The organism is Rhodococcus sp. OK302 (assembly GCF_002245895.1).
GTDB lineage: Bacteria > Actinomycetota > Actinomycetes > Mycobacteriales > Mycobacteriaceae > Rhodococcus_F.
This window is the reverse complement of the sequence record NZ_NPJZ01000001.1, coordinates 1577843-1635513: the sequence shown is the minus strand read 5'-3', so window position 1 is coordinate 1635513 and position 57671 is coordinate 1577843. Positions and strand designations below refer to the sequence as shown.

Sequence of the window (57671 nt, the reverse complement as noted above, 5' to 3'; positions counted from 1 at the left end):
CCGCTCACGCAGTGCCGGCAGCAGTGCGTCGAGCCTCTGCATCACCTCGTGGCTGTCATGGTTACCCACTTCGACGCTCCTGTCTTTCCCGATCGGATGGTTCACTTACACTTGAGACTAGAACACGTTCTCTTTTCTGTCGAGACGCCGACTGAGGTCTCGTTTGTAGCCGCAATGCTGTAACAAGTACCTCCGATATCTAGCGAAACTGAAGTTCGTTCTATAACGTGTTCTATTAACAGCATGAAGGGATGTGACGTCACAATGGCGCAAATTCGCGAGATCGACGTGGGAACGGTACAGACCCGTTTCGCCCGCGGGTGGCATTGCCTGGGTCTTCTGAAGACCTTCAAAGACGGCAAACCGCACGCGATCGAGGCTTTCGGTACCAAGCTCGTAGTGTTCGCAGACACCAAGGGCGACATCAAGGTCCTTGACGGTTACTGCCGCCACATGGGCGGTGACCTCACACAAGGCGAGGTCAAGGGCGATTCCATCGCTTGCCCGTTCCACGACTGGCGCTGGGGCGGCAACGGAAAGTGCACCGCGATTCCCTACGCACGTCGTGTCCCCCCGCTCGCTCGCACGCGCGCTTGGCACACCCTCGAGCAGAACGCTCAGCTCTTCGTCTGGAATGACCCCGAGGGCAATCCCCCGCCCGAGGACATCGTCATCCCGCGTATCGAAGGCGCCTACAGCGACGAGTGGACCGACTGGACCTGGAACTCCATGGTCATCGAAGGCTCCAACTGCCGCGAGATCATCGACAACGTCGTGGACATGGCGCATTTCTACTACATCCACTACGCCTTCCCGACCTACTTCAAGAACGTTTTCGAAGGTGAAGTCGCAACCCAGTACCTCAACACCACGGGACGCCCCGACATCGGAATGGCGTCGCAGTACGGCGGAGACTCCCTGCTTCGGTCCGAGGCCGCGTATTACGGACCGTCGTACATGGTCAACCCCCTGTGGAACAGCTACAGCGGGTTCGAGGTCGAGAGCGTTCTCATCAATTGCCACTACCCGATCAGCCCGGACTCCTTCGTGCTGCAGTGGGGTGTGACAGTCAAGAAGCCCACGGGCCTCACAGACGAGGTCTCCGACAGGCTGGCTGCCAAGTTCACCGAGGGCATCAGTGAAGGTTTCCTCCAGGACGTCGTGATCTGGAAGAACAAGACCAAGATCGAAAACCCGTTGCTCTGTGAGGAAGACGGCCCGGTCTACCAGCTTCGACGCTGGTACGAGCAGTTCTACGTCGATAAGGCTGACGTCACCGAGAAGATGACGCAGCGCTTCGAGTTCGAGGTCGACACCACCAAGGCCAACGAAGCCTGGCAGCTCGAGGTCGAAGAAAACCTCGCACGCCAGAAGGCCGAGAAGGAAGCCGCCGAAGCCGCGGCAAAGAACGAAGCAGAGGTTTAATCGTGAGCGCCTCGATTCGTGACCACCGCTGGGCCAAGGCTCCGGACTTTGCCGGGCAGCCGGCACGGCTCGAGGCAATCGCCGCTCAGACCGTCGAAGACAAACACGAATACCTGGATTCGGGCTTGCAGGAAGTCGACTGCAAAGCTTGTGGCGCTTGTGTACTGGTTCGAAAGAACACGTACAAGCACACCAGCATTCAGTGGACCTCCGATCCGGCGCTTCGGTGCCACACCTTCAAGGACGCCATCGCGTCGGGGCAGACTTCCGCTCTGAAAGATGGTTGCCCGCAGCTCCACGACAGCATCGCCGATGCCGTTGTGGACGGCACAATTTCGGTGCGTGATCCGGAAACCAGCTGACCACAATTACGCAGAGTGAGGGCCGACCCGATCGGGTCGGCCCTCACTCGTTGCCAGTCGTCGGAGTTAGAATTTTTGTGGCAGTTACCTTCGATTGAAGGAGACAGTCATGACTGACCCGATCATGAATGACGCAGTCTCAGCTAACACCTCAAAAATCACAGTCACAACAGATCTCGGCCCCCGGCGCTGGTGGGCCCTCGGTGCCGTGAGCCTCGCAGTGCTTGCCGTCGGCCTCGACGGAACGATCCTGAGCGTCGCCCTCCCGACACTCGCCGACACCCTCCACGCCTCCGAGTCCGACCTGCAGTGGTTCTCGTCGGCCTACTTTCTCGTACTCGCAGCGGCCATGCTCCCCGCTGGACTTCTCGGCGACCGCTACGGTCGCAAGAAGCTCATGCTCATCGCTTTGTCACTCTTTGCAGTCGGTTCGATCGCTTCCGCGTACTCGACGTCACCAACCGGTTTCCTCGCCGCGCGAGTAATTCTGGGACTGGCCGGAGCCGGGGTAATCGTGATGGCGATTTCCGCGCTCACCGTTCTCTTCAGCAAAGAGGAACGCCCGAAAGCCGTCGGGGTCTGGGCCGCCGCCAACTTCGTCGCACTCCCACTCGGGCCCATTCTGGGAGGTTGGCTTCTTTCCCATTACTGGTGGGGCTGGGTCTTCCTACTCAATGTGCCGGTAGTACTGATCGGGATAGTTGCCGTCACGGCTTTGGTGCCGGAATCCCGTGCAGCGCAACGACCGGGCCTCGATCCGATCGGCATGGCCTCGTCGTCGACAGGGCTGGTGGCGGTGACCTACGGCCTGATCAAAGCCGGACAGGACGGCTGGACCGACATCGCCGCATTGCTCTCCATGGCCGCCGGAATCCTGGTGCTGGTGGGATTCTTCCAGTGGGAACGACGGCTGAGTCGTCGCCCCGACGGACAACCGCTACTGGACCTGACGTTGTTCCAGTCGGCATCATTCATGTGGGGCGTGATCCTGGCTGCCGTTGCAGTGCTTGCGATGATCGGCGGACTGTTCACCATGCCGCAGTACTTCCAGGGCGTACTCGGGACCGACGCGATGGGATCCGGGATCCGGCTACTACCGTTGATCGCCGGTCTCGTGGTGGGCGCCGTTCCTGCAGATCGCCTCGCCTCCAGACTCGGCGCCAAAGTTACCGTCGCACTCGGGTTTGCCTTTCTTGCAGTAGGTTTCGCTTTCGGTTCCTTTACAAGCGCCGACTCGAGTGGCGCGTTTGTTGCCGGATGGATGGCGCTCGTCGGACTCGGAATGGGACTGGCCATGTCGACCTCGGCATCTGCCGCCCTCACTGAACTCTCCGAGGAACGCAGCGGCGTCGGTTCCGCAGTCCTGCAAGCCGTCAACAAAGTGGGAGGCCCCTTCGGCACCGCAATCCTGGGTGCAGTTCTCACGTCCGGCTACTTGTCTCGCATCGATGTCAGCGCGCTACCACCCGACGCGGCGACGATGGTGCGCGAGAGCGTCTTCGGCGGTGTATCCGTTGCGGAACGAAGCGGTTCGGCGTCACTGCTCGAGTCCGTGCGGACCGCGTTTGTCCACGGTATGGATACCTCGCTCCTCGCGGCTACCGGTATCGCGGTGGTCGGGTTCGGTCTGGCTCTACTTTTCCTGCCGCAGGGCAACTCTCATGCCGAATCACGATGAACTGCGGCCCGTCGGTCTCCGCGAGCGCAAGAAGGCCCACACCCGAGCCTCCATCCAGGAGCATGCACTTCGGTTGTTCCAAGAGCGCGGCTACGACGCGACAACCGTGCAACAGATCATCGACGCCTGCGAAATCTCGGAGAGCACCTTCTTCCGCTACTTCCCTGCCAAAGCCGACGTGGTGCTCGCCGACGACTTCGATCCCCTGATCGTTGAGGCGTTGTCGGAATTGGAGTCGGGCTTCGGGCTGTGAAAGTACAACCTTTAAAACCGGAAATTCACTCCGTTGGTCGCGCATACTGAGATTCAGTGAAAGTCCCCTACCTCAGTAGGTCCTTATGGATATCGATGTACTCATCGCGGGCGCCGGCCCCATCGGATTGACCACCGCCATCGAATTGCGCCGGCGCGGAGTCAACATTCGGATCGTCGATCCCCTCGAGAAACCACTCCCGTATGCCAAAGCTGTTGGCATTCAACCCCGGACTCTCGAAGTCTTCGAGAATATGGGCGTCCTCGGGCAGATCCTCGACGCGTCGGCCATCCTTCGCGGACAGATCATGTACACCAACGGCACGGAGGTGGGACGGATAGATCTCATGCTGCCCGAGGATGTTCCGTACACCTTCATGGGCCTGCCTCAATACGAGACCGAAAAGATCCTGACCGCCAGACTGAGTGAACTCGGCACGGCAATCGAGCGCAGTCTGGCCCTTACCGGTTTCGAGCAGACCGATGCCGGCGTCACGTGCGTCCTCAGCGACGGAACCGAGGTGCAGGCTCGCTATCTGGTGGGTTGCGACGGCGCGCACAGCGTTGTCCGCAAAGGTTTGGGGTTGACTTTCGAGGGCGCTGCATTTGCCGAAAGTTACATGCTCGGTGACGTCGAAGTGGATTGGTCGGTCCCCCGTGGATATGCGATCCGGGCGAGCCATGTCGACAATGCGGGAGCGGTCGACGATCTGTTGGTCTGTATACCGTTGCCCGGCCACAAGAGATATCGGATGTCGATGCTCGTCCCCGATGAACTGATGCCAGATCCAGCGAGCGCTGACGCTGTTGCCCACGGATTTTCGTCGGGCAAGGCTCCGCAGCTTCATCACATTCAGGCAGTTCTGGACCGACTGTCTCCCGAACCCACAACGGCGTCGTCCTTGCGCTGGTCATCTGTCTTCCGTATCAGCCACCGCATCGTCGACGCCTACAACCGTGGAAGGGTTTTCATTGCCGGCGATGCCGCCCATATTCATCCACCGACCGGCGCACAGGGCATGAACACCGGAATTCAGGATGCCCACAATCTTGCCTGGAAACTTGCGCTGGCCGTCGAGGGTATCGCCGCACCGGAGCTTCTCGACACCTACGACGCCGAAAGGCGTCCCGTCGGTGAGGAAGTCGTCGGAATGACGGTACGCAATGCGAGTGAAGGTATCGGTGCCGGCGAGCCCTCCCTCGATACCGCGATGCGTCGTCAGGCGCAATTACTGATCGACTATCCAGCCAGCCCGCTGAACACCGGACGGGTGGCTACAAGCCAGGATGTTCAGCCTGGCGAGCGCGCCCCCGATGCGCGGGGCCTCCAGCGCGACGGCGTTCAATTCTCGTTCAGGTTGTTCGAGTTATTCGCCGGTGCGAACCACACGCTACTTCTGTGTACCGACGGATCATCAACGAGCATAGACCAATTGGAGGAATGCGCTGCCGCAGCACGTCGAAGCACTCACGGCCGTGTGGATGTGTACGTGATTGCATCGGCGGTCGTCGACTCCACCCTCCCGGTCATTCGTGACGACAACTCCGAGTTCTGCGCCGCCTACGGAGTAGAACATCACTCCGCCTTCATCATTCGCCCCGACGGGTATCTGGGTTTTCGCGGAACTCCCGCCGAGACGAATGCTTACTGGCCGAAGATTTTCAATCGTCGATGAGGGAGTCGAACATCAGGCGAATCTCCGGAGTGAGTTTCATCAGTTCCACGTATCCACCCAAGGCGCCGCCATCCAGGTACGCAAATTCCATACCGGCGCACCCCTGTTGCACGATCGGCATCCCACGACGGCCGGCTTCCGCGAGAGTTTCCTCGTAATCGTCTGGTACCCACGCCACATGGTGGACACCCACTCCACATTTCTCGAGGAACTCGGTATAGAGATTTTGTCCCGAAACCGGCTGGATCAGCTCGATCTGCTGAGTTCCGACATAGCCCAGTGACACATGGATGGTGTACTCCGCCGGCTTGCCGCGGTACGTGGTGGTCTCGGGGCCGAATGCGATGTCGGGCAAGCGTAGCCAGCGCCGAACTCCCCATTTCTCGGTGAACTCCCGCTCGGCAGCGGCGATATCCTCCACCACCCAGCAGATCTGGAAGATCGGTCCCGAGACCAGCGGTGTCATGCCATTTTTCCGTTGTCTACCGAGTACACGGCACCATGGATCGCGGACGCGTCGTCGGAGGCGATGAACGCCACCATCTTCGCGACGTCTTCTGCTTCCATGAGACCGCGAGGCGAGGCAACCTTCATCACGAGGTCGAAGTCGACGCCGTCCGGAAAGGTGAAGCCAGTGACCTGCGGAGTCATCATGCCGCCGGGGCAGATGGCGTTGACGCGCAAGGCCTTTCCGGTGAACTCCATCGCCATGGCCCGGGTGAGCCCGATCAGTCCATGCTTGGCGGAGCAGTATCCGGCCGAGTAGGCCTGCCCTTCGAGCCCGGCAATCGAGGACACGTTGACAATGTTGCCACCGCGCTCGAGCAGATGCGGAAGTGCTGCGCGAGAGAGGAAGAACGGTCCGTTGAGGTTCACGGCGAGATCATGTGCCCACTCGTCATCGGCAATCTCGGCCGTGTGGCGGAGCGTGTGCGAACCGGCAACGTTGACCAGAATGTCGATACCACCGAGAGTGTCGACGCACTTCTGAACCGCCGCAGCACATTGCGCGGAATCAGAAACATCGGAAGCCGAATACCTCTGCTCGCCAACAGCACCCGCCACATCGATCATCGATTGCCGAAGCTGCTCTTCGCCGCGGGCAACACCGAAAACCTGCGCGCCCCTTCGGGTCAGAATTTCGGATACGGCGCGCCCCAAACCTGAGGACGCGCCGGTCACCACTGCAATTTTTCCGTCCAATACGTCAGTCACACACCGAGCTTACGACGCAGTCGCAACTTCGCGTGGCTTTCAGACTTTCCGAGCGTCGGAAAAAGTAGACGCGTGCAGTCCGGCGCGGCGGCCCGAGAACACACAGTCAGCGAGCGACAGCCCGCTCACGTACGAGTTGGAACAAATTCCGACAGCACTACGGCCGGCGGCATAAAGGCCGGGGATGCCTTGCCCGTCTCCATTTTTCACAGCACCGGTGCTCTCGTCGACAACCAAACCACCAAGCGTCAACATCGGGCACGGATTCATCATGCTGGGCTTGACCGAGACGTCGTACATCGTGAACGGCGCCGTCAGTACCGGCCGCACGAAGTCGGCTGGTTTGCCCATCGGATCGGGCTGCCCGCTTGCAGCCGCAGCATTGTGGGCGTCAACGGTGGCCTGAAGTCCGGCCGCATCGATACCGGCCTTCTTCGCCACCTCGGCAATGGTGTTGCCGTGTACTGCGGTTCGCATCATTCCCGTGGTCTGGATCCGCTGAAACCACATCGATTGATCGGGGATTTGAGCTTTCGCTTCACGAACCAGACTGGAATCGGCAAGCAACCAGCCGATTCCACTGCTCTTCTCGACCATCGCATGACCGAGGGCCGCGCCGTAACGAGACTCGTCGACCATCCGTTCGCCCGTCGGGTTCACCAGAAGGGAACCGAGGAAAGCGCTGGGCGGCACGATGAATCGCCAGGCGGAGACGTTACCGAGCTTGTCAGTGGCCCCGCCGGCGTCAATACCGAGTTGAATTCCCTTGCCGTCGTCACCGGAAGTGCCGAGCGGGATTCCGCCCTTGTAGGCGGGGGCGTGGGTACGCATCATGTCGCGGTTGGAGACGAATCCACCCGCCGTGAGGATTACGCCGCCACGAGCTTGGATGCGAATCTTCTTGGCGTACTTCTTCTCGATCTTGCGGATACGGGCGTCGAGAATCGTGCGCAACTGTGGAGCGTAGACACCAGGCTTGGATGAAATCGAGCCGAGCATGGCGTGACGACGCCGAACACTTGCCGGTGCGTCACGGAGCGTGAATGCCTCGACGCCGATGACTCGTCCGTCCTCGATGATCAACTGGTCTGCACGGGTTTGGCCGAGCAACTGCACGCCCTTTGCCGCAGCTGATTTCGCCAGGGGTCCGTAGAGCATCTTCCCGGACGTACCGGGGCCTTTGGCGCGATGTCCGCGAGGTGCGGGTTTGGCCGCGTCGCGGAATCCGCCGGCAGACTCACTGCCCGAGTAGTACAGGTAGTACTTGTTGCTCGGGTAGGAGGTCTTGTACGGGCAGAGTGACGCTTCGAACGGCACGCCGTGACTAGCCAGCCAGTCGATCATCGCGGGGCTTTCGTCGACAAAACGCCGCAAGGTCTCGGGAGCTACTGCGTCGCCGACCTCGCGTTCGAGATACGCGAGCATGGCCTCCGGACTGTCGTCGATTCCGGCTTCCTGCTGAACCGACGTTCCGCCGCCCGCGTAGACGACGCCGCCCGAAATGGTGCTGGCGCCGCCGCCCAATGCCCGGTCGATCGCCATCACCGACGAACCTGCCGCTACGGCTTCGAGAGCCGCGCTGGCGCCCGCCACCCCGAACCCGACCACGAGGACATCAACCGAAGTATCCCAGGTCACACCGCACCATCCTCAATTTCACTGCAACGTGTTTCGTTATCACTGACAGTGGTCGGAAATACTTCCTGGCAGAAAGCATGGACTGACACCCCCATCATTCTATAACGTGTTCTACATGAGCAAGCAGGAATACGACATTGTCGTCGTCGGTAGTGGTGCAGCAGGTATGACAGCGGCCTTGACCGCGGCCCATCAGGGTTTGAGTGTGGTCATCGTGGAGAAGGCCGCCCATTACGGCGGATCCACCGCCCGATCAGGCGGTGGCGTCTGGATCCCCAACAACGAAGCACTTCAGGCTGCCGGGGTGAGCGATACACCCGAGGCTGCGCGTTCGTACCTGCACAGCATCATCGGCGACGTCGTCGCCCCCGAGCGGATCGACACCTATCTCGACCGCGGACCGGAAATGCTGTCCTTCGTCCTGAAGAACAGCCCCCTCGAACTGCAGTGGGTTCCCGGATACTCCGACTACTACCCCGAAGCCCCCGGCGGACGCGTCGGCGGACGCAGCGTCGAGCCCACCCCGTTCGACGGCAACAAGTTGGGCGCCGACCGCAAGAACCTCGAACCCGACTACGTCAAGGCACCCAAGAACTTCGTCATCACCCAGGCCGACTACAAGTGGCTCAACCTGCTGATGCGCAACCCGCGCGGACCGCTGCGCGCAATGAAGGTCGGCATGCGATTCCTCGCAGCCAAGGCAACCCGCAAAGACCTCCTCGTTCGCGGCCAGGCGCTTGTTGCCGGCATGCGACTCGGCCTCCAGTCGGCCGGTGTCCCCATCCTGCTGAACACACCGCTTACCTCGCTGTACACCGAAGACGGCGCAGTTCGCGGCGTCAACGTCCTGATCGACGGCGAAGAGCAGGTCATCCATGCTCGCCACGGCGTCGTCCTCGGCTCGGGCGGGTTCGAGCACAACAAGGAAATGCGCGAGAAGTACCAGCGCGGCCCCATCGGCACCGAATGGACCGTCGGCGCAAAAGCAAATACCGGCGACGGCATCGTGGCGGGCCAGAAGCTTGGCGCTGCAGTCGATTTCATGGACGACGCTTGGTGGGGTCCGTCAATCCCGCTGACGGGTGGACCGTGGTTCGCTTTGTCGGAGCGCACGCTCCCCGGTTCGATGATGGTCAACACGTCCGGCAAGCGTTTCGGCAACGAAGCGGCACCGTATGTGGAAGCAACGCATGCGATGTACGGCGGAGAATTCGGCCAGGGTGAAGGCCCGGGCGAGAACATCCCGACGTGGATGATCCTCGATCAGCGTTACCGCAACCGCTACACGTTCGCCGGCATCACGCCGCGCTCGCCCTTCCCCGGCCGCTGGCTCAAGGCCGGCGTCGTCGTGAAGGCGGGAACAATCGCCGAATTGGCCGAGAAGACAGGGCTTCCCGTCTCCGCTTTGACCGAGACGGTGGAGCGGTTCAACGGCTTCGCACGCAGCGGCAAGGATGAAGATTTCGGTCGCGGCGACAGCGGTTACGACGCGTACTACGGCGACCCGCGACTGAAGAACCCTAGCCTCGGCGAGATCAGCAAGGCACCGTTCTACGCCATCAAGATGGTTCCGGGAGACCTCGGAACCAAGGGCGGAATCTGCACCGACGTCAACGGCCGCGCACTTCGTGAAGACGGCAGTGTCATCGACGGCCTCTATGCCGCGGGTAATGCCAGCGCCCCCGTCATGGGCCATACGTACGCCGGTCCCGGCGCAACCATCGGTCCCGCAATGACTTTCGGCTATCTTGCCGTTCTCGACATTGCCGATCGTGTGAAGAAGGCCAAGGCCAGCACCGCAGACGCCGGAGTCGACAATGCCAATTGATCCCAGCATCGCTCTGGGCGCAGAGCTTGCGCCACAAGAATTTTCGTGGACCCCGTCGGACGTGCAGCACTACCATCTGGCGCTCGGCGCCGGAGCACGCCCGCTCGACACGAACGAATTGCGCTACCTCGACGACACCAAGCCGCAGGTGCTGCCGACCTTCGCGACAGTCGCAGCCAATTTCCACGCAACCGAAGCTCCCAAGGTTTCGTTCCCCGGCATCGAGATAGATCTGGCCAAGGTTGTTCACGGAAGCCAGGAAGTTACCGTCCACCAACCGATCCCGGCTAGTGGGAATGGACGCACCACAACTCGAATCTCCGAGATATGGGACAAGGGCAAGGCTGCGGTCATCGTCCAGGAGTCGGTGACCGTCGACGCCGAAGGCAATCCACTGTGGACTGCGCGCTCCTCTATCTTCGCGCGCGGAGAAGGCGGATTCGGCGGTGAACGTGGCCCCTCGGAGTCGGTTTCGTTGCCTGATCGCGAGCCGGACGCCGAGATTCTGCTGCCGGTTCTCCCCCAGCAGGCTCTGCTGTACCGGATGTGCGGTGATCGCAATCCGCTGCACTCGGATCCTCAATTCGCTTCCGCAGCAGGATTTCCGGCACCCATCTTGCACGGATTGTGCACGTACGGAATGGTCTGCAAGGCCGCAGTAGATACCATGCTTGACGGCGATAGTTCGCAGGTAGCCGGGTTTCGCGCCCGGTTTGCCGGTGTAGTATTTCCGGGCGAGAACTTGAGTATCCGGATCTGGAAAGACCAAGGGCAACTCTTGATCTCTGCATTGGTGCAGGAGCGTGAAACTCCCGCCCTGGCCGATGTAGTTCTCACCCTTGCTTGATATCCACCTGTCGAATTCATTGCAGTTCTCAACCCCCGATGGAGTAGCTCGAACATGACGGCCCACAACGAAACAACCCGACTGACCCGCCGCGGATTCATCGCCGCAGCCGCCGGAGCCAGCGCAGTCGCCGCCACCACCCTCACCGGCACCTGGACCCCCGCCTACGCCATCCCCGCCGGAAGCAGCAGCCTCGGATCCGCCGGCCCCGTCCCCACACTCCCCACACCCCCCGCATTCCCCGAAGGCATCGCCCTCTACCAACAGGCCTACCAAAACTGGTCCAAAGAAATCATGCTCGACACCATCTGGACCTGCGCCCCCAAAACCCCCGAAGACGCAGTCCGATTGGCTAACTGGGGCCACGCCAACGGCTACACCATCCGCCCCCGCGGAGCCATGCACGGCTGGACCCCCCTGACCATCGTCAACGGCGCCCCCCGCGACAAAGTCATTTTGGCTGACACCATGGTGCATTTGAACTGGGTCAACATCGACGCCGCCGGACCCGTCCCCACCGTCACCGCCGGACCCGGCGCCACCCTCGACGCCATCACCACCGCCCTCCAAGCCGAAAACCTCGGCTTCGCGAACCTCCCCGCCCCCGGCGTCCTCTCCATCGCCGGCTGCCTCGCCGTCGACGCCCACGGCGCAGCCCTGCCCGCCGAAGGCGAAACACCCGTCCCCGGACAAACCTTCGGTTCCCTCTCCAACCTCGTCACCTCCCTGACCGCAGTGATCTGGAACGGCACCGAATACGCCCTCAAAACCTACGACCGCGCCGACACCGCCATCCGCCCGCTGCTGACCAACCTCGGCCGCACCTTCATCACCGCCGTCACCCTGCAGGCCTCCCCGAACTACCGCCAACGCTGCGTCAGCTACACCGACATCGGCTGGCAGGAACTCTTCGCCGCCAAGGGCACCCCCGGACGCACCTTCGAAAACTTCGTCCGCGACAACGGCCGCGCCGAAGCCATCTGGTACCCCTTCACCGACAAGCCGTGGATGAAGGTGTGGTCCCTCGAACCCACCAAACCCGCCACCTCCCGTGAAGTCACCGGACCCTACAACTACATCTTCTCCGACAACCTCCCCGAACCGCTCACGGACATGATCGCCGCGATCAACGCCGGAAACCCCTCCATCGCACCCGCATTCGGGCAGATGATGTACACCACCACCGTCGCCGGCCTCGCCGTCACCAACGCCAGCGACATCTGGGGCTGGTCCAAAGACGTCCAGTTCTACATCAAAGCCACCACCCTCCGCCTGACCGAAGGCGGCGGCGCCGTCATCACCTCCCGCGCCAACATCGGCCAGGTCATCCACGACTTCACCCAGTGGTACAACAGCCGCATCGAGCACTACCGCTCCCTCGGCCAGTTCCCCCTCAACGGCCCCGTCGAAATCCGCTGCTGCGGCCTCGACCAAGACGCCGACGTCCAGGTCCCCTCCGCCGGCGCCCCCACCATCTCCGCGATGCGCCCCCGCCCCGACCACCCCGAGTGGGACACCGCGATCTGGCTCAACGTCCTCGGCGTCCCCGGCACGCCCGGCATGTTCGCGTTCTACCGCGAAATGGAACAGTGGATGCGCAGCCACTTCAACGACGACAACGCGACCTTCCGCCCCGAATGGTCCAAGGGCTGGGCGTTCAGCAGCGAACTACCGTACAAGGACGCCCAGATCATCGAACACGACCTCCCCCAGACCTACCGTGACGGTGTCCCCGTCAACAACAACTGGGACACCGCCAACGCGGCGTTCAACCAGCTCGACCCGCACAAGGTATTCAGCAACACCTTCCTGAACCAGCTTCTGCCGTAAGTCCATACGTGTGAAATGCCCGCCACCTCCATCATGGAGATGGCGGGCATTTTGTGTGGAGGGGCAGTTCTGGTCGAAGCCCATCCGCCGAAATACTGTCGAATGTGATCCGATCGCGGTAAATTCAGACGATTGCGACAGGCGCTCGAGTCGCACTGCTCGACTCCCGCTATGAAGGGAACGTCACGCATGAGTTTCTCGAATCGCCGTGTGCTCGTCACAGCAGCATCGATGCTGGTCGTCGTCGCCATCGCCTCCACCACTGCCGCCTGCGGATCCGACGAAGGCACCACAACCAGTACGGGCAGTGCCACTCACGGCGCTGCCCCGAACGCTCACAACAGCCCGGAGTCCCAACGGATATCCGACATCGTCCGTCAGCAAGTCACCGATCTCGGTCTCAGCGCGGCAGTGTTCGGGGTGTGGCGCGATGACGTCGAGATTGCCACTGGCGCTGTCGGCGATTCTCCACTCGGAGTTCCCGCAACAGCCGATATGCAACTACGCGTCGGACAACCCATGGAGCCGATGCTGTCGACGGTTCTGCTCCAACTCGACGAGGCCGGTACCCTCCCCCTCGACGAGCCGATTGCCAAGTGGGAGCCGGACTTTCCTCGTTCCGACCAGATCACTCCACGAATGCTTGCCAACAGCACCACCGGCATTTCCGACTACGTGACCGACCCCGACTTCGAGAAACGCCTCTACGCCAACCCGATTCAAGGATGGACCGCGTCGGAAATCCTCGACTTGGCCAACTCCCGACCACCCTTGTTTCCGCCCGGCACAAGTTTCGCCTACTCACACAGTGACCTGACATTGCTCGGCGAAGTCGTGCAGAAGGCAACCGGCCAATCGCTGACCGACCTACTGCAGCAACGCATTTTCGATCCACTGGACATGACTGCCAGCCGCGTGGCACTGACTCCTCAGATGCCTGACCCTGTCCTACACGGCTACACGACCGAACGCGGTGTATTCGAAGATTCCACTTTCTGGAATCCCACAGCCTTTCTGCACAGTGGCAACATGAACTCGACGGTCGCAGACATGGGAAAGTGGGTTCGCGCACTCGGGACCGGTGAGCTGCTCTCCGACAAAGCCTTCCAAGAACAGATGGCACCCACAACAGCCGGCCTGTCGAACATGACCACCGACAAGTTCTTCACGTTCGGAACCCTGCACATGGACGGGTGGCTCGCCATGAACCCGGCCTACGGTGGATACAACGGTGTTGCACTGTACGAACCGCAGACCAAGACGACCATCGTCATTTACGCAACACTCGGCCTCACCGCTAACCCCACCCCCAACAATGCGGTTCCCATCGCCAAGGCAATCGCCGCCGTGGTTGTGCCGGACAATCCGCCGCAGGTACCCGGCGGGTGAGTTAAGCCACTCCCACGCGGTGTAAACACCACGTGCAACGTCGTGTTTACCTGCGCAACACCAGCAGGACTCATCACACCGTCACCATTCTCCTCAAGTACCGAACGAATCGCGTCGGACCACGGGTAGATGGAGACGGGCCGATGAGGAAGCACTCCCTGTCAATTGTGTGCGCGACGGTCTTGGGGATCGCAGGCGTGTCCGCTACCTCGGCCACAGCCACCGCGTCGACAAACTCCTGCCCTGTGGGTGCAGTGTTCTCGGTGGGCGGGACCTGGGATCCGACGGGCCAGACCACACAACCTGTCACCGACCGCTACACATCCCGTGGTTACGCAGCCAAACCGGTGACATATCCCGCTAGCTTCTGGCCGCTCGGCGACCAGACGTACGACGAAAGTGTGGCCGTCGGAGTTCGATCACTTCGAGCTGACGTCAACAGCTTTCACGCTCAGTGCCCGGACAGCAACGTAGTCATCACCGGCTACTCCCAAGGTGCACGGATTGCCGGCGACGTTCTCGGCGACATCGCTCGCGACGGGTCCATCCCCCAGTCTCGAGTGGAAGGCGTCCTGTATGCAGACCCGCGAAACTCCCAGGGCGGCATAGAAACTGTGATCCCGAATGTTGTTCCCGGAGCCACGATGGCCGGTACCCGGGATGGATTCGGCGACATACCGGTGCAAGAAATCTGCATCGAAGGCGATGGCATCTGCAATATGCCCGAACCGAGCGAAGCACCTGAACAGTTTGTAGACTCCGTCTTCGGATACTTCACGAAACACGGTACGTATCAACCGATGATGGAAAAAAGTGCACCTTCCCCGGCCCCGGCACTCCCTCTGGCCCCGAGTGCGCCGTTGCGACCCCTCGATGTAGCTACCGCGATAGTCTCACGCGTCGTCGAGAATCTCACCCCGTATGTGACGGCAGCATTGACGGCCACACTGACGACGGCATCTGGATAAGCGACAACCTACTGAAAAGCCGGGCGAGACCCGGAACATCTCGCAGGGTGCCCGCCACTTTTTCGAGATCTGCATCGGCGTAAATCGTCAGTCGCACATCCGCGTCGTAGAGAACATCGACGACGTTTCCGAATCGCCGAACCGAGAACTCCGACGCAGTGGCCAGGACCGGCACTCCGCAGACAACCCATTCATCGAAACGATCGACAAGGTGGAGATAGTCTGCTGCAGAAGTTGATCCGTTGCAGAGCACTTCGAAATCAAACCAGACGACCCCACCCCGAATCGCCTCACACACGAGTGTCCTCGACCCGATTCTCAACTGAACTGGCTCGCGCGGGCGCGGAGTGAAACCTGCATCGACAATGAACTCTCCCGACGCAAACCGCCCGTCCCCGTCGCCCCCGCTTCCGCCGATTCGGTAGTCGAGCGCACCACTCAACTCGATGATGTCCAAAGTCTTCTCGATCAACTCGATCGACGGCACGAACTGCTCGTGAAACAGCGGATTGGGAAGGAGTTCCGTCGGCGGAACATTGGACGTGACAACAACAGTCACGCCCTTCGCAACGATCGTGTCGAGAACCCTCGCCATGAACATGGCGTCGGCGACGTCGTCGATGTGGAATTCGTCGAAACACAGCACTCGAATTCCGTCGACCACGCGCTCCAATGCCGAGCCCATCGATCCGAGACTATGCGCTCGCGCATGCAGATCCGCAAAGAACTGATGAAAGTGAATGCGCCGCTTGTCCACTGAAAGACTGTTGTAGAACTCGTCCATCAGCATGGTTTTTCCGCGCCCGACGCCTCCCCACAGGTAGATCCCACCGCCAACCCTGCCGGCAGTGATTTTCGCCCGCAAAGCGTCGAGGGATTCACGTGCCGACAACTGCGCTTCGTCCAGTACCATGAGACTCCTCTACATCTGTAGAGTCGAGGCTAGAGGCCTCGGACCGACCGAGTCAATGTGACCCCGGCGACGCAACAGGAGCGAATATGAAGGTTGACCGCCGGACCCTCATCGCGGAATGCGCTGTCGTGATCATCGCCGACCAAGGACCGCGCGCACTCACCCATCGTGCTGTCGATCATTCATTGAAACTGCCTGCCGGCTCGACCTCGTACTATTTCCGAACACGCGAAGCGCTCCTCGAGGCGATCGCACTGCACATCGTGGAACGATCACGATCGACCTTCATCGAACTCGTCGGCAAGCACATCGACCCCACTCGATTGACCGCCGAATATCTCGACGATCTACTCACACACCGACGAAACGAACTGATCACACGACACGCACTGCTCCTGGAGATGCGCGGAAACCCGGAGTTATGCAAACTTCTTGCGGGAAGCTTGTTTTCACAGCAGAAGGCGCAAGAAATCTTCTCAGCCGGGATTGCTGATCCCGACACCGCGGCGGCAGATTTCCTGAGCCTCCTGGAAGGGTTGATCTTCGATCACTGCTTGGGGTCGCGAAGCCGTGACACTGCCGAACCCGGAAAGACCGAACGTATTCGACGACTTCAGATTCCGATCGACGCATACCTTCGCGGAGTGAATGCGAGATAGATCGTGCGAGTCAGCAAAAGCTACCCGTGCACGGATGCCGGCCCGAAAACAGTGCCGCCACAAAAGGAGTACTGTCCGGCATCGATGCCGGAACGGTCCCCAAGTGATCCGTCGGGTAGGTGTGGAACGCAAAATCCACCCCGTTCAAGGCCAGATCTGCCGCGAACTTCAGCGTCAGCGGTGCCGGGACATCCCTGTCCTCAAGTCCCTGACCGAGGAAGAACGGGCGGTCGTAACCGGATGTCGGAACGGTAAGCAACTCGCGCGCCGCATTCATGAACGTCGGATTGTTCAGCGACTTCGACAGAACCTGCCCGAGTGGAACAGTTCCGTACTTGGCACTCGCTTCGGAGTAGCACATGTTGTTCTCGACGTCGTCGAGAATGGTCTTCCCCAGTGGCGTCAGATACGAGTCGACGTCGATATCCGGACGCGAAGCACGCAGTCCGTCAAGAACATTCGCAATGTACACCGTCGTGCCCTTCAGTGGGAGCGCCGGGAAGGCGGGCCCACCGAGCGGGACAAGGTTTTCGATATTGGAGGGAACACCGGTGGCGACGGCGCCGCGGTAGTCCAGTTCCGGAGCATATTCGGTGGCAAGTGAAGCGGTGAACATTGTCGCCTGACCGCCTTGCGACTGACCCATCGCGACCCACTTGCTCGACAGGTCACCATCTACGCTGCGACCGGCGCGCACCATGTCGACAACGCTGTGTGCGGCGGACCGTCCGTCGAGGTACGGGTGGACGCCCGGCGTTCCGAGTCCCACGTAGTCCGTTGCCACCACTGCGTAACCCTGTTCCAGCCAATAACCCAGGTAGATCGACGTGCGCCCACTGTTACTCGGCGCGCACTGATCTGCGACCCCGACTGTTCCGTGCGCATACGAGATGACCGGCCAACCACCTTCGGGAGGGGTGCCCACCGGGCGATAAACCACGCCGGTACTCATCATCGGCGCGTCCTTCGGACCTTGCGACCAGTACGTCACCTTGGTCGCGGTCACGGCGCCGGGCAACACTCGATCGGGCCCGAGCAGCTCCTGGCTCACCACCTCGCCAGGGCTGCCTGTAGGTACTGCCGTCGCGGGCGCCGCGAGCGCCAGCGCCACCAACGCGCTTGCCCCCAACCCGATGAGCGTCCTGCGTAGTCGCTTGCTCAAGTGCTTCTCCTACCGATTGCGCCGACTGTGTTGCCCTGATTGTGTCCACCAAGATCGTCCCACTCGTCCCTCTTGGTCCGATCAAACTCAGACGATAAAGCAGACCTACCATTTGGTCAATCTAAATTTTCACTGAGCGTCTCTCCCGACGCCGAGCGATCACTTCCATCCTTCGATAGAGTGCCCATGTTCGATACATGCAGGTCGGCCAACGAACACGCAGGAGGTGAGTCCCATTACCGCTCAGCCAGTAGTGGCGCAGTCTCCTACGGTCCGTTTTCGGTAGCGGCCGAGAGAGCGCTCAGACGGCATACCCCGGAAGGCTCTCTATGTCAGTACCGAATCCCCCGCCGCCGAACCGCACCCTGTTCATCTCCCAACAAGAATCCATCGCCGCCACCCTCCGCGCAGCGGGATGCGTCTTCGCCGAGGAAGAAGCAGCCGTCCTGATGGAGGCGACAATCTCTCCGTCAGAACTCGCGCGGATGATCGAGCGTCGGATCACCGGAGAACCACTTGAATCGATCGTCGGATGGGCTGAATTCTGCGGGCTACGCATCCGCATCGACCCGGGAGTATTCGTTCCACGTCGACGCACCGAATTTCTGGCCACACAAGCCTGCTCATTGCTCGAACCCGGATACCGCGTCGTCGACTTATGTTGCGGCTCAGGCGCAGTGGGCGCAGTTTTGCAATCGAAGGTTTCTCCCATCGACTTGTACGCCATCGACGTCGAACCTGCAGCCGTGCGCTGCGCCCTGCGCAACATCAGCGCCCCCGGACACGTCCTGGAAGGCGATCTCTACGATTGCCTTCCCCACGAACTACACGGACAAATCAACGTCATAGTCGCCAATGCGCCTTACGTACCAACCGATTCCATTCGCCTCATGCCTCCCGAAGCGCGCCTTCACGAGCCCTTGATCTCTCTTGACGGCGGAATCGACGGACTCGACGTTCAACGTCGGGTCGCCGCAGACGCAGCCACCTGGCTCGAACCCGGCGGACACCTACTCATAGAAACCAGTGCCGAACAGGTGGAACGAACCTTCGAATCAGTCACACAAGGAGGGTTGCGCGCCCGTACCGCCTCGCTCGACGCGACTTCGGCGACGGTAGTGATCGGAACCAAACCCGCGCACTGAGTCACGACAAAATCGGCGGCACCCACGACTGAGCCCGCGCCGCAAAACCTTCGACAAACATCTCGAATGCTCGGTCCACGCGATCACGATCACCAGTAGCCAAGAGGTCCACCGACAGTCCGCGAATCTGCGACAGTAGCAACGTCGCAACGGAAGACACGTCCGACTCGGGGCAGCCGACACCGCGCAAACCGATTTCAAGTGCTTCGATCCAATCACCGACAAATCGTTCGAAGAATCGTCCGTACCGATCACGGTCGTGAAGCGCCAACGCGTAGATCTCGATCATCACGCCGAAGCGAGGCAACAACTCCGGCGTTGTCCGCTCGGCCCACCACGTTGTCAGCACTCCAGCAGGATCAACGCCGACCTGTATCGGGACGGCCATCGGAATGGACTCGCCACGCATGTTCTCGATGACTTCGGCGAGAAGGTTCTCTTTGGTCTCGAAGTGACCGAGCAGAGAAGCATGCGAGACGCCCACTGCCTTCGCGAGCTGTCGAACAGTCAATTCACCGACGCCATTTTCTATGACGTGGCGTGTCAAAGCGTCGAGCAACTCCTGACGTCGGCCCGCGTATCGCAGGGATCTTCCGTCGACGCGTTCAGACTCCGGCACACCGTCACTCTACCGATGCGCTTATCTGCCGACCGCCTTCTGGTATCGACGAATAGCAAACGGCACAAAGACGATCAGCAAGCCGCCCGTCCACAGCAGCGAAGCGACAATAGGATTCTGCAGCGGCCAGGCGTCAGGGACCGTCATCGCAGGATTGGTGTTCCCGAACAACTCACGCACCGCTTGCGTCAACGCGGACACCGGATTCCATTCGGCGATCACCTTCAACGGTCCTGGAAGGTTAGTGGTTTCGACAAACGTATTCGCAATGAACGAGAGCGGGAAGATGACGATGAAACTCGCATTGTTGAACACCTCGGGAGTGCGGATCCACAGGCCGACAACCGCCATGACCCAGGACAGTGCATAGGCGAAGAGCAGTAGAAGCGCATAGCCGGCCAGCGCCTCGAGGACACTCGAGTGAATACGCCAACCTACGAGGAGTCCGGTGAGCGACATGACCACCAGGCTGATCACGTTGATGAGGACGTCGCTGGATGTACGGCCGATCAAAACTGCCGACGGCGCCATGGGTAGAGAACGAAACCTGTCGATGATCCCTTTCTGGAGATCTTCGACCATACCCAGTCCCGTCCAGGTAGCGCCGAATATCACTGTCTGCGTAAAGATTCCGGCGATCAAGAACTCACGGTACGACGTCCCCGGAACGGAGATCGCACTGCCGAATACGTACGCGAACAGCAACACGAACATGATCGGCGAGAGGGTCGTGAACACCAGTAGATCTGGAACGCGCTTGATCTTGATCAAGTTTCGCTTGGCAATGGTCAGACCGTCTTCGAGCGCCATTTGCATGGTCATTTCTGGTCCTCCAATTCAGCCTGATGCCCGGTCAGGGTAAGGAAAACGTCGTCCAATGTGGGTCTGCGCAATCCGACATCGAACACTTTGATGCCGCGCGCAGACAAGAGGTTGAGAGCGGTGACCAAAGCGTCGGTGCCGTCGGCAACAGGAATCGTGATCCGTCGAACGTTCTCCTGAACTCGAATTTCGCCCACTGACAACGAATTCAGTTCCTGCCGGACGATGTCGAGGTGTTCACTCTCATGCACGCTCAATTCAATACGTTCACCACCGATCTGCGCCTTGAGTTGATCGGCAGTACCGCGCGCGATGACCGAACCCCGATCGATGACGGCGATCTGATCAGCCAACCGCTCAGCTTCCTCCATGTACTGCGTGGTGAGCAGCAAGGTTGTCCCCTGCGCTACCAGTTCTTCGATGACGTCCCACAAGCCGAGCCTGGCCCGAGGATCGAGACCGGTAGTCGGTTCGTCGAGAAACAAGACTTGCGGCCGTGCAACCAACGCGCCGGCCAGGTCAAGGCGTCGACGCATACCTCCGGAATAGCCTTTGACCGGGCGGTCTCCGGCTTCGACGAGGTCGAACTGTTCGAGCAACTCTCGTGCTCGCGCCTTACTGTTCTTTGCACCCAAGTGATACAGGCGTCCAACCATATCGAGGTTCTCGTAACCGGTCAGATACTCGTCCACCGCGGCATACTGCCCCGAAGCACCGATCTTGGATCGAAGCGCCCGCGCATCCTTGACGACGTCCAAGCCTGCTACCTGAGCACGACCTCCGTCCGGAATGAGCAGCGTAGTGAAAATGCGTACCGCTGTGGTCTTTCCAGCACCGTTGGGCCCCAGTAGCGCCATCACCGAACCTTCGGCCACCTCGAGGTCTATGCCGTCCAAGGCTGTCAGAGTGCCGTAAGTCTTGACCAACCCCTCGGCAACTATCGCTCCGGTCATGAGCCCTCCCGTGTCCGCACGTTGCAACCCGAGAACCCAGTGTGACGCAGAGCACCGACAGATGCCACGGATTTTCGTCAGATCGCCGACCACAAGACTGCTCAATACATGAAAATAAGCGCAATTGAACTTTATTTCACAATGTCCGATTTCAATTACGCAATTCACACATTTCGGCGTTACACTCATATCGAAATTGACACCTTCTTCAGGCAGCACCTGAATCGAACACGTCCATTTCAATCGGCACATTCGGGGATCAATCATGCTTTCGGGGGTCCAGAGAAAGGTTACCTGCGAGATGAATCTTCACGTGCAATGGATCCGAAATACCGTGTTTCACTTAACCGGATTACTCTGCCTTTTAGTTGCTATGGTCACCTTGACCTCGCCAGTGCAGGCGTACCCATCAGGATCGTTTGGCGGAAATAACGGGAATCCACATACCACGGTTCCTGCACCAACCAGCACTGCGTCGCCCACTACTGCACCGACAACTACAACGTCGAGCACAGCGCCGCCGAATTCAAATTCCGCATCACTGCCGTTCAACATTCCGCCCAAGTCTACTTTGAACGGAAAGCTCGTCTTCGCTCATTATTTCCCCCCTTATCCGATCTCCATCGACAACGCGAACCCCTCCAGCGATTACTACACAACGCAATATCTTGCGGCAAACGGCGAGAACAACAATCACGTCGGATACGGCGGTTTCCTCAGGGATCGTCCGACTCCACGGCCATCGCTCCTCGACGCTCAGTGGCGGCAACGCGATCTCGAGAACGAAGTCCGCCAGGCCATTTCCGCTGGCATCGATGGCTTTTCCGTGGATATCATGTCTTCTGTCTCGGATACGAGTTGGTGGGGTTCAGCTGTTCCCACCGCGTTGATCAATGCTGCAGCGACTGTGGACCCGAATTTCAAGATCATGCTCATGCCCGATATGAACGGCATATTCAAGACCATGACACCAGCTCAACTTGCGGCAGAAATGAAGGTGTACGCATCGATGCCATCAACGTTCAAATTGGGCGACGGACGCCTGGTCGTCTCACCATTTCTTGCCGAGAATAAAACTGCAAGTTGGTGGTCGCAGTTTATTTCGGAGATGAAGACCTCGTATCGAATCAACGTAGCATTTGTCCCCGTTTTTCTAGATGCCGCCGCCAACAGGAATGCTTTTGCATCTATCAGCTACGGGATGTCGAACTGGGGAAACCGAAATCCAGCAGGAAACCCAGTATCTGCATCCAATCCAGACTCTCCGATGGCATTAGCTGACGCGGCGCACGCTTTGGGGAAGATATGGATGCAACCGGTCTCTTTCCAAGATTCACGGCCCATCCAGTCCATTTACGATGAATCGCAAAACTCCCAAAATCTTCAAAATACCTGGCAGATTGCGATTGCTTCGAACAGTGAATGGGTTCAACTCACCACCTGGAATGACTACAGCGAAGGAACTTCGTTTGCACCCAGCGCCGGGCACGGACTCGCACTACTCGATATGAGTGCTTACGGTCTGTACTCGTTTCGCACCGGCGCTGCACCGGAAATCGTGCGTGACACTGCATATCTCAGCTATCGAAATCAGTTGATCTCCGCGGTCCCGATCAATGTCTCGAGTGCCCCGATGACACTGCGGCAGTGGTCGTCTCCCGCTCGTGACACGGTGGAAGTCCTGACCTACCTCACTGCTCCGGCAGTAGTAAATGTCAAGGTCGGATCAACGACAACTACATGCAACGCACCGGCAGGAATGAGCAGCTGCCTCGCCCCATTGAAGGTCGGATCGATCACCGCGACCGTCGTACGCGGAGCTGCGGAAGTTTCCCGCGTCGCCTCCCACACAGCAGTAACGGCCAGTCCGTACAACCAGAATCTCGAGTATCTGGTCGATTCCAGCAGAAGGTAATCCGCTGCGGACCGGGTGAGTCTCTTTGCATCGGAGACTCACCCGAGTTCGGTGACCTCTGCCGGCTTTGCCGATTCGGAAGGCGTCGCGATCCTGTGAGCCGGCGCCGGGCTGTCAACTCGAACCGACAATGTCACGATGGCTGCAGCCACGGAAACACCCATACCGATCGAATACAAAACTTCGAACGAATGCAATGCGGGCACCGCGGCGGCCCCGATCATGACCGTCGAACTAGCCAATATGGCAGCGGCGACAGCACTTCCGGTCGATGTTCCCACCGAACGGAGAAGACTGTTCACACTGTTCGCAGATGCTGTCTGATCCAGCGGCGCCGATTCGGTGATCAACGTCGGCATCGCTGCGAGAGCAAATGAAACGCCTGCAGACACCACGGCCGCTCCGAGAGAGATGCTCAGCAGTGTCGGGGTGAGAACTACGCGCAACAGATAACCGAACGCGATGACGATGGCACCGGCAGCCAACGTTGTCTTGGCACCCCACCGACGAGTGATCTTGGGCGAAACGGCAGCCAACCCGATCATCAAAAGTCCGCCCGGCGTCATCGCCAGACCTGCGGCCGAGGCGGAAAGCCCGAGCCCATATCCGGATTCCACCGGCAACTGCAGTTCCTGAGTGGCCGCCAATGCGCTGATGAACATCGCAAAACCGAGGAGAACGGCACAGATATTCGACACCAGAATCGGGGCGCGCACCGACGTTCGTAAGTCAACGAGAGGTGCCGGCGTGCGCAACTCCCACGGAATCCACGAACCCAGCAATCCCACACCGACAACAATCAGGCCCAAAGTTACGGGGCTTCCCCAACCCCATTCCGTGCCCTTCGAGATGGCGAGGAGCAATGCCGTCATCGCCACCGTGAGAATTATTGCCCCGAGGAAATCGAACCTACCTCGGGTTTTCACCGCAGATTCCGGCAAGACAAACGGCAAGGCAATCAGCACCACCAGACCCACAGCGCCTGTCACCCAAAAGAGCGAGGACAGACCCCAGTGCGCAGAGAGCACACCGGCCAGAGGCATGCCTACCATTCCTCCGATACCCAAGGTTGCGCTCATGAGAGCGACTGCACCACTGAGCTTTTCGGGCGGAAGAACGTCCCGCATGATGCTGATTCCCACCGGCAACAATGCGGTGGCAAATCCCTGCATCGATCTGCCGAGCACAAGAAGAAGAAAACTCTGACTGGTCGCCGCAATCAGGCAACCGACGATCATCACAGCCAGACAAGCCAGCATCATCGCCCGCTTGCCGTACATGTCGGCAAGCCGGCCGATGAGCGGAGTTGCGACAGCACCGGTGAGCAGTGTCGATGTCACCAACCACGAAGCGGTCGTGTTCGACACACCCGATGCCGTCGCGAACTCAGGGAGAAGCGGAACAACCAAGGTCTGTTGCAGCGCGACCACCACGCCGCTCAGACTCAGTACCCCGACAACCAACCCTGCCCGCGTTTGACGGCGGGACGAATCCTTGGTCAAGCGTGACTCAGGCGTTCGAACGAGCAGCAACTCCAGCATCAACCGGGACCACGATGCCACTCATATGCGCGCTGGCGTCCGCAGCCAGGAACAATACGACGCGGGTGATCTCGAACGGATCGAGCCAGCCGACGGGCTGTGCATGTAGCGTCGCGAAGACTGGTTCGACATCGTCCATGGTCGGCGTTTCGAGATCCGGCCGCATCATCGAGTACATCATGTCGTTGTGGATCATCGGCGTCGAAATGTTGCCCGGTGCAATTGCATTGACCGTGACACCCGAACCGGCAAGTTCGAGCGAAACGCTCTTCGTCAGCCCGATGACGCCCCACTTGGAAGCACCGTATGCGGCCATCTGCGTACCACCGGATCGACCCATCATCGAGGAGATGGTGATGATGCGACCGAAACCGCGCTTCGCCATTCCACCCGAAACTGCGGCGACCGTGTTGAACACACCGGTCAGGTTGGAAGAGATGACCTCGTTCCACTGCGCCGACGTCATGGACGTAATCGGCGCGGGTACGGAAACACCGGCATTGGCGACGGCGATGTCGACGCTGCCGAACTCTGCCTCGGCGCGAGCCACGAGTGCATCCATCGCCTCACGGTCGGCGGTGTCCGCCTTGACCGCGATGCAACGACGCCCGGTTGCCTCGACCAGACGAACAGTTTCGGCGAGATCCTCTTCGGTTGCGAGCGGGTAGGAGACGGCGTCGCTGTTCTCACAGCGATCGCAGATCACGATATCGGCGCCGCGCTCGGCGAATGCGATTGCGTGTGCACGGCCCTGACCGCGGGCTGCACCGGTGATCAGTGCAACCTTTCCTTCGAAACTGCCTTCGAGGCTGTTCATGCCGTCTCCTAGTTCGTCATACGTTTTTGCTTGCTACATGCGTACTCCGAACTCACACCGACAAAGCCTTCGATCCCGGACAGCGGGAATTTTCGAAAGTGTCAGCGATGGACCCTCAGCGATGTCCAGCAGTAGAGGTGGCAAGGCCAGCCAAGGCGGGCGATCCCGCAGGACGCCCTTGCCAGCCTTCCGAACCGTCTCACACCGCTCGGGCGACGGTACCTTCTGGCATCACTCGGCCGTGCACACCGTCACCCTCGCCCTTAGGTCGAACCTCAGCTCTGCGGTGCGCCGATGTTGACCATCCACGAGATCCCGAACTTGTCGGTGCAAGCTCCGAATTCATCGCCCCACATCTGCTTTTCAAGCGGAACCGAAACACTTCCGCTGCCGGACAACTTTTCCCAGTACCGGCGTAGGACATCCGCGTCATCACCGCTGAGGCTGACTGTGATGTTGTCGCCCGGGGTGTAGGGCATGCCCGGCGGAGTATCAGCACCCATCAACGTGTAGCCGTCATCGGTTTCCAGCATTCCGTGCATGATCTTGTCTGCGCCGTCGCCGTCGTTGCCGAACTCACCGAACGTGCTCAGCGCCAGCGTGCCGCCGAAAATGCTCTTGTAGAACTCCATCGCTTCACGGGCGTCGCCGTTGAAGCTGATGTACGGGTTGAGTCGAGATGCCATGACGTGCTCCTAGTCCAAAGGTTGTTTGATCAGGGTCTGCTGTCACTCTCGGAATCAATCCTTGCAGAAGGCTCCGACAGGAAACAGTGGATCGAGGAGATCGAGGAGATCCTGCCGTGACACCGGGGAGATCATTCCTACGGTAAAGGGCCTGTCATGTTTGCCCCAAGAGCAATCTTCACGCTCGCAAGCGGGCTTCGACACACTTCGGAGCTTTTCCAGTAGCGCGCCGCCAACATCCCGAAATTGACAGATCCCCACAAATTCGCGGTCCTACGGAATCGATATCGGCCGCGAGTTGCACGCTCGCCGGGTCAGCCAGCGAGGCCTTCTCGAATTCGACCCGAGAATTTCAGCAGGATAGCGTCACGTCACCGCTACCTGTCCCGTTTGTCGCTCTACCGGTGTTCATCGAGCCTCCCGAAAGGTTGAATCATGCTTACGCAGTTCACATTACCCTTGACTCGAACGCGCATTCGAGTATAATTCAGGGCGAGGATCGGGGGATCCGATGGGGGTGTTCAATGAGTGTCGACAGCATCAACGGCAGGACCGACGACGCAGCCGCAGGCATGCTCGCCGGATCCGCAGCCGACCTACGCAGCCGGACCTGGCAACTACGCCCCGCAGACCTACGCGAAATCGCCATCACCGCCTCCGCGGAAATCCTTCGCCTCGAAGCCATTCGAGTGGTTGCCGTCGACGCCCTAGCACTCAATCCCGACGAGCAAGTGCTGTGCTACCGCGGCGCCGGACGCTGGCTCGCAGCCAACACCATGCTGCAAATCCCCACCGGCAACAGAATCGCCGCCCTCGGACTCGCACTACGCACCTTCCCGACCATCTCCGCCCAATTCGACGCCGGCAACCTCACCTTCGACCACACCGCCCTCATCGTCACCTTCTGCGAAACACCACCGAAAGGCATGCCGGAGAAAGCATTACCACACTGCATCAACACTCTCCTCGCCGCAGCCTCCGGCATCGAAGCCACCACCGCCAAACTCCGCTACGCCATCGCAGTGTTGGAGCGGATCTTCGAATCCGACGACACCCCACCCGGCGAAGACGACGACCGCAACCAACTACGCATCTCCCCGACACTGAACGGGAGAGTCGCAATCAAAGGCGATTTCGACTCCCTGACCGGCGAAATGTTGTTGTCGGCCCTTTCGGGATTGTCGATGCCCACACCAGCCGCAGACGGCACCCCAGATGCGCGGTCCGCCGCCAAACGCACCGCCGACGCCTTCACCGAACTCATCCGCCGCTACCTCGACAACGCTGCCACCGGCGTCGACGGAGGCCAGCGCCCACACGTGAACGTGCACGTCAACGCGAAAGACCTTGCCGAGCACCGCACATGCGCCAGCACGCGCAAAAATACGTCCAACAACACCGACGATGATCCGGCTCTCGATTTCGACGACCTCGACAACCTCGACAGTCTCGACAGTCTCGACGGTCTCGATGTCGGGCACATGCCCTGGATGGGACCACTGAGCATCACCCGCACCCGCATGCTGGCATGTGACTGCTTGCTCTCCACCATCCTGCTCGACGAAAACGGTGCACCCCTCGACGTCAGCCCACTGAAAAGGCTCGTCTCAGCCGCGCAACGGACCGCACTGATCGCCCGAGACAAAGGCTGCGCCTTCCCCGGCTGCGACTGCGTCCCCGCCTGGACGGACGCACACCACATCACACCGTGGTCCCAGAACGGCCCGACAGTGATGGACAACCTTGTCCTGCTTTGCCGTTCACACCACACCTTGATGCACCGCAAAGCCGGATTCACCGGAAAGTGGGAAATCAAGATGGGCAGAGACCACAAACCGTGGTTCATACCACCGCCGGCAATCGACCCCGAGCAGAAACCGCGTCGCTCGACCCAGCGGTGCTAGACCCAGCGGGGCTAAACCCAGCGGTATCTAACCAGCTGCAGCACAACAACATACGCGTCAGGCTCTGTACCGGAAATACCTCCGGCACAGAGCCTGCACGTCGTCATTCGCGCTCCGCAAAACTATCGAGTGAGAACCAGCCCTGAGGTCGGAACACCCGTGCCCGCTGTGACCAATACGTTTTCGACAGCGTCAACTTGATTGACGGAAGTTCCACGGATCTGACGGACACCCTCGGCGATACCGTTCATGCCGTGAATGTAAGCCTCACCAAGTTGCCCACCGTGAGTATTGATCGGGAGTTTTCCGCCGAGTTCGATTGCGCCACCGGCAATGAAGTCCTTGGCTTCACCCCGGCCACAGAAGCCGAGTTCTTCGAGCTGCATCAGCACAAAGGGTGTGAAGTGATCGTAGAGAACAGCCGTCTGCATGTCCGAGGGTCGGAGGCCACTCTGCGACCAGAGCTGATCTCCGACCAGGCCCATTTCCGGGAGTCCGGTCAGTCCGTCGCGGTAGTAACTGGTCATGATGTATTGATCTGCCCCACTGCCTTGGGCTGCGGCGGCGATGATGGCAGGGGTGTTCTTCAGATCCTTGGCTCGCTCGGCCGAGGTGACAACAATTGCGATTCCGCCGTCGGATTCCTGGCAGCAATCCAATAGATGCAGTGGCTCGGCGATAAAGCGTGAATTCTGGTGATCTTCCAGAGTGATCGGCTTACCGTAGAAGAATGCCTTGGGGTTTGTGGCCGCATGCTTACGGTCGGCAACGGCAACCCTGCCGAAGTCCTCGCTGGATGCGCCGTAGACGTGCATGTAGCGCTGCGCGACCATCGCGACAAATGACGCGGGGGTGCCCAGGCCGTGCGGATAGGAGAATGCGTTGTCCGTTCCCGATGAATTGACCTGTGCCACAAGACCTGAATTCACCTGACCGAACCGTGCGCCGGATCGTTCGTTGAACGCACGGTAGGCCACTACGACGTCCGCGACACCGGTCGCCACTGCCATGGCTGCCTGCTGGATGGTGGCCGCGGCTGCTCCACCGCCGTAGTGGATTCGGCTGAAGAACTTGAGATTCGGGATACCCACCGAACGCGCAACTGCCACTTCGGTGTTGGTATCCATGGTGAAGGAGGTGAGTCCGTCGACGTCGGAGGGCTTCAACCCGGCGTCGTCCAGTGCCGCCTGGACAGCCTCGGCAGCCAACCGAAGTTCACTGCGCCCCGACTCTTTCGAGAAATCCGTTGCCCCGATACCGACGATTGCAGCTTTCCCGGACAGTGCGCTCATTCGACATCTCCTGAAGTGGTGAAAGTCAGAGTGACCTGTGCGGTGACGTGATCACCCAAACTGTTCTTACCGACCACAGCAACTGCGACGAGTCCATCTTCGTAGGAGGTAACCGTGCCGCGCAGGGTCAGTGTGTCGTACGCGTACCAGGGCGCCCCGAGTCGCAGTTTGATCGAGGTGATCACGGCTCGCGGGCCCGCCCAGTCGGTGACAAAACGCTGGACCAATCCCGTGTCGGTCAGGATGTTAACGAAGATGTCCTTGGAGCCACGCTGCTGCGCGAGGTCGCGGTCATGGTGAACATCTTGGAAGTCGCGAGTCGCCAAGGCCGTTGACACGATAAAGGTGGGGCTACCGTGAATCGAGAGTTCTGGAAGCTGCTCTCCCACAGCGATGTCCGTTGACAGCGTCATCGTTCCCCTTCCAATCCAGTGGCCGACAGCTGCGAGACCGGCTGCCAGGCATACAGAGTCCACGGAGTACCGCCGGTCTCGTCGTCACCGGGGAAGTCCAAATAGATTGCCTCGACGTCCATTCCGATCGAAACGTCCGCCGGATCCACGCCGCGTAGTTCGCCGAGCATCCTCACACCCTCAGGCAATTCGACCAAGGCAATAACGAAGGGCAACGATCGACCCGGAACCTTGGGTGCGTGGTGGACGACAAAACTAAAGACCTTGCCCCGCCCGGACGCGACCACGTAGTCGGTCTGTTCCGCTTTATCCTTCCAGATTGCGGGTACCGGCGGGTGCTGTACCGAGCCGATATGCCCAGAAGCGTCGGGGCGCAGCTGGATACGAAGCTCATGCGCGACAACACCGTCCCAGAAGAACTGTGTGTCGAGAGATGGTGTGGGGCGCAGCATTCGAGAAGCATCAAGATCTTCGGGAACCCCCGAAGATTCCTGTTCTGCAGTAGACCCTTCACTGACCGGCGGCGCGAACTTCAGAATCCGGAACATCATCTCGGACACCAACTCGTCGCCGACATGCCAAGAGCTTCGGGTAGTGAAAAACCAGCCTTCACCGAGACCCGTCTTCTTCGGCCCCACAACATCTTCGAGCACCGAAGAGATGGTGACCTCTTCGCCGGGCTTCAGATAACGATGGTAGGTCTGGTCGCAATTGGTCGCGACTACCGAGGTGAATCCGGCCTCGTCGAGGATGTCCGTCATGCGGCCCAACGGATCGTCACTTTCCCGTCGTGCACCCAAGCCTCGCATCGTCCACACCTGGGCCATGGCCGGCGGCGCAACCAGTCCGCCGTGTCCCGCAGCGCGAGCGGCTGATTCGTCGACATAGATCGGGTTTTCGTCGCCGATGGCTTCGACCCAGTTCAGGATCATCGGCATGTTCACGGGGTCACGGCCGGTGCGAGGTGCACTGGGGCCGTCGGCGCGAACTTTCTCTGCCGCAGTAGAAACGGGATCAGCAGTAAGAATGGGATCTGGCATGAGAAATTCCTATCTCGGAACTCGAGGTAGCTTCAGTCCGGCCGTGGCGATCAGTTCGCGCATCACTTCGTTGACTCCGCCGCCGAAGGTGATCACCAGATTACGTTTGACCTGCATGTCCAACCACTCCATGAGATCAGCTGTTTCCGGATCCAGAGGGTTGCCGTATCGACCGACAACTTCCTCCGCCAGGCGACCTACTCGCTGAATGCGCTCGGTGGCAAAAACTTTGGTCGCGGACGCGTCGGCGATGTCCACCGAATCCGAATCACTCGACGCCACCTGCCAATTGAGAAGTTCGTTGAGCCGGTACGTCGCGTGGATCTCTCCCAGAGTGCGACGAACATCCGAGTGCTCGAGCAGGTTTTCGCGACGAGCCCAGTCGAAGACATGATCGTAGATGCCACCGACGCGGCCGGCCGGCCCGAGCATGACGCGCTCGTGGTTGAGCTGCGTGGTAATCAGGCTCCAGCCCCGATTCTCCTCGCCCACAAGCATGTTCGCGGGCACTCGAACGTCTTCGTAGTACGTCGCGTTGACGTGATGCGCACCGTCACACGTGATGATAGGTGTCCAGGTGTACCCGGGATCCGTGGTGTCCATGATCAGGATGGAAATACCCCGGTGACGTGAATCTGCCGATCCCGTTCGCACGGCCAGCCAGACGTAGTCGGCATCGTGGCCACCGGTGGTGAAGATCTTCTGCCCGTTGACGATGTACTCGTCGCCGCTACGGACGGCACCCGTCCGCAGTGCAGCGAGATCGGTTCCAGCCTCAGGTTCCGTGTAGCCGATTGCAAAGTGCACTTCGCCGGCCAGGATTGCGGGGAGGAACTTCTGCTTCTGCTCCTCACTGCCGTACTTCTGCAGCGTAGGGCCGACGGTCTGCAGCGTGACGGAGGGCAGTGGGACATCTGCTCGCACAGCCTCGTTGACGAAGATCTGCTGCTCCACCTCGCCGAAACCGCGTCCGCCGTACTCGACGGGCCAACCGACACCGAGCCAACCATCCTTGCCCATGCGTCGGATCACTTCGCGGTATGTCGGGCCATGGCGCTCGACCCGCATGATCTTTGCCTCTTCGGGCGAGATCAGGGTGGAGAAATAGCGTCGAAGTTCAGCTTGTAGTGCACGCTGACTGTCGGTCAGATCGATGAACACCGGGCCCCCACGAGGTCGAGTCGCTGCGAAGCGCCACCGAGCAGGCGCGCCAAGTCTTTTGCCGTCGAGTAGTAACGATGAAGCGGATAGGTGGCATCGACTCCCAGACCGCCGTGCAGGTGATGAAGCACCTGCATCGTGGCGGGGACTTCCTGCGCTATCCAGTAGGCCATCACATCCAGATCAGACTGTGCATCAAGACCTTCCGATACACGCCATGATGCCGACAGCGATGCAACATGCAGTGTCCGGGAGGTGACGTAGGCGTCGGCGATCTGCTGCGCGACGGCCTGGAATGTTGCCAACGGCTTACCGAACTGCTCGCGGGATCCGACATGAGCAGCTGTGAGATCTACTGCTCCGGAAACCAATCCGTCGACAACGCTGCCGATACTCGCAGTCGCGATGCGGTACAGGGTCTGCACGGATTCTGCGCCGGCGCCGAGTAGTTCAGCGACTGCGTCGTCGAGAACTATCCCGAATTCGGGGCTACCCGAGGAACTCGGTGTCGGAGTGAGCGTCACACCCGCCGCATTGGGGTCGATCAGGACGACTCCCGCGTCGGTCGGTACCAGCACGCGGTAGGCACTCTGGGCGAAAGGTACGGCGAGCAGTGTCCCACTGACGCGGTACCAGTCACCCGACTGCCGCGCGGTGACGGTCGGACGCTCGGGGAACTGCGCTCCCGGCTGCGACAGGGCGGCCGTGAAGACCCGTCCCGCAGCGACGCCGGCCAGGAGTTCGTCCTGCTGGGCATCGCTACCGAGCGCGACGATGGGCAGCACGCCGAAGCCGAGTGTGGCCAATGCCGGAATCGGGGCGGCCGCCCGGCCGACCTCGGTGAGCAAAGCGCCCACGTCTGTGACGGACAGGCCCTCACCTCCGAGTCGTTCCGGCAGCGCCAAGGTGAGCAGGTCCGCTTCCGCGAAAGCTGTCCACAGGGCATCCGGCTGAAGTTCGCGGGCCAGAAGCGCGGTAGCCACCTCGGCTACCGCGTCCTGGGTTTCATCTCTGGTGAAGTCCACGCTGGCAATCCCGTCTTCTTTTGTAGAACGTGTTCTAGTTGTATCACCAACGTGGACATTTTTACAGACTTCTAGTCGCGCGGAAGTCCCAGAATTCGTTCTGCGGCGACCGTCAACAGAATCTGCGTCGTTCCGCCCGCGATGGACAGGCACCGTGTGTTGAGGAATTCACGCGACAACGGACCCTCGACCCAACCTGCGGGCCCACCCAACTCCATCGCGAACTCCGCAACATTCTGACGCTGCCGCACGCCGACCAGTTTGCGAACACTCGACGCCGGACCCGGGTCCTGGCCGTCCAACTGCCTCAGAGTGGTTCGCAGTTCCAGCAATGAACCGACCATTGCGGTACCGATGAAACCACCCAACTTGTCGGCTACGACCGGATCGGGATCGCCCGCCAGTTCGAGCAGTTCTTCCATCGCACCACCGAGCGAGGAACCTCCACTCATCGCGACCCGTTCGTTGGCCAGCGTGGTTCTGGCCAGCTTCCAGCCACCACCCAACTGTCCGACGACACAGTCGTCCGGCACGAACACGTCGTCGAGGAACACCTCGTTGAACAGCGCATCGCCGGTGATTTCCCGCAGTGGCGAGATCCTGATTCCGGGAGTCTTCATGTCGAGCAGGAAGTACGTGATGCCCTTGTGCTTCGGAGCATCGCGGTCGGTACGTGCCAAGCAGATGGCCCAATCCGCTTCACGGGCAAGCGAAGTCCAGACCTTCTGCCCGTTCAGCTTCCATCCGCCGTCGACCTTGTCGGCCGTCGTACGCAATGCGGCGAGGTCGGATCCGGCTCCCGGCTCACTGAAGAGTTGGCACCACGTGATGTCGCCCTTCAGCGTCGGAACCGCGAAACGTTCGATCTGCTCGGCACTTCCGTGCTCGAGAATTGTCGGAACGGCCCACCACCCGATGACCAGATCCGGTCGGCCGATGCCGACGGCCGCCAACTCTTCCTCGATCAGAATCTGCTGCGCTGCCTTGGCGCCCTTCCCGTACGGTGCCGGCCAGTGCGGTGCAAGATATCCCGACTCCGCGAGAGCACTACGTTGCTCCGACTCGGGCAGAGCAACGAGTTGCGCTACCTCACTGCGAATTTCGGACCGTTCGGATTCCAGCTCGCTGAGGTCGATCTGGAGGTGACGACGCGAACCACCGAGAGTCAGTTCCGCAACGCGTGCCCGCCAGCGAGACGATCCGCCCAGAACCTGCCGCAGCGAGAGCGCACGGCGAAGATAGAAGTGCGCCTCGTGTTCCCAGGTGAAGCCGATGCCGCCGAGCACCTGGATGCAGTCCTTGGCAGTGTCGACAGCCGCATCCAGCGAGACCGCCGCGGCTACAGCCGCTGCGATCGGAAGTTCGTCGCCCGACTCTGCTGCTACGGCGGCGTCCCAGGCAACAGCCCCGGCATTCTCGACGCGACACAGCATTTCGGCGCAGATGTGTTTGATCGCCTGGAACGAACCGATCGGTTTTCCGAACTGCTCACGAATCTTGGCGTATTCCACCGCAGTTCGCAGGCACCAGGCAGCGATGCCGGCGGCCTCTGCCGAAGCGAGAACGGCCGCGAGATCAGACACCGATCCCGGAGCAACGTCATCCAGGATCCGATCAGCTTCGACCACAACATGATCGAAGGACACACCTGCCAGCGGACGTGACTTGTCAATCGTGTCCGTAGCGGCATATGTCACACCGTTCGAGTCTCCGTCCACGAGAACCCACACGATTTCGGTGCCGTCATCGGCGGACACCAACACCGATACGCCGGTATCCCCACCCCAGGCGAATCCGCCGTCTCCGTGAAGTTCAAGCCCTCCGGAATCGGTTCGTGTGGCGGCTACCGGCTTGCCATCCAGTACGACAGCGCAGGGGATTTCACCGTCGGCAAGTGCCTCGGACCAGCGTTTAGCTGCCGGCGACGAGCTTCGTCCCACTACCAACGCAGCCAAGGCCGTTGTGAGAACAGGGCCCGGCACAAGTTCAATTGCAGCCTGCTCGAGCATCGCTGAAAGATCAACGATTTCAGCCCCGGCGCCACCTACAGCTTCCGGAACGGCGACGGAAAAAATGCCCAGAGCACTAAAGGCCGACCAGTTCTCCCGCCACGAATTTACTGGTCCGACGCGTACCATGTTCATCGGCGTTGTCGACCGTGCCCAGGCCTCGATCGACTCCTGGACTGCTCGCTGCTCATCGGTCATGGCGATTGTCACAACTGGTTCCCGCCTCTCGAATTAGTGACACAATTGTATAGAACGTGTTCTAATATGAGACCTGGCCATGAGTCAAGGCGCGAAGGAAATTGTCGATGACCGCAACATCTCGATCCCGCTCCAACACCGTCGCAGCCGCGACGCTCGGAGACGACGATCTCAGCTCCAACGCGCAACGCGAACGCCGTAAGCGCATCCTCGACGCAACCCTGACGTTGGCGTCCAAGGGTGGTTACGAGGCCGTTCAGATGCGCGCCGTGGCTGAGCGAGCAGATGTTGCCGTCGGCACGCTCTACCGATATTTCCCGTCGAAGGTGCACCTGCTGGTGTCCGCTCTGGCACGCGAATTCGAGAAGATCGACTCCAAGGGCAAGATTCCGCCCGGCACGAGCCCACTCGAGCGCATGCAACTGATCTTGGGTTTGATCACCCGAGCCATGCAACGCGACCCGCTTCTGACCGAAGCAATGACGCGAGCATTCATGTTCGCCGACGCGTCGGCGGCTGCCGAGGTCGACCAGGTCGGTCAATTGATGGACCGCCTGTTCGCACGAGCAATGACCGAAGACGACCCCAGCGAGGAGCAGTTGGCTATCGCTCGCGTCATCTCCGACGTGTGGTTGTCCAATCTCGTTGCGTGGCTCACCCGTCGATCCTCGGCCACCGATGTCGCCAATCGTTTGGAACTCACTGTCGAACTGCTGCTAGGCGACGGATCCCGTCGACCTGAGTAACGGCCCTTCAGTAGCGCGACCAAACTCCTACCGCGCCAGGATGCGCTTGATCACCTAGATTTGAAAAGGTGAGCGCACAGGATCTACCCATCGAACTCCGTCGAGCCCTTGCGGCCGTGGCCCGAACACCACGGCTGCTGGTGGCTTCCGATTACGACGGGACCATGGCTCCCATTGTCGCGGACCCGGAAAAGGCGTATCCCCGCGCAGAATCGGTTCGAGCGCTTCGCGCGCTCGCCAGCCTTGCGTCCACAACGGCGGCGGTTATCTCCGGACGGGCGCTCAAGGACCTTGCTGCGCTGTCACGGCTACCCGCCGAAGTGCAGTTGGTGGGCAGTCACGGCTCCGAGTTCGACATCGGATTCGTTCACGCCATCGATGCTGACGCCAAGAAGTTGCTCGACGAAATAGTCATCGAGTTGGCGCGCATTGCAGCCGACACCGTCGGCGCGAGCGTCGAGAAGAAGCCGGCCAGCGTTGCGTTGCACGTGAGAAACAGCAGCGCCGACGACGCGGAAAAGGCATTGATCGCCGTCCGCACCGAATCAGCTCTCTGGCCCGGCGTGCAGGTCACCGAAGGCAAGTTCGTCGTCGAACTGGCCGTCATCCCCACCGACAAGGGCCAGGCCCTCGACCTCATTCGCCACCAGGACGGCGCAACTGCAGCCGTCTTCTTCGGCGACGACGTGACCGACGAAAAAGCCTTCAGCAGGCTCCAGGGACCCGATATCGGCATCAAGGTCGGGAGCGGAGACAGCGTCGCCGCCTACCGAGTCGACAGCACCGAGGACGTTGCTGCCGCGCTGGCATTCCTTCTCGACGAGCGTCGTACCTGGCTCTCGGGTGCGGACGCGCCGCCCATCGAGCGCCTCTCGATGCTCGCCAGCCCACGTACGGTCGCACTGGTCACGCCCGACGCCACCCTCACCTGGCTGTGCCATCCCGAGCCCGATTCCGCAGCGGTGTTCGCCCATCTTCTCGGTGGAACCGGCGCGGGACACTTCAGCGTCGGCCCGCGGCGGACGGCGCTCCCCCTGAGCCAGAAGTACCTCGACGGCACGATGACGGTCCAGACCCGCTGGGCGAGCTTGTCCGTCACGGACTACCTCCCGCACGACGTACCGGCGGGCCGAACCGATCTGACCCGCATCATTTCCGGCCGAGCCGACGCCATAGTCTCGTTCGCCCCGCGCCCAGAGTTCGGCCAAGGCCAGGTCACCCTCGAGGTTGTGGACGAGGGCATCCGCGTCACCGGAACCAACGAGCCGTACGTGCTGCGCTCCCCCGGCGTGCAGTGGAATATCGCTACCGACGGAAATCAGCAGACGGCCCATGCCATCGTCGAACCGTCCAAGGGTGATGTGATTCTCGAATTGCGCTGTGGCACCGATGACATCGGCCCGTCCGAGGTTCTCGAGATGGACCGTCGAGCAACGTCCGAGTCCTACTGGTCGGACTGGGCAAAAACGCTCGACCTTCCAAAGCTCAAGCCGGACTTGATGAAACGCTCCGCACTGACTCTGCGCGGGCTGGTTCACGCCGATTCCGGTTCCATCATGGCCGCGGCAACGACGTCGTTGCCCGAAGAGATCGGCGGAGTCCGCAACTGGGACTACCGGTACTGCTGGCTGCGCGATGCCGCGCTCACCGCAACAGCTCTCGTGAGCGTGGGCTCCACCGCCGAAGCCGAGAATTACCTCGACTGGGTTCACCGCGTCCTCGAAACCCTGCCCGGTCCCGAGCGTCTGCACCCGCTGTACACCTTGCACGGCACGTCACTGCCGCCTGAGGCTGTTATCGACTCGCTTCCCGGCTATGCCGGATCCCGACCCGTTCGAGTGGGCAACGCCGCCAACCAGCAGGTTCAGCTGGACGTGTTCGGCCCGATCGTCGAATTGATCGGACACCTTGCCGATGCACGCGAAAAGGCGGGCGTTTCCATTGCCCGCGTTTCTAGTTCCCTGAGCGATCGCGACTGGGAACTGGTGTGCGCCATGGTCGAAGCCGTACAACGCCGATGGTTCGAACCCGATCACGGCATTTGGGAGATCCGCGACAACCCCCGCCACCACGTCTATTCCAAGGTGATGGGCTGGGTGACGGTCGACCGCGCCGTGAAACTGGCCGACCGCTTCGGACGCAAGGCGCTACCCGAGTGGGCAGAATTGCGCGACCAGATCGCCGACGAGGTACGCGAAAAGGGATGGAAGGACGACGTACAGTCCTACACCGCCGCGTACGACGGCACCGATCTCGACGCGGCTACCCTGCACATCGGGCTGTCGGGACTGATCGATCCCTCGGACCCTCGATTTGCCGCTACGGTCACTGCCACCGAGGCCGAATTGCGTAGCGGCTCAACGGTGTACCGCTACCACCATGACGACGGCTTGCCCGGCATCGAAGGCGGGTTCCACCTCTGTGCGGCCTGGCTGGTGGAGGCATACCTCCTGATCGGTCAACGCCTGCAAGCCGAGGCACTGTTCGACCAACTGGTTGCAGCAGCCGGGCCCACCGGACTGTTGGCAGAAGAGTACGACCCGGTCGCAGAACGCTCACTCGGCAACCATCCTCAGGCCTACAGCCATCTCGGATTGTTGCGCTGCGCTCAACTCCTGGCCGAACCCGCTCAGCTCTTGGCCTGACCCGCCGTTCGCCCGACCAGGAGTTCGGTCTCGAGCATCTCCACGACCGGCACTCCGGAGTTGGACGGCGACATCAGGAGCGCACCGGCGCGGCGGCCCTTTTCCTCTTGGGGCTGCCGCACCGTGGTCAGCGATTCACGCAATGCTTCGCCGACGCCGTCGAAACCGGTGATCGACAACTGTCCCGGTACATCGATTCCCTGCCAGCGCGCCCAGTCCAGGGCGCCGAGGGCAAGCACGTCGGTAGTGCAGATCAGTGCCGTGATCTTCGGATTTGTCGCGAGCGCCTCTGCTGCTGCGGAGTGCCCGGATTGCTTGGTGTGGACGTACCGTTCGATCACCGTGAGCGAGAGTGGATCCAGGTTTGCCGCGACCATCGAATCACGGACGCCTTCGATCCGTTCACGCTGAACGTGGAACCGAGGTGACTGCAGCCGTTCCTGACTGACAACACCATCCATTCTGTCGCGGCCCAGTCGCATGCAGAGCACACCGATTTCGGTGTGCCCGAGGCTGATCAGGTAGTCGGAAACCTTGCGCATGGCAGCACGGTCGTCGATGCCGACGAGCGATGCGCCGGGGATCTCACGCGGCTGATCGCAGACCACGATCGGGATATGACGTTCGAGCACGGCCGCAAGATAGGGGTCGTCGGCGGCGACCGAGTAGACGACAAACCCGTCGACGCCGGCTTGTTGCACGACCGCTGCGGCATCCGCTTCGTGACGGCCGGGGCCGGCGGGAATCAAGAGGAGCCCCTGCCCCGCCTCTTCACAGGATTCGGAGAGACCAGCCAGGAAGCTCATGGCTGCTGGGTCACGGAAGCTGTAGCTGAGCGCTTCGGTGAGCAGAAGCCCGACGGCGCCGGCTTTTCGGGTACGGAGGGAGCGGGCCACCGGATCGGGTCCGGCATATCCGCGTCGCTTGGCCGCTTGGAGCACTCGATCCCGAAGCTCGGCAGAGAGCTGATCGGGTCGGTTATACGCGTTCGAGACTGTAGTTCTCGACACATTGAGCTCGGCGGCGAGCGACGCCAAAGTGGCTTGACGGCGTGGCTGACGTGACCGGGGCATAAACGGACGCTATCGGTAGCCGTCATGGTCGGCGCGTTTGGGCCGAAGTGAACATGTACTACCAGCGACTATGCGCTAATGTGTAACGGTAACGGTTTCCAATAGCGTTTAGCCTCGCCTTTGTTCAGGAGAAGACCCCAGTGCGATTGTCGCCGAAATTCCGAACCACCACCGCGATTGCCGCTGTCTCGGTCGTCGCAGCATTCGCGCTCACGGCTTGCGGATCCAGCTCCTCCAAAGACGAAGGCATCACCGTCGTCGCATCCACAAACGTGTGGGGCAACGTCGCGCAGGCCGTCGCCGGCGACACACTGACCGTCACCTCCATCATCAACGAGCCGTCTGCGGATCCGCACTCTTTCGAAACGACGCCCGCCCAGGCCGCGAAGATCACCGACGCATCCCTGGTCGTCTACAACGGCGGTGGCTACGACCAGTTCATCACCGACGTTCTCGACGCCGGCAAGGGAAATCAGAAGACGGTCAACGCGTACAACCTGTTCGACGGCGGCATCCACGCCAACGAAACGACCGGCGCATCTCATGACGGCCACACCCACGGCTCGGTCAACGAACACGTCTGGTTCGACATCCCCACCGTCGACGCCGTGGCGCACTCCGTCGCCGATCAACTGAGCGCGCTCGACCCCGAGAACGCGGCGACGTACGAGGCAAACGCGCAGGCCTACAGCCAGAAGCTGGCCGGGATCACCACGATCACCGATTCCATTGCTGCTGCCCACGCCGGCACCGGTGTCGCGCAGACCGAACCCATTGCGCACTATCTGCTCGTTGCTACCGAACTCGAAGACGTCACTCCCGAAGAGTTCACCAGCGCCATCGAAGACGGCAACGACCCGTCGCCCGCTGCCATCGCCGCAACCCGCGAACTGTTGACGGACAAGAAGGCCCGCGCGCTGGTCTACAACGTCCAGACACAGGACAAAGTGACACAGGACATGCGCTCCACCGCCGAGAAAGCGGGCATCCCCATCGTCGAGGTTACGGAGACTCTGCCCGAGGGTCTGGACTACATTCAGTGGCAGACGCAGACTGCGGAGTCACTCGCAAACGCTCTCTCTGCCCAGTAATTTTATTGCTCACTTACTTACGAGAAGAACTGATCGGCTTGTGACAGAAACTTCCGCTTTACCTGCAGTGTCCCTGAAGGGCGCCCGATTGTCCTTCGGCGCCCGCACCCTGTGGGACGGCCTCGATCTCGACGTTCAGCCTGGCGAATTCATCGCCGTGCTCGGCCCCAACGGATCCGGCAAGACCTCGCTCCTGAAAATCCTGCTGGGACAACTCCAACTCAGCGGCGGCACTGCCGAAATCGTCGGCACCCCGGCCCGCGCCGGAAACTCGCACGTCGGATACATCCCCCAGCAGAAATCCATCGACGACGGACTCCCCCTCCGTGGGCGCGATCTTGTCGGTCTCGGTGTCGACGGACATCAGTGGGGCACCGGTCTGCTGCGGCGGGCGCGTCGACGCAAGATTGTCGACGACGCCATCGCACAGGTCAGCGCGCAGTCCTATGCCGACGCCCCCATCGGTTCCATGTCCGGCGGCGAGCAGCAGCGACTGCGCATCGCGCAGGCACTGGTCGGCGATCCGAAGATCCTGCTGTGCGACGAACCGCTCCTGAGCCTCGACCTCGCGAATCAGCATCTCGTTTCCAGTTTGATCGACAAGCGTCGACGCACCCATGACACAGCTGTCTTGTTCGTGACCCACGAGATCAATCCGATCCTGCCGTTGGTAGATCGGGTGCTGTATCTGGTGGACGGCAAGTTCCGCATCGGCACGCCGGCAGAGGTGATGACGTCGGAGGTCCTGTCGGATCTGTACAACACCGACGTCGAGGTCTTGCAGGTTCGCGGCCGCCTGGTTGTCGTCGGAACCGGCGACGCCATCGACGCTCTCGGCAGCGCAGGCGGACTCCGTCCCGGCGAAGGCGTTCACCACAGCGATGAGGATCACCACTAGTGAGTAACAAGTTCACCGACGCAATGTCACGGATGTTCGACGTGTCCGCGACCATCGACCTTCTGCAGTACGACTTCGTTCAGCAGGCTTTGATCGCCGGTGCGATCCTCGGGTTGTTGGCCGGCATCATCGGCCCCCTGATCGTGAGTCGGCAGATGTCGTTCTCGGTCCACGGCACCAGCGAACTGTCACTGACCGGCGCGTCTGCCGCCCTGCTTGTCGGGGTGAGCGTCGGAGCCGGAGCCATCGTGGGTTCGGTGGTCGCCGCAGTGCTGTTCGGATTATTGGGAGCCAAAGCGCGAGATCGTGATTCGGTGATCGGCGTGATCATGGCCTTCGGGCTCGGACTGTCGGTGCTGTTCCTCTGGGCGTACGACGGGCGTACCGGAACCAGTTTCTCGTTGCTGGTCGGTCAGATCGTGGCACCGGGTAACAGCGGTCTCGAACTCCTCCTTCTGTGCGCCGTCATCGTGATCGGCACACTCGGATTCATCTACCGCCCTTTGCTGTTCGCAAGTACCGATCCCGAAGTTGCTGCAGCGCGCGGCGTTCCGGTGCGTGCACTGTCCATCGCCTTCGCCGTTCTGGTCGGCATCACAGCGGCTCTGGGTGTGCAGATCGTCGGCGCACTGTTGGTGATGTCCTTGCTCATTACCCCCGCTGCGGCCGCTGCCTACGTCACTGCGAGTCCCCTCAAGGCCACGATCCTCTCGGTTCTCTTCGCCGAACTGGCAGCCGTCGGCGGCATCCTGCTGTCGCTGGCACCCGGAGTTCCCGTGTCCAGCTTCGTCACATCGGTGTCGTTCGTGATCTACCTGGTGTGCCGTCTGACCGGGGCTGCGCGTCGGAAGAATGCCGGACGAATTCCCGCGCACGCCTGACTCCTAGACTCGAGCTATGACGTTTCGTGTTGACCTGAACAGCGACCTCGGTGAAGGTTTCGGTGCCTGGACTTTGGGTGACGACGACGCGATGCTGAAAGTGGTCACCAGCGCGAACGTCGCGTGCGGCTTTCATGCCGGCGACCCGACAACGCTGTTGGCGACGTGCCGCTCCGCCGTAGCCGGCGACGTGCGGATCGGCGCGCAGGTCGGTTACCGCGATCTCGCCGGATTCGGTCGACGCTTCATGGACGTCTCCCCGGCCGACTTGGCCGCCGACGTCATTTATCAGATCGGAGCCCTCGACGGGCTCGCCCGCGTCGCCGGCTCCCGCGTCACCTACGTCAAACCCCATGGTGCGCTCTACAACGCGATAGTTCACCACCGGGAGCAAGCACGGGCAGTTGCCTCTGCCGTTCGCAGTTACGACGCGTCCCTCCCGGTTCTCGGTCTGCCGGGTTCGGTGTTTCTGGCCGAAGCTGAAGCCGCCGGCCTGCGTGTTGTCACCGAGGCATTTGCCGACCGTGCCTATACCCCCGAGGGAACGCTGGTTCCCCGAAACCAGACCGGCGCAGTCCTTCACGACCCGGTCGCCATTGCCGAACGCGTCCACCGGCTTGTTGTCGACGGCACCGTCGACGCCATCGACGGCACCGTTCTGAGCGTCAATGCCGACTCTGTCTGTGTCCACGGAGACAGCCCTGCCGCTGTCGACATGGCTACCGAAATCCGGAAGCTCCTCACTGCGTCCGGAATTTCGATCACGCCGTTCACCTGACGCGATTCGCGATGTGCTCAGGCCTTCACTGCGGGACAATGGACCCATGCCCTGGCTCGAGGTAGTCCGCACCGGCCCCCTGACCACAGTCCAAGACCACGGTCGTGTGGGATGTAGCGCCGTCGGTGTCGGCCAGTCCGGAGCCGCTGATCTGATCTCCCACGATGCTGCAAACAGGCTCGTGGGAAACGCCGTTCATGCCGCCACACTCGAAATCACGGTCGGCGGATTCGTGATGCGCGCTGTCGGAGAAATGACCGTCGCTATCACTGGGGCGCGGGCGCCCATGACCGTCAACGGCCGGCCCGCCGCCGACTACTCCAGCCTCCACCTCCACAGCGGGGACCTTCTCGAAATCGGCTACGCCACCACCGGACTGCGCACCTACCTCGCCGTCCGAGGCGGTATCGACGTCCCGGAAACTCTCGGAAGTCGGTCCACTGACACATTGGCCGGGCTCGGCCCCGCGCCCCTGGGCGTCGGCGATCAACTCCTTGTGGGTGCTGAGGGCGCCGAATGGCCGACTGAAGATCTCATCCCGCCGCCGGCACCCGCTCACAGCCCAGTTTCCCTCGATATCACCCTCGGCCCCCGAGACACGTGGTTCACCCCGGCGTCCGTGCACGCTCTCCTCCACCATGCGTGGACGGTCACCGAATACACCGATCGCGTCGGCGTGAGATTACGAGGCCCCGGCCCACTACATCGCTCACAGACCCGAGAACTGCCCAGCGAAGGCGTCGTAGCGGGATCGATTCAAGTCCCACCGAACGGACAACCGGTAGTCTTCCTCGCCGACCACCCCGTGACCGGCGGGTACCCGGTCATCGGCGTCGTCAGGGCCCCGGGGATAGCAGCCCTAGCGCAAATGCGACCGGGAAGTACCGTAACTTTCCGGACATCACGCCACAGCTGAATGTCGCTGATAATGTCAGCCACTGCTGACGTCGGCGCACGGCCTTCGCCAGAAGTCGAAGGAACACACCATGAGGATCAAGAGCAGCAAGATCGCTCTCAGCGCAGCCGCGCTGATCACCACAGCACTCGTACTCTCGGGTTGCAGCAGCTCGGACAGCGGCGACGCCACAGCCGAAAGCAGCACCAGTGAAACCACCGTCGCCGCAGAAACCACCACGGACGCAGAATCCACCACTACGACACCCGGAACCTTGGCCGACGGCAGCGCCTTCACCGGCGAACGCACCACACTGGTCACCGGCACCGATCCCGACGCCCCCGTGATCAGCGTCAGCCTTCCGGCAGAGTGGACGCACTCCCAAGAAGGCGTTTCGGGGACCGTGACGGACATTCTGTCCAGCAACCAGCCCGAGGCCAGTGGATTCACGCCCAACACCACCCTGACCGTGGAAGCTCAGGGCACTGCCACCGCCGATGAAGTTCTCGCCGGTGCCCGTGACTCCCTCGCCACGCTCAACGGCTGGTCCGAGGTGAAGAAAATCGACCTCGACATCGAAGGCCAGAAGGCAATCCGCGTTGCCGGAACCTGGACCCCGCCGGAACTCGACGTTCCCATCTACGCGGTCATGACCGTCATCGCCTACCAGGCAGATGAATCGTCCCCCGTGTACCTCGTGAGCTTCGCCAACCAGTTCACCGATACCCAGAACATGGCGATGTCCAACCAGGTCGAGGAAATCAACACGTCCATCGAATTCGGCTGAGAACAAACGCTTTACGACGGTGGCCCGAGACTCAGGCGAGTCTCGGGCCACCGTTCTACGTCTATGTCAGGCTGCTAGTTCGAGCCGAAGATTCCGCTCACCGAACCGAGCGATCCTGTTCCGCCGTCCATCGAACCGAGCGATCCCGTTGCGCTACCCAACGATCCGGTTTCGCCGCCCTCGGGATCAGTCGAATCTGTTGGCTCCGAATCCAGCACCGTGACGGAAGGTCCGATATTGGCGAAGGTTCTGTCGCCTGGGCCTCCCAACCAACCGAAGCCCAAGGCACGAATGCTCAAGCCACTGTTGAGGACGGCTCCCGGTGCGCACGACTCGCTGACCGTGTAACTCGTCGTCATCGTGACGTCGTTGTCGTAGTTGTTGAGCCAACCCCGACCGGAAACCGTCAGCGTAGTAGGAGTCAACGTCGGAGTTTCCACGGTTGTGGTCGTTCCCCCGAGAATGTGGAGTTTGGTTACCTTGGCTGAACCGGGAACGAACGTCAGGCACGCGTCGTGAGATTCAGTGAACGCGTCGATCGACCCGATGGAACCACTGTTCTGAGCCAGCGTCGTATAGGTGATGACATCGCCTACCTCCGGATTTGCATTGTCCACGGTGCGGGTAAACGTGTAATTACCTGCACTTTCCGTCCCCGCAGATGCTGCGCCGGCACCCAATACGCCGGCACCGAGAGCAAGGGCGAGTACGCCTACTCCTACGCCAACTCGACGCGTTCGAGAGTTGGTCGATAAAAAGTTAGCCATGAAACATCTCCATCCATAGGTGGTTTGTTGCATCCAGAACTCACCGAGCACTCCCCGCGTTACATTTCGGCGTCTCGGCTTCAGCATCATCGACGTGGATACTTACCTGACACTTCAAGAAAGCTTGCCGGGCGGTTAACTGTAAGCAAATGAAGAAGCCCAAATGTCCGGTATCGAACTTTTTGTCCAATTTCCCCATACGGACACCCAAGAACCACACCAGCGGACTAAAAAGCCCCCACTCGCACCGTCTTAGCGGTACAAGCGGGGGCTGTTGAGCTGTATGGATCAGATGAAGCTGTGCCGATCAGTTATTGCGGCGGCTCAGTTATTGCGGCGGCGACGAGCGACCTCGGCCAACACAACTCCGGCTGCAACCGACGCATTGAGGGACTCGACCGGTCCCGCCATCGGGATCGACAGAATCGCGTCGCAGTTCTCACGGACCAGACGCGAAAGGCCCTTACCCTCGGAACCGACCACGATCACCACGGGACCGCTGCCGTCGAAATCGTCGAGAGTGGTGTCACCCTCGGCGTCGAGGCCGACAACCATAACGCCCTTGGACGCCCAGTCCTTGAGCGTGCGAGTGAGGTTGGTGGCGCGGGCAATCGGCAGACGAGCAGCAGCGCCGGCGCTGGTACGCCAAGCAACAGCACTCACGCTGGCGCTACGACGCTCGGGAATGACGACGCCGTGTCCGCCGAAAGCTGCGACCGAACGTACGACGGCACCCAGGTTGCGCGGGTCGGTGATGTTGTCGAGCGCGACGAGCAACGGCGGCTCGGCGTGCTTGCGGGCCTCCGAAAGGAGGTCATCCGGATGCGCGTAGCGGTACGGCGGAACCTGCAGAGCGATGCCCTGATGAAGTCCGTTGGCGCTGAGGCGATCCAGATCACTACGAGGTACTTCGAGGATGGAGATGCCGGCGTCCGCAGCACGCTGCACGGACTCCTTCAGCCGCTCGTCACTCTCGGTTCCGACAGCCACCCACAGTGCCGTTGCCGGAACACCGGCACGCAGGCACTCCACGACGGGGTTGCGGCCGAGCACTGTCTCGGGACCGTCGAGAACCTTGCGGCCGGGACCCGGACGGCCACCGCGACCCTGATTCTGCTTTTCGTCCGCACGCGCGGCGCGAGCTGCGCGCTTTGCCGCGGGATGCTTGGTGCGTTCCGCGGCGGGCGGTGTTGCGCCTCGCCCTTCGAGACCGCGACGATGCTTGCCGCCGGAACCGGCAACCTGGCCCTTCTTGGTGCCGCCCTTACGGATTGCGCCGCGCCTGCTCGAGTTTCCAGCCATTGTTACTGCCCTGCCTTCAGGGACCATTCGGGTCCGTCGGGGGTATCGGTTACTTCGATACCCGCCTTGATGAGGCGATCACGGACCTCGTCCGCCACCGCCCAGTTCTTTTCCGTACGTGCCTGCTGCCGCCGATCGAGATCTGCGCGCACCAACACGTCCAAAGCTTCCATTGCCGTCTCGATGTCGCCACCGGACTGCGACCAATGCGCATCGAGCGGGTCGACGCCCAGGATCGCGAGCATCGCTCGCACCTGACCGGCAGCCACCCGTGCGGCATCCAGATCTCCCGCTGCGAGCGCGGTATTACCCTCGCTCGCTTTTCCGTGAATCTCTGCCAACGCGATCGGCACCGACAAGTCGTTGTCGAGTGCCGCCGCGAAACCTTCTGTCCACGTGCCGAGTTCGACACCGCCCGCACGCTTGTGCGTGCGCAGGACAAACGCCTCGAGACCCTGATACGACTTTGCGCTCTCTTCGAGGGCATCGTCGGAGTACTCGAGATTGGAGCGATAGTGCGCACTACCGAGGTAGTACCGAAGTTCTTGTGGGCGAACCTTTTTCAATACATTCGGCACCGACAACACATTGCCCAGAGACTTGGACATCTTCTCGCCACTCATGGTGACCCAGCCGTTGTGCAACCAGTACTGAGCAAAATCGTCGCCGACGCACTTTGCCTGCGCGATCTCGTTCTCGTGATGCGGGAAAACCAAATCGCGTCCACCGCAATGGATATCGAATGCCGCACCCAAGTAGAACTCTGCCATTGCCGAGCACTCGAGATGCCAACCCGGACGGCCGCGGCCCCACGGCGTCGGCCACGAGGGCTCACCGGGCTTCGCTGTCTTCCACAGCGTGAAGTCGCGCGGATCGCGCTTACCTTCGGCTGCGCTCTCGCCCTGGTGGACGTCGTCAAGTTTGTGCCCGGACAGTGCGCCGTACTCGGGATAACTCTGGACGTCGAAGTAGACGTCACCACCCGACGCATACGCATGCCCGTTCGCGATGAGGCGTTCCATCATCTCGACCATCTGCGTCACATGACCCGTAGCCCGCGGTTCGATGGACGGCGGCAACACGCCCAACTGGTCGTAGGCCCACGTGAACGAACGCTCGAACGTCGTGGCCCACTCCCACCAGGGACGGCCGGCGTCGGCAGCTTTGTTCAGGATCTTGTCGTCGATGTCCGTCACATTGCGAACAAAAGCAACGTCGTTGCCGCCGGCAAGGAGCCATCGTCGTAATACGTCGAATGCGACGCCGCTACGCACGTGGCCGATGTGCGGATCACCTTGAACCGTCGCCCCACACAGGTACACCGATGCATGTCCGGGGACCAACGGAACAAAATCCCGAAGGGCCCGCGTACCGGTGTCGTATAGGCGCAGGGTCACGACCAGCGATCTTACCTGTCGTCGCCGGTTGCCATGACCAATGCGGTGGCCATTGCGGCGATCCCTTCGCCCCGCCCCGTCAATCCGAGCCCGTCGGTAGTGGTCGCGGACACCGAAACCGGGGCTCCGAGAATGTCGGAGAGTACGCGCTGCGCCTCATCTCGACGTGGCCCGATCTTGGGTCGGTTTCCGATCACCTGCACCGCGGCATTGCCGACTGCGAAGTGGTTCTCCTCGAGCAACCTGCGAACCTCAGCCAACATTCGGGCGCCGCTCACGCCGTCCCATTCCGGCCTACCGGTCCCGAAAACAGTACCGAGGTCACCCAACCCTGCGGCAGAAAGAAGCGCATCACACAGGGCGTGCACGGCTACATCACCGTCGGAGTGTCCAGAGCACCCGTCGGCGTCTTCGAACAGCAATCCCGCCATCCAGCACGGCCGACCGGCCTCGATGGGATGAACGTCCGTGCCCAATCCGACTCGCATCTAGATTCCGTCCTGTGATTCCGCACTCAGCAGTGCTCGCGCCAGCACGAGGTCGAGTGGCGTGGTGATCTTGAAGGCGTACGCGTCACCGTCGATTGTTTGCACGGACACGCCCAGCCGCTCGACCAGAGCAGCATCGTCGGTGGCCAGATCCCCGGCGACATATGCCCGTCTGAGCACCTCCGTGGAAAATCCCTGTGGCGTCTGGACCGCACGCAACTCCGAACGGAGTGGAGTACCGGTAACGGTGCCGAGAACATCCACGGACTTGATGGTGTCCGTCACCGGCAGCACCGGAATGACGGCAACACTGCCGGCCTTCAACTCGTCGACGACACGAGCGATCATCGCCGGCGGCGTGAGTGCCCGCGCGGCATCGTGCACAAGCACGAACTCAGCATCCCCGGCAGCCTCGAGCCCAGCCCGAACCGAATCGGTCCGCTCCGAGCCCCCGGCGACCACGTCGACGTCGTCACTACGACCCAGATCCGCGGCAACCGATTGAACGAGTTCCGGCGGCACAATCACAACAACGCGGTCGACGGCACCGGATTTCCGGAGACCTTCGACCGCGAGTGTAAGCATGGTGCGCCCGCCGAGCTCGACGAATGCCTTGGGCAATGGCTCACCCAATCGCACTCCCCGGCCTGCGGCGGGAACCAGCGCTACTACTGACATTGTCAGCTTTTTTATGTAGTCAGTTCAGGACGCTGTCGCAAGGACCTCGTCGAGAATGATATCGGCCTTCTCGGTATTGGTGCCCTCGGCGAGCGCGAGCTCACCAACGAGAATCTGACGAGCCTTGGCGAGCATGCGCTTCTCACCTGCAGAAAGTCCGCGATCCTGCTCGCGACGCCACAAGTCGCGAACAACCTCGGCGACCTTGTTCACGTCACCGGAAGCAAGCTTCTCGAGGTTCGCCTTGTATCGACGAGACCAGTTGGTGGGCTCTTCGGTGTGCGGTGCACGCAGAACCTGGAAAACCTTGTCGAGGCCTTCCTGCCCGACTACATCACGAACACCGACGTACTCTGCGTTGTCTGCGGGAACCCGAACCGTGAGATCGCCTTGAGCAACCTTCAGAACGAGATATTCCCTCTGCTCACCCTTGATGGTGCGGGTTTCGATAGCTTCGATCAACGCCGCACCGTGATGGGGGTAGACGACAGTGTCTCCGACCTTGAAAATCATGTGTCCCGTGCCCCTTTCGATTCCACTAGTTTAACACGCCGAAGAACCGGCCATGCATCAACTGCGCAGGTCAGGGGCATCCTTGCTTGAGCGTAGGGGTTGACAGTGCCTGTTGTACGTGCATGCAACCAGTCTCTGCGGTCTGTATACGGCTCCCCGAAAGCCCACGCAGACAACCGTTGTGGCCACCCAGCGACCGGCTCCCGAGAGCTGACTACTACTCTGCCTAGTGGAGTGCGAACCTGACGCCCTGGAGGACAAACCGTGACTGCTATCCGCAAGCCGACTCGCCGAGTCGCTACCGCCATTGCACTGGCTGCAGGCGCAGCCATCGCGCTGTCCGCATGCAGCTCGGGCCAAGTGAGCCAAACCGCCGTGCAGCAGGCCGCTGTGAACGGCAACAGTGCCAACGTCGGTGACATCGCCCTGCGCAATGTTCACATCGCTTACCCCTCGTCCGAGGAATACAGCATCGAGCCCGGCGGCACCGCCGTGTTGGCGTTCACGATCGTGAACGACAGCCTGGACACCACCGACAAGCTCGTCAGCATCAACACCGACTACGCCGCGCGCATCGTCGCCGGTGAAGAGGTCGCCGGATTCACCCTCAAGCCGCAGACATCTCTGCAGGCCGGGGAGCTTCCCGCCGGCGCAGCCGCCGAGGCCGAAGCCGACAAGCAGATCGCAAACAAGGACGAGAACAGCGACGCACCTGATGCACTCGCTCTCGTTCTGCTGCAGGACATCAAGGCCGGCGTCCGTCCGGGCCTGACCATCCCGATCACCTTCACTTTCGAGAAGGCCGGTCCGGTAACGGTCCAGGTTCCCGTCGACGCGGGCCCGAAGCTCGAACGCAACGAGTCGGAGAAGTCTCCGGACGTTGCTGAAGCCGGACACTGAGTTTCACGCTCAATCCGAAAGATCGAACTAGAGGCGGGGTCCATGTCGGACCCCGCCTCTAGTCTGTCCCGGTGGCCAAAGCTAAATCGAACTACCGGTGCTCCGAATGCAAATCCGTCGTGCCCAAATGGGTTGGCCGCTGCCCCGACTGCGATACGTGGGGCTCGATGTCGGAAGTCGCCGTCGTCGCCCCTGTTGCCAGTCGAGCCGGGGCATCGCTCGCCAAAGCCGGGTCGAGCGCTGTCCTGCCCACAACGCCCGCTACTCCCCTCACCCAGATCGACAGCAAGAGCACCCAGGCCAAGCCCACCGGAATCGGAGAACTCGACCGCGTACTCGGCGGCGGAGTGGTCCCCGGATCAGTGGTCCTGCTGGCCGGTGAGCCTGGCGTCGGTAAATCCACGCTGCTACTCGAGGTCGTGTATCGCTGGGCGATGCGAAGCCCCGAGGACCGCGCACTGTATGTCACCGGCGAGGAATCTGCGGGGCAGGTCCGGCTCCGCGCAGACCGCACCAATTCCGTCCACGAGCGGATGTATCTCGCTGCCGAATCCGACCTCGCGACCATCCTCGGCCACGTCGAACAGGTCAAACCCAGTCTGCTGATCGTCGACTCGGTGCAGACCATGCTCGCGGCCGACGTCGACGGCGTCGTCGGTGGCGTCACGCAGGTCAAGGCAGTCACCAGCGCCTTGACCTCGCTCGCCAAGACCACCGGAATCCCGGTGCTCCTGATCGGCCACGTGACCAAGGACGGAGCGGTTGCCGGACCTCGCTCGCTCGAGCATCTTGTCGACGTCGTTCTGCATTTCGAGGGCGACAAGCACTCCACGCTGCGCATGGTCCGCGGCGTCAAAAACCGATTCGGAGCTGCCGACGAGGTGGGTTGCTTCGAACTGACCGATCAGGGCATCAACGAGATCAGCGATCCTTCGGGACTGTTCCTCCACCATCGGGAAGTGGCTGTGGAGGGCACTGCCGTCACCGTCATGATGGACGGCAAACGTCCACTGCTGGGCGAAGTTCAGGCGCTCGTGGCCTCCACACCCCTACCCACTCCTCGCCGAGCTGTCAGTGGACTCGACACCGCGCGCGTTGCCATGGTCCTGGCCGTTCTCGAACGCCGCGCCGGAGTATCGATCGCCAAATGCGACGTCTACGCCGCGACGGTGGGTGGAATGCGTATGACGGAACCCGGCGCAGACCTGGCCTTGGCCGTTGCCGTCGCTTCCGCGGTTAAAGGAAAGCCTGTTCCGAACGGACTCGTCATTCTCGGCGAGGTCGGACTCGCCGGCGAGGTACGACGCGTTGCCGGCGTCAATCGCCGTCTGATCGAAGCCGCCCGGTTGGGATTCACCAGTGCGATTGTGCCGGTCGATTCCGGTCCGAATATCCCCGGCATGCGAGTAAACGAAGTGACAAATTTGGGCGAAGCCTTGTCGTATGCCGGATTGCTCGGAGGTAAGCAAGGCTCGACTCGGCCCAAACTCACCCCGGTCAAGTGACCGGCAGGTTCACATCGACGAGGTTCCGAACGGTGAAGTCGGCACACCGTCCGCAAACTCCTGGGTCTTCGCGAAATGTTCCGGGGTGATGGTCAGGAACAGCCCACGCGAAGTACCCACTGCAACATCAGGATCCGCTGCGGGGCCTTCCACGATGAATGCCTCGGCGGTCGTGTAGACCTTGCGCCTGAGCGTGCCTTCGACGCGAGCATGAAACTCAAGAACCGAACCCAGCGGAATCGGACGGGCAAAGTCGATCTCGAGGTGCCCGGTCACCACCGGCACACCCAGAACCATGCAGGCCACGCCCTGAACCTCGTCGAAAGCTGTGGACAGGATCCCTCCGTGGATCACGCCGGGGCCACCCTGATACTTCTTCGCGACCTCGAGGCGCCCGGTCACCTCCAGGCCCTCACCCGCCCGGAAACTCATCGCCATTCCGGCAGGCTGATCGTCACCGCAACCAAAGCACTTCGACCAGTGTTGCGGCAGCTTCTCACCCGGGGCGGGAAAGAAATCGACGGGCTCGGGCACGGTCAGGTCGTCAGGCAAGGTCCAGGTGCTACTCATGGATAGGTAATCTAAACGCAGACGAGTCCGCAGCAACCTTCGGACTCGGACATAGTGACGTCAACCTCAGCAGGGAGTTTCTCAATGATCAGTGCGATGGCGGATACCCAGTCGTCGTCGGCATTGCGAGAGACCATCGCCAGGTTGGCACCCGGCACCGCCCTGCGCGACGGACTCGAACGCATTCTCCGCGGCCGAACAGGCGCTCTGATCGTCCTCGGGTACGACGACGAGATCGAAGCGTTGTGCGACGGCGGTTTCAACCTCGACGTGGCGTTCGCACCTACCCGGCTTCGAGAACTGTCGAAAATGGACGGCGCTGTCGTCCTCTCGACCGACGGTTCGCACATTGTCCGCGCAAACGTACAACTCGTACCCGACCACAAGATCCCGACCGTCGAATCCGGCACTCGGCACCGTGCTGCGGAACGTACGGCGATCCAGACCGGGTATCCGGTTGTATCGGTGAGTCAGTCGATGTCCATCGTCAGCGTCTATGTCGGCGGCATCAGGCACGTCATCGAAGGCTCGGCCACGATCCTCTCGCGAGCGAATCAGGCCGTCGCCACCCTCGAGCGTTACAAGGCACGTCTCGACGAAGTCACCCGGGCGCTGTCCGTCGTCGAGATCGAAGACTTCGTGACGTTGCGAGACGCATTGACCGTCGTACAGCGACTCGAAATGGTTCGACGCGTATCGGTCGAGATCGAACAGGACGTTCTCGAACTCGGTACCGACGGCCGCCAGCTTGCGCTTCAGCTCGAAGAATTGGTCGGCGACAACGACATTGCGCGTCAACTGATCGTGCGTGACTACCTTGCCGGACCCGAACCCATCGAAACCGCGGCAATGGACAACGTGCTCGCTGCCCTCGACCGCGTCACCGACGCCGATCTCCTGGACTTGACCACCCTCGCGCGGGTGCTCGGTTACCCGGGCACGATCGAAGCTCTCGACACTCCGATGACGCCGCGCGGATACCGAGTCCTCATGCGCGTACCGCGACTTCAGTTCCATCAGATCAACCGACTCGTCACATCGTTCGGCACATTGCAGGCTCTACTGGCCGCGACGGCAGCCGACCTCCAGTCCGTCGAAGGCATCGGCGGACTGTGGGCTCGTCATATCCGCGAAGGATTGTCGCGGCTGGCCGAGTCGTCGATCACCGGCTCGTACAACTGATCGAGCCGGATCAGGCGATATTGAACGGCTCCGCGCCGCTCCGCAATGCTCCGAGTTGTCCGACAACCGTGTACGCGCCGGCGCCCACGGGGTTGCGCTGCGGGTTCGGGGAGGTGGCGCAATCCGGATTCGACGTTGTGGCGGACCAAGCGACCTTGAATGCAGCCTGCTCGCCCGGTTCGAGGTTGCGGATATCCGGAGCCGGCTGCGGGTAGCAGTCGACGTTGGACCACAGCCGGGTCTTGCCGTCGATGCTGTAGACGAGCACCTGTTGAAGACCACCCGCCAAATCGCGATTGCAGCCGGCCGAGCCGATATTGGTGATGACGATCGTGAAGGTCGGTTCCTCGCCACCGGCAAACGTGGGTTTGTCGGCGGTCGCCTTGACGGCGAGGGACGAGTCCGCGCACTGACCCGCCGGCACCGGGACGGCGCTGGTCGGCGATGTGGTCGACCTGCCCGACGTGGACGCCGAAGAACCACCCGAGCCGGAATCGGCCGAGCCGCCGTTGCCGCCGCCGCCACTACCGCCGGAGCCGTTGCTTCCGGACGGATTGGGAGTGAAAGACACTTCCGGGGTCAGCGAAGAACTCGCGGCCGCAGCGTCCGCCTCGGGGGAATCGCTACCCCCGCCGACGACGGCAGAAATCAACCAGACGATCAAGGCCAAGGCAACGACTGCAGCACCGATGGCCAGCGCCCGTCGACGCCAGTAAATCTGAGGGGGCAGTGGCCCATTCGGTTCCAACACGGTCTCAACGGTAGTTGGCGAAGGCCCGACTAACGGTCAGCTGGGGCGGCGTGTCGGCACCTACCTGAGCGTGGTTCTTTCGATTACTCGATTGACTCGCCGATTTCACCGACAGCACCCTGCAAACGCATGTGTCCCTCGGAGAGTGCGTAGGTGACGCCGACGATTGCGCACGTGCCCTTTTCGACTTTGTCGGCAATGATTCGGGAGCGCTGCATGATGAGCGATCCGGTTTCGACTACGTGTCGGCCCTCGAGTTCGTCGACGGTGGACAGCCCTTCCTGCCGGCCCATGAGGATGGACGGCGCAACACGCTCGACCACACTGCGGATGAAGCCGTCGGGAATCTTGCCCTTGTCGAGAGCGTCGAGTGTGGCCTTGACCGCGCCACAACCATCGTGTCCGAGCACGACGATGAGCGGCACGTTCAGAATATGTACGGCGTACTCGATGGAACCCAACACCGAATCGTCGAGAACGTGACCGGCGGTGCGAACGACGAACATGTCGCCGAGCCCTTGATCGAAGATGATCTCAGCAGCGACACGCGAATCTCCACAGCCGAACAGCACGGCGGTGGGGTGCTGTTCGTTGACCAGTTTCGCCCGATCGGCGATGCCTTGGCTGGGGTGTATCGACGTGCCGTTCACAAATCGCTCATTTCCCTCGCGGAGGGACTTCCAAGCGTTCAGCGGACTTGTATGTGGCATTCCAATATTGTGCACCCGCCGAGATTGTCCGGCTCATCGGGAAAGGTTTCCGGGAAGGTTTCCGGGACGCGAATCCGAACTTACTTCAGAGTCAGTTTCCTGATACCGTCACCCTTTGTGATCTGAAGCACTAACACTTCGTCCGCGAATGTACGGGGGTACATCTGGGCGAGCCTCGCAGGCACGTCCTGCAGCAAGAAGACGGGGAGGACGATCTGCGTGACCACACCAGCTGAAAACGACAGTCGTCCGGTTGACGCGCCGGAGCTCCCGGCACAAGCCAAGTCGAATCTCGTCGCGAACCTGCTCTCCGAGATCGGACTCCTGTTCACCTTCACCGTCCGTGTGTGCCTCGCCGCAATCACCGCAGTACGACGCCGGCGACTCGCCTGGCGCGAAGCCATCGAGCAAATGTGGTTTCTCGCGCATGTCACAGCAGTAGCGTCCGCACTGGTGATGATTCCGCTCGGTGTTGGTGTTGCACTCCAGATCGGATCACTCGCCGACCAAATCGGCGCCGGCGCCTACAGCGGCGCAGTGGTCGCCTTTCTCATCATCGGGCAAGCCGGACCGTTGGTCTGCGCACTCATCATCGCCGGTGTCGGCGGTTCCGCGATTTGCGCCGACCTCGGCGCCCGAACCATCCGCGAGGAGATCGACGCCTTGGAAGTACTGGGATTGCCGGTGCTCGAACGGTTGGTCGTGCCGAGGATGATTGCCATCGCATTGGTGTGCCTACTGCTGAACTCGATAGTTCTTGTGATCGGCTTGGGCGCAAGCCTTTTCGTACACGTCTTGGTTCTCGACGGCAACGCGCAGAGCTTTCTTCGCAACCTCGTACAGTTCAGCCAACCGAGCGATTTTGTCGTATCCGGTATCAAAGCCGTTGCGTTTGCCTTGATCTCGGGAATCGTGGCCAGCTACAAAGGATTGACGGTGAAACGGGGAGCGCAGGGCGTCGGTGACGCCGTCAACGAAACCGTTGTGCTCTCGTTTGTTCTCGTCTTCGTCGCGAATCTCGCTATCACTCAGCTCTATCCGCTCTTCGTGTCCGTGAAGGGCGCCTACTGATGCACCTGCCCATCGTCATTCGCGCTAAACGGACGAGCTCCCGAGCTGTCGACGGGCTGAGCCGGCTAGGCGATCAATTCACGTTCCACGCAAAAGTGATCGCGTCGATTCCGGCGACATTGAGGCGGTACTGGCGTGAAGTAGCACGTCTGGTCGCGCAAGTGGCTTTCGGATCGGGAACCCTCCTGGCCGGCGGTGGCAGCGTCATGGTCATCTTCGCCATCTCGTTTTTTGCCGGCTCCCAGATCGGACTCGAAGGTTATCGCGGCCTCAATCTGGTGGGGCTCGCTCCGCTGTCCGGAGTGATGTCCGCCATCGCGAACACCCGTGAGGTAGCTCCTTTGGTTGCCGCAATCACGTTGGCAGCCAAGGTCGGAACCGGATTCACCGCTCAACTCGGTGCGATGCGAATCTCCGAAGAAATCGATGCCCTCGAAGTCATGGCCATCCCTTCCCTCCGCCACCTCGTGACCACCCGCATGATCGCGGCGCTCATCGCCGTCGTTCCGCTGTACCTCGTGGGGCTCTTCGCTTCTTACATGGCAACAGCCCTCGCCGTCACCCGGATCAAAGGACAATCCGAAGGAACGTACGGGTACTACTTCAGTCTCTTCCTCTCCCCCAACGACATTTGGTTATCCCTCGTGAAAGTTCTGGTGTT

Annotated in this window: 55 protein-coding genes (2 of these 55 running past the window's edge); 27 read left to right on the top strand and 28 right to left on the bottom strand. The window is 61.1% G+C overall.

Translation table 11 applies throughout. The features are described 5' to 3' along the window. Positions 1 to 69, bottom strand: partial view of a 3-hydroxy-9,10-secoandrosta-1,3,5(10)-triene-9,17-dione monooxygenase oxygenase subunit gene (gene hsaA / locus BDB13_RS07460; RefSeq protein ID WP_094274750.1) — the start only. The gene continues 1107 nt to the left of window position 1, outside the view; 69 of the gene's 1176 nt are visible here — the first part of the coding sequence; the start codon lies at positions 67 to 69; its stop codon lies beyond the left edge, outside the window. 195 nt (positions 70 to 264) lie between these two features. Here hsaA and BDB13_RS07455 point away from each other — a divergent pair, with 195 nt between their 5' ends. The 5 genes from BDB13_RS07455 to BDB13_RS07435 all read left to right on the top strand — a co-directional run bounded on the left by BDB13_RS07455 (position 265) and on the right by BDB13_RS07435 (position 5393). Beyond that, positions 265 to 1425, top strand: coding sequence for a Rieske 2Fe-2S domain-containing protein (locus tag BDB13_RS07455; protein WP_094274749.1), 1161 nt, complete (start codon positions 265 to 267; stop codon positions 1423 to 1425). Positions 1426 to 1427: 2 nt separating this feature from the next. Next, a complete protein-coding gene (locus tag BDB13_RS07450) occupies positions 1428 to 1787 on the top strand; it encodes a hypothetical protein (protein ID WP_094271079.1) in 360 nt (119 codons plus the stop codon). Between the two features lie 109 nt (positions 1788 to 1896). Then, positions 1897 to 3465, top strand: coding sequence for an MFS transporter (locus BDB13_RS07445; protein WP_254922743.1), 1569 nt, complete (start codon positions 1897 to 1899; stop codon positions 3463 to 3465). After that, a complete protein-coding gene (locus BDB13_RS07440; RefSeq protein WP_094271078.1) occupies positions 3449 to 3718 on the top strand; it encodes a TetR family transcriptional regulator in 270 nt (89 codons plus the stop codon). Before BDB13_RS07445 ends, BDB13_RS07440 begins: the two co-directional genes overlap by 17 nt. Before the next feature lie 85 nt (positions 3719 to 3803). After that, entirely contained in the window at positions 3804 to 5393 is a 1590-nt protein-coding gene (locus BDB13_RS07435) for an FAD-dependent monooxygenase (protein WP_094271077.1), read from the top strand. Here BDB13_RS07435 and BDB13_RS07430 read toward each other — a convergent pair. The 3 genes from BDB13_RS07430 to BDB13_RS07420 are packed head-to-tail and all read right to left on the bottom strand — an operon-like array spanning position 5380 to position 8246. Further along, entirely contained in the window at positions 5380 to 5859 is a 480-nt protein-coding gene (locus BDB13_RS07430; protein ID WP_094271076.1) for a VOC family protein, read from the bottom strand. The two genes, BDB13_RS07435 and BDB13_RS07430, sit on opposite strands and share 14 nt — an antisense overlap. After that, positions 5856 to 6608: an SDR family NAD(P)-dependent oxidoreductase gene (locus tag BDB13_RS07425; RefSeq protein ID WP_094271075.1), complete on the bottom strand. Its 753-nt coding sequence runs from the start codon at positions 6606 to 6608 to the stop codon at positions 5856 to 5858. Before BDB13_RS07425 ends, BDB13_RS07430 begins: the two co-directional genes overlap by 4 nt. A gap of 39 nt (positions 6609 to 6647) precedes the next feature. Next, entirely contained in the window at positions 6648 to 8246 is a 1599-nt protein-coding gene (locus tag BDB13_RS07420) for an FAD-binding protein (RefSeq protein ID WP_094271074.1), read from the bottom strand. Between the two features lie 115 nt (positions 8247 to 8361). On the opposite strand from BDB13_RS07420, the gene kstD reads away from it, so the two are divergent. From kstD to BDB13_RS07395, 5 genes are all read left to right on the top strand, one after another. Continuing rightward, a complete protein-coding gene (gene kstD / locus BDB13_RS07415) occupies positions 8362 to 10074 on the top strand; it encodes a 3-oxosteroid 1-dehydrogenase (protein WP_176459539.1) in 1713 nt (570 codons plus the stop codon). Beyond that, entirely contained in the window at positions 10064 to 10921 is an 858-nt protein-coding gene (locus BDB13_RS07410) for a MaoC/PaaZ C-terminal domain-containing protein (RefSeq protein WP_094271072.1), read from the top strand. The genes kstD and BDB13_RS07410 overlap by 11 nt, the downstream gene beginning before the upstream one ends. 54 nt (positions 10922 to 10975) lie before the next feature. Next, positions 10976 to 12751 carry a cholesterol oxidase substrate-binding domain-containing protein gene (locus tag BDB13_RS07405; RefSeq protein WP_094271071.1) on the top strand — a complete coding sequence of 592 codons (1776 nt, stop codon included), beginning with the start codon at positions 10976 to 10978 and terminating at the stop codon, positions 12749 to 12751. Between the two features lie 189 nt (positions 12752 to 12940). Then, complete coding sequence (locus BDB13_RS07400) at positions 12941 to 14140, top strand: serine hydrolase domain-containing protein (protein ID WP_094271070.1); 1200 nt, start codon at positions 12941 to 12943, stop codon at positions 14138 to 14140. Positions 14141 to 14283: 143 nt separating this feature from the next. After that, entirely contained in the window at positions 14284 to 15108 is an 825-nt protein-coding gene (locus tag BDB13_RS07395; protein ID WP_254922742.1) for a PE-PPE domain-containing protein, read from the top strand. On the opposite strand, the gene zapE is transcribed toward BDB13_RS07395, so the two are convergent. Beyond that, a complete protein-coding gene (gene zapE / locus BDB13_RS07390) occupies positions 15053 to 16021 on the bottom strand; it encodes a cell division protein ZapE (protein WP_094271069.1) in 969 nt (322 codons plus the stop codon). The two genes, BDB13_RS07395 and zapE, sit on opposite strands and share 56 nt — an antisense overlap. Positions 16022 to 16107: 86 nt before the next feature. Here zapE and BDB13_RS07385 point away from each other — a divergent pair, with 86 nt between their 5' ends. Continuing rightward, positions 16108 to 16680 carry a TetR/AcrR family transcriptional regulator gene (locus tag BDB13_RS07385; RefSeq protein WP_094271068.1) on the top strand — a complete coding sequence of 191 codons (573 nt, stop codon included), beginning with the start codon at positions 16108 to 16110 and terminating at the stop codon, positions 16678 to 16680. 10 nt (positions 16681 to 16690) lie between these two features. On the opposite strand, the gene BDB13_RS07380 is transcribed toward BDB13_RS07385, so the two are convergent. Then, a complete protein-coding gene (locus BDB13_RS07380) occupies positions 16691 to 17842 on the bottom strand; it encodes a lipase family protein (protein WP_094271067.1) in 1152 nt (383 codons plus the stop codon). 329 nt (positions 17843 to 18171) lie between these two features. Here BDB13_RS07380 and BDB13_RS07375 point away from each other — a divergent pair, with 329 nt between their 5' ends. Then, positions 18172 to 18987 carry a putative protein N(5)-glutamine methyltransferase gene (locus tag BDB13_RS07375; RefSeq protein ID WP_094271066.1) on the top strand — a complete coding sequence of 272 codons (816 nt, stop codon included), beginning with the start codon at positions 18172 to 18174 and terminating at the stop codon, positions 18985 to 18987. Between the two features lies 1 nt (position 18988). On the opposite strand, the gene BDB13_RS07370 is transcribed toward BDB13_RS07375, so the two are convergent. Genes BDB13_RS07370 through BDB13_RS07360 form a run of 3 tightly spaced genes read right to left on the bottom strand, consistent with a single transcriptional unit; the run spans position 18989 to position 21381 of the window. Beyond that, a complete protein-coding gene (locus BDB13_RS07370) occupies positions 18989 to 19606 on the bottom strand; it encodes a TetR/AcrR family transcriptional regulator (protein WP_094271065.1) in 618 nt (205 codons plus the stop codon). Between the two features lie 21 nt (positions 19607 to 19627). Then, positions 19628 to 20428 carry an ABC transporter permease gene (locus tag BDB13_RS07365; protein ID WP_094271064.1) on the bottom strand — a complete coding sequence of 267 codons (801 nt, stop codon included), beginning with the start codon at positions 20426 to 20428 and terminating at the stop codon, positions 19628 to 19630. Next, positions 20425 to 21381: an ATP-binding cassette domain-containing protein gene (locus BDB13_RS07360; RefSeq protein ID WP_094274746.1), complete on the bottom strand. Its 957-nt coding sequence runs from the start codon at positions 21379 to 21381 to the stop codon at positions 20425 to 20427. Before BDB13_RS07360 ends, BDB13_RS07365 begins: the two co-directional genes overlap by 4 nt. 373 nt (positions 21382 to 21754) lie before the next feature. Here BDB13_RS07360 and BDB13_RS07355 point away from each other — a divergent pair, with 373 nt between their 5' ends. Next, positions 21755 to 23296: a glycoside hydrolase family 71 protein gene (locus BDB13_RS07355; protein ID WP_094271063.1), complete on the top strand. Its 1542-nt coding sequence runs from the start codon at positions 21755 to 21757 to the stop codon at positions 23294 to 23296. Positions 23297 to 23334: 38 nt separating this feature from the next. Here the strand turns inward: BDB13_RS07355 and BDB13_RS07350 are convergent, their stop codons facing one another. The 3 genes from BDB13_RS07350 to BDB13_RS07340 all read right to left on the bottom strand — a co-directional run bounded on the left by BDB13_RS07350 (position 23335) and on the right by BDB13_RS07340 (position 26340). Continuing rightward, complete coding sequence (locus BDB13_RS07350; protein ID WP_254922741.1) at positions 23335 to 24798, bottom strand: MFS transporter; 1464 nt, start codon at positions 24796 to 24798, stop codon at positions 23335 to 23337. A gap of 7 nt (positions 24799 to 24805) precedes the next feature. Further along, complete coding sequence (locus tag BDB13_RS07345; RefSeq protein ID WP_094271061.1) at positions 24806 to 25654, bottom strand: mycofactocin-coupled SDR family oxidoreductase; 849 nt, start codon at positions 25652 to 25654, stop codon at positions 24806 to 24808. Between the two features lie 275 nt (positions 25655 to 25929). Beyond that, the gene (locus BDB13_RS07340) at positions 25930 to 26340 is read right to left on the bottom strand and encodes a VOC family protein (RefSeq protein WP_094271060.1); all 411 of its coding nucleotides are present in this window, start codon (positions 26338 to 26340) and stop codon (positions 25930 to 25932) included. A 572-nt stretch (positions 26341 to 26912) separates the two neighbouring features. Between BDB13_RS07340 and BDB13_RS07335 the strand changes: the two genes are divergently transcribed. After that, positions 26913 to 28244, top strand: coding sequence for a DUF222 domain-containing protein (locus BDB13_RS07335; RefSeq protein ID WP_441347228.1), 1332 nt, complete (start codon positions 26913 to 26915; stop codon positions 28242 to 28244). Between the two features lie 122 nt (positions 28245 to 28366). On the opposite strand, the gene BDB13_RS07330 is transcribed toward BDB13_RS07335, so the two are convergent. The 6 genes from BDB13_RS07330 to BDB13_RS07305 all read right to left on the bottom strand — a co-directional run bounded on the left by BDB13_RS07330 (position 28367) and on the right by BDB13_RS07305 (position 35394). Continuing rightward, positions 28367 to 29536: a lipid-transfer protein gene (locus BDB13_RS07330; RefSeq protein ID WP_094271058.1), complete on the bottom strand. Its 1170-nt coding sequence runs from the start codon at positions 29534 to 29536 to the stop codon at positions 28367 to 28369. Next, a complete protein-coding gene (locus BDB13_RS07325) occupies positions 29533 to 29949 on the bottom strand; it encodes a MaoC family dehydratase (RefSeq protein ID WP_094271057.1) in 417 nt (138 codons plus the stop codon). Before BDB13_RS07325 ends, BDB13_RS07330 begins: the two co-directional genes overlap by 4 nt. Continuing rightward, positions 29946 to 30989 (bottom strand): bifunctional MaoC family dehydratase N-terminal/OB-fold nucleic acid binding domain-containing protein, encoded by a 1044-nt coding sequence (locus BDB13_RS07320; protein ID WP_094271056.1) that lies wholly within the window; start codon positions 30987 to 30989, stop codon positions 29946 to 29948. Before BDB13_RS07320 ends, BDB13_RS07325 begins: the two co-directional genes overlap by 4 nt. Positions 30990 to 30998: 9 nt before the next feature. Continuing rightward, the gene (locus BDB13_RS07315; protein WP_094271055.1) at positions 30999 to 32150 is read right to left on the bottom strand and encodes an acyl-CoA dehydrogenase family protein; all 1152 of its coding nucleotides are present in this window, start codon (positions 32148 to 32150) and stop codon (positions 30999 to 31001) included. Then, positions 32135 to 33175 carry an acyl-CoA dehydrogenase family protein gene (locus BDB13_RS07310; RefSeq protein ID WP_094271054.1) on the bottom strand — a complete coding sequence of 347 codons (1041 nt, stop codon included), beginning with the start codon at positions 33173 to 33175 and terminating at the stop codon, positions 32135 to 32137. The genes BDB13_RS07315 and BDB13_RS07310 overlap by 16 nt, the downstream gene beginning before the upstream one ends. A 71-nt stretch (positions 33176 to 33246) precedes the next feature. Beyond that, positions 33247 to 35394 carry an acyl-CoA dehydrogenase gene (locus tag BDB13_RS07305; protein ID WP_094271053.1) on the bottom strand — a complete coding sequence of 716 codons (2148 nt, stop codon included), beginning with the start codon at positions 35392 to 35394 and terminating at the stop codon, positions 33247 to 33249. Positions 35395 to 35489: 95 nt separating this feature from the next. Here BDB13_RS07305 and kstR point away from each other — a divergent pair, with 95 nt between their 5' ends. Further along, positions 35490 to 36128, top strand: coding sequence for a cholesterol catabolism transcriptional regulator KstR (gene kstR, locus BDB13_RS07300; protein ID WP_094271052.1), 639 nt, complete (start codon positions 35490 to 35492; stop codon positions 36126 to 36128). 68 nt (positions 36129 to 36196) lie between these two features. After that, positions 36197 to 38773 carry a trehalose-phosphatase gene (otsB, locus tag BDB13_RS07295; protein WP_094271051.1) on the top strand — a complete coding sequence of 859 codons (2577 nt, stop codon included), beginning with the start codon at positions 36197 to 36199 and terminating at the stop codon, positions 38771 to 38773. Here the strand turns inward: otsB and BDB13_RS07290 are convergent. Beyond that, positions 38758 to 39846 carry a LacI family DNA-binding transcriptional regulator gene (locus BDB13_RS07290; protein WP_094271050.1) on the bottom strand — a complete coding sequence of 363 codons (1089 nt, stop codon included), beginning with the start codon at positions 39844 to 39846 and terminating at the stop codon, positions 38758 to 38760. The genes otsB and BDB13_RS07290 overlap by 16 nt on opposite strands. A 140-nt stretch (positions 39847 to 39986) precedes the next feature. Here BDB13_RS07290 and BDB13_RS07285 point away from each other — a divergent pair, with 140 nt between their 5' ends. The 6 genes from BDB13_RS07285 to BDB13_RS07260 all read left to right on the top strand — a co-directional run bounded on the left by BDB13_RS07285 (position 39987) and on the right by BDB13_RS07260 (position 45176). Next, positions 39987 to 40937, top strand: a complete 951-nt coding sequence (locus BDB13_RS07285; RefSeq protein WP_094271049.1) for a metal ABC transporter solute-binding protein, Zn/Mn family — start codon at positions 39987 to 39989, stop codon at positions 40935 to 40937. A gap of 40 nt (positions 40938 to 40977) precedes the next feature. Further along, positions 40978 to 41835, top strand: coding sequence for a metal ABC transporter ATP-binding protein (locus tag BDB13_RS07280; protein ID WP_094271048.1), 858 nt, complete (start codon positions 40978 to 40980; stop codon positions 41833 to 41835). Beyond that, positions 41835 to 42716, top strand: coding sequence for a metal ABC transporter permease (locus tag BDB13_RS07275; RefSeq protein ID WP_094271047.1), 882 nt, complete (start codon positions 41835 to 41837; stop codon positions 42714 to 42716). Before BDB13_RS07280 ends, BDB13_RS07275 begins: the two co-directional genes overlap by 1 nt. Before the next feature lie 16 nt (positions 42717 to 42732). Next, positions 42733 to 43494 carry a LamB/YcsF family protein gene (locus tag BDB13_RS07270; protein ID WP_094271046.1) on the top strand — a complete coding sequence of 254 codons (762 nt, stop codon included), beginning with the start codon at positions 42733 to 42735 and terminating at the stop codon, positions 43492 to 43494. Between the two features lie 46 nt (positions 43495 to 43540). Further along, complete coding sequence (locus BDB13_RS07265) at positions 43541 to 44410, top strand: biotin-dependent carboxyltransferase family protein (RefSeq protein WP_094271045.1); 870 nt, start codon at positions 43541 to 43543, stop codon at positions 44408 to 44410. Positions 44411 to 44480: 70 nt separating this feature from the next. Further along, positions 44481 to 45176, top strand: a complete 696-nt coding sequence (locus tag BDB13_RS07260) for an LpqN/LpqT family lipoprotein (protein ID WP_094271044.1) — start codon at positions 44481 to 44483, stop codon at positions 45174 to 45176. A gap of 74 nt (positions 45177 to 45250) precedes the next feature. Here the strand turns inward: BDB13_RS07260 and BDB13_RS07255 are convergent, their stop codons facing one another. The 6 genes from BDB13_RS07255 to BDB13_RS07225 all read right to left on the bottom strand — a co-directional run bounded on the left by BDB13_RS07255 (position 45251) and on the right by BDB13_RS07225 (position 50321). After that, positions 45251 to 45943: a hypothetical protein gene (locus BDB13_RS07255; protein WP_094274745.1), complete on the bottom strand. Its 693-nt coding sequence runs from the start codon at positions 45941 to 45943 to the stop codon at positions 45251 to 45253. Positions 45944 to 46267: 324 nt separating this feature from the next. Beyond that, complete coding sequence (rlmB, locus tag BDB13_RS07245) at positions 46268 to 47245, bottom strand: 23S rRNA (guanosine(2251)-2'-O)-methyltransferase RlmB (RefSeq protein ID WP_094271042.1); 978 nt, start codon at positions 47243 to 47245, stop codon at positions 46268 to 46270. A 2-nt stretch (positions 47246 to 47247) separates the two neighbouring features. Further along, the gene (gene cysS / locus BDB13_RS07240) at positions 47248 to 48642 is read right to left on the bottom strand and encodes a cysteine--tRNA ligase (RefSeq protein ID WP_094271041.1); all 1395 of its coding nucleotides are present in this window, start codon (positions 48640 to 48642) and stop codon (positions 47248 to 47250) included. 11 nt (positions 48643 to 48653) lie between these two features. Next, on the bottom strand, positions 48654 to 49130 hold the full coding sequence (ispF, locus tag BDB13_RS07235) for a 2-C-methyl-D-erythritol 2,4-cyclodiphosphate synthase (RefSeq protein WP_094271040.1): 477 nt from the start codon (positions 49128 to 49130) through the stop codon (positions 48654 to 48656). After that, a complete protein-coding gene (gene ispD / locus BDB13_RS07230) occupies positions 49131 to 49808 on the bottom strand; it encodes a 2-C-methyl-D-erythritol 4-phosphate cytidylyltransferase (protein WP_094271039.1) in 678 nt (225 codons plus the stop codon). Positions 49809 to 49832: 24 nt separating this feature from the next. Further along, positions 49833 to 50321: a CarD family transcriptional regulator gene (locus BDB13_RS07225; RefSeq protein ID WP_094271038.1), complete on the bottom strand. Its 489-nt coding sequence runs from the start codon at positions 50319 to 50321 to the stop codon at positions 49833 to 49835. Positions 50322 to 50585: 264 nt separating this feature from the next. Between BDB13_RS07225 and BDB13_RS07220 the strand changes: the two genes are divergently transcribed. Further along, positions 50586 to 51221, top strand: a complete 636-nt coding sequence (locus BDB13_RS07220) for a copper chaperone PCu(A)C (RefSeq protein WP_094271037.1) — start codon at positions 50586 to 50588, stop codon at positions 51219 to 51221. A 71-nt stretch (positions 51222 to 51292) separates the two neighbouring features. Next, positions 51293 to 52726 (top strand): DNA repair protein RadA, encoded by a 1434-nt coding sequence (gene radA / locus BDB13_RS07215; RefSeq protein WP_094271036.1) that lies wholly within the window; start codon positions 51293 to 51295, stop codon positions 52724 to 52726. A 9-nt stretch (positions 52727 to 52735) separates the two neighbouring features. Here radA and BDB13_RS07210 read toward each other — a convergent pair whose 3' ends face one another. Then, positions 52736 to 53296, bottom strand: a complete 561-nt coding sequence (locus BDB13_RS07210; RefSeq protein WP_094271035.1) for a PaaI family thioesterase — start codon at positions 53294 to 53296, stop codon at positions 52736 to 52738. Positions 53297 to 53392: 96 nt separating this feature from the next. On the opposite strand from BDB13_RS07210, the gene disA reads away from it, so the two are divergent. Continuing rightward, positions 53393 to 54478 (top strand): DNA integrity scanning diadenylate cyclase DisA, encoded by a 1086-nt coding sequence (gene disA, locus BDB13_RS07205; protein WP_094274744.1) that lies wholly within the window; start codon positions 53393 to 53395, stop codon positions 54476 to 54478. A gap of 10 nt (positions 54479 to 54488) precedes the next feature. Here disA and BDB13_RS07200 read toward each other — a convergent pair whose 3' ends face one another. After that, a complete protein-coding gene (locus tag BDB13_RS07200) occupies positions 54489 to 55229 on the bottom strand; it encodes a hypothetical protein (protein WP_094271034.1) in 741 nt (246 codons plus the stop codon). Between the two features lie 83 nt (positions 55230 to 55312). After that, complete coding sequence (locus BDB13_RS07195; RefSeq protein WP_094271033.1) at positions 55313 to 55939, bottom strand: carbonic anhydrase; 627 nt, start codon at positions 55937 to 55939, stop codon at positions 55313 to 55315. A 219-nt stretch (positions 55940 to 56158) separates the two neighbouring features. Here BDB13_RS07195 and BDB13_RS07190 point away from each other — a divergent pair, with 219 nt between their 5' ends. Then, positions 56159 to 57010: an MlaE family ABC transporter permease gene (locus tag BDB13_RS07190; protein WP_254922740.1), complete on the top strand. Its 852-nt coding sequence runs from the start codon at positions 56159 to 56161 to the stop codon at positions 57008 to 57010. Next, a protein-coding gene (locus BDB13_RS07185; RefSeq protein ID WP_094271032.1) for an MlaE family ABC transporter permease crosses the window boundary here: on the top strand, positions 57010 to 57671 show its 5' portion. The gene runs 184 nt beyond the window's last position; only the first 662 of its 846 coding nucleotides appear in the window; the start codon lies at positions 57010 to 57012; its stop codon lies beyond the right edge, outside the window. The genes BDB13_RS07190 and BDB13_RS07185 overlap by 1 nt, the downstream gene beginning before the upstream one ends.

Coding starts and splice junctions, on each gene's coding strand:
- BDB13_RS07455 (WP_094274749.1), top strand. CDS start 265: ATGGCGCAAATTCGCGAGATCGACGTGGGAACGGTACAGACCCGTTTC.
- BDB13_RS07445 (WP_254922743.1), top strand. CDS start 1,897: ATGACTGACCCGATCATGAATGACGCAGTCTCAGCTAACACCTCAAAA.
- BDB13_RS07440 (WP_094271078.1), top strand. CDS start 3,449: ATGCCGAATCACGATGAACTGCGGCCCGTCGGTCTCCGCGAGCGCAAG.
- BDB13_RS07435 (WP_094271077.1), top strand. CDS start 3,804: ATGGATATCGATGTACTCATCGCGGGCGCCGGCCCCATCGGATTGACC.
- BDB13_RS07430 (WP_094271076.1), bottom strand. CDS start 5,859: ATGACACCGCTGGTCTCGGGACCGATCTTCCAGATCTGCTGGGTGGTG.
- kstD (WP_176459539.1), top strand. CDS start 8,362: ATGAGCAAGCAGGAATACGACATTGTCGTCGTCGGTAGTGGTGCAGCA.
- BDB13_RS07410 (WP_094271072.1), top strand. CDS start 10,064: ATGCCAATTGATCCCAGCATCGCTCTGGGCGCAGAGCTTGCGCCACAA.
- BDB13_RS07405 (WP_094271071.1), top strand. CDS start 10,976: ATGACGGCCCACAACGAAACAACCCGACTGACCCGCCGCGGATTCATC.
- BDB13_RS07400 (WP_094271070.1), top strand. CDS start 12,941: ATGAGTTTCTCGAATCGCCGTGTGCTCGTCACAGCAGCATCGATGCTG.
- BDB13_RS07395 (WP_254922742.1), top strand. CDS start 14,284: ATGAGGAAGCACTCCCTGTCAATTGTGTGCGCGACGGTCTTGGGGATC.
- zapE (WP_094271069.1), bottom strand. CDS start 16,021: ATGGTACTGGACGAAGCGCAGTTGTCGGCACGTGAATCCCTCGACGCT.
- BDB13_RS07385 (WP_094271068.1), top strand. CDS start 16,108: ATGAAGGTTGACCGCCGGACCCTCATCGCGGAATGCGCTGTCGTGATC.
- BDB13_RS07375 (WP_094271066.1), top strand. CDS start 18,172: ATGTCAGTACCGAATCCCCCGCCGCCGAACCGCACCCTGTTCATCTCC.
- BDB13_RS07365 (WP_094271064.1), bottom strand. CDS start 20,428: ATGACCATGCAAATGGCGCTCGAAGACGGTCTGACCATTGCCAAGCGA.
- BDB13_RS07360 (WP_094274746.1), bottom strand. CDS start 21,381: ATGACCGGAGCGATAGTTGCCGAGGGGTTGGTCAAGACTTACGGCACT.
- BDB13_RS07355 (WP_094271063.1), top strand. CDS start 21,755: ATGGTCACCTTGACCTCGCCAGTGCAGGCGTACCCATCAGGATCGTTT.
- BDB13_RS07345 (WP_094271061.1), bottom strand. CDS start 25,654: ATGAACAGCCTCGAAGGCAGTTTCGAAGGAAAGGTTGCACTGATCACC.
- BDB13_RS07340 (WP_094271060.1), bottom strand. CDS start 26,340: ATGGCATCTCGACTCAACCCGTACATCAGCTTCAACGGCGACGCCCGT.
- BDB13_RS07335 (WP_441347228.1), top strand. CDS start 26,913: ATGCTCGCCGGATCCGCAGCCGACCTACGCAGCCGGACCTGGCAACTA.
- BDB13_RS07330 (WP_094271058.1), bottom strand. CDS start 29,536: ATGAGCGCACTGTCCGGGAAAGCTGCAATCGTCGGTATCGGGGCAACG.
- BDB13_RS07325 (WP_094271057.1), bottom strand. CDS start 29,949: ATGACGCTGTCAACGGACATCGCTGTGGGAGAGCAGCTTCCAGAACTC.
- BDB13_RS07320 (WP_094271056.1), bottom strand. CDS start 30,989: ATGCCAGATCCCATTCTTACTGCTGATCCCGTTTCTACTGCGGCAGAG.
- kstR (WP_094271052.1), top strand. CDS start 35,490: ATGACCGCAACATCTCGATCCCGCTCCAACACCGTCGCAGCCGCGACG.
- BDB13_RS07290 (WP_094271050.1), bottom strand. CDS start 39,846: ATGCCCCGGTCACGTCAGCCACGCCGTCAAGCCACTTTGGCGTCGCTC.
- BDB13_RS07270 (WP_094271046.1), top strand. CDS start 42,733: ATGACGTTTCGTGTTGACCTGAACAGCGACCTCGGTGAAGGTTTCGGT.
- BDB13_RS07265 (WP_094271045.1), top strand. CDS start 43,541: ATGCCCTGGCTCGAGGTAGTCCGCACCGGCCCCCTGACCACAGTCCAA.
- BDB13_RS07260 (WP_094271044.1), top strand. CDS start 44,481: ATGAGGATCAAGAGCAGCAAGATCGCTCTCAGCGCAGCCGCGCTGATC.
- BDB13_RS07255 (WP_094274745.1), bottom strand. CDS start 45,943: ATGGCTAACTTTTTATCGACCAACTCTCGAACGCGTCGAGTTGGCGTA.
- rlmB (WP_094271042.1), bottom strand. CDS start 47,245: ATGGCTGGAAACTCGAGCAGGCGCGGCGCAATCCGTAAGGGCGGCACC.
- ispF (WP_094271040.1), bottom strand. CDS start 49,130: ATGCGAGTCGGATTGGGCACGGACGTTCATCCCATCGAGGCCGGTCGG.
- ispD (WP_094271039.1), bottom strand. CDS start 49,808: ATGTCAGTAGTAGCGCTGGTTCCCGCCGCAGGCCGGGGAGTGCGATTG.
- BDB13_RS07225 (WP_094271038.1), bottom strand. CDS start 50,321: ATGATTTTCAAGGTCGGAGACACTGTCGTCTACCCCCATCACGGTGCG.
- BDB13_RS07210 (WP_094271035.1), bottom strand. CDS start 53,296: ATGAGTAGCACCTGGACCTTGCCTGACGACCTGACCGTGCCCGAGCCC.
- disA (WP_094274744.1), top strand. CDS start 53,393: ATGGCGGATACCCAGTCGTCGTCGGCATTGCGAGAGACCATCGCCAGG.
- BDB13_RS07195 (WP_094271033.1), bottom strand. CDS start 55,939: ATGCCACATACAAGTCCGCTGAACGCTTGGAAGTCCCTCCGCGAGGGA.